Here is a 57,671-nt window from a genome sequence, read left to right as displayed (position 1 = left end):
TCCCGGCGCCTCGACCACACCGGTACGCCGCAGCTTCTGCCATCGCAGCCGACCGCCGGTCAGGGCCGTGATCCAGGACTGGAGCAGGACGACGTACATCAACTGCCGGTAGAGGATCTGCTGAAGGGGCAGCGAGATCAGGTGTGTCATGCGTTCGCCGTCGAGCCGGAATGCGTACGCGGCGCAGACGGCCTGCACGGCGAGGACGCCGAGCCAGGCCACAACGGTCTGCCGGGTGGGGCCGAAGACCAGCCCATACAGCAGGAATACGTCGATGAGCGGGGCCAGCAGCGGGAAGAGCACCATGAAGAGCGCGACCAGCGGCAGGCCCACCCGTCCGAAGCGTCCCGAGGGGCCGCGTTCGACGACGGCGCGGCGGTGCTTCCAGATCGCCTGCATGGTGCCGTAGCTCCAGCGGTAGCGCTGGGACCACAGCTGCTGCACGCTCTCCGGCGCCTCGGTCCAGGCGCGGGCCTTCTCCGCGTACACGACGTGCCAGCCGTCGCGGTGCAGGGCCATGGTGACGTCGGTGTCCTCGGCGAGGGTGTCCTCGCTCATGCCGCCGAAGCGCTGGAGGGCGTCGGCCCGGAAGGCGCCGACCGCGCCGGGGATCGTCGGCATGCAGCCGAGGAGTTCGTACATGCGGCGGTCGAGGTTGAAGCCCATCACGTACTCGATGTGCTGCCAGGCGCCGATCAGGGAGTCACGGTTGCCGACCTTGGCGTTGCCCGCGACCGCGCCGACGCGCGGGTCGCCGAACGGCTGGACCAGCTCACGGACGGTGGCCGGTTCGAAGACCGTGTCACCGTCCATCATCACGACAATGTCGTAACGGGCGTGTACCAGGCCGTTGTTGAGGGCGGCGGGTTTGCCCGAGTTCGGCTGGCGCACGACTCGTACGTCCGGCAGGTCCAGCGCATCGACGATGTCGGCGGTGCCGTCCGACGAGCCGTCGTCGATGACGACGACCTCGATGGGGTGCTCACCGGCCATCAGCGAGCGGACCGTATTGGCGATGCATTCGCGCTCGTTGTACGCCGGGACCAGCACGGACACGGGTCGGGTGACCGGCGGGCCCCAACTGAAGTCGTGCCGGTGGACCTTGCGGGCGTGCAGGAAGGACAGCAGGAGCATCAGGCCGAAGCGCGCCATGACCAGCACGCCGACGACGGCGAGGCCGATGACGAGCACACCGGTGGTCTTCTCGGAGACGCTCACGGCGTAGATCCAGGCCTTGCCCTTCCACAGCTCGGGTCCTGTCACGGCGGTGTGCGCCGAGGCGGCGCCGAGCGCGCCGGTCAGGTGGGTGAAGGTGTAGCCGCGCTCCTGCATCGCGGGCAGGAAACGGTCGAGAGCCGCCACGGTCTGTGAGCGGTCCCCGCCCGAGTCGTGCATCAGCACGATCGAGCCCTCGGTGCCCTCGGGGGTGGCGCGCTCGATGATCGCGTCGATGCCGGGGCGCTTCCAGTCCTCGCTGTCGGTGTCGGTGAGCACCGTGATGTAGCCGCGGCTGCCGATGTACTGGGCGACCGGCCAGGACTTGTTGTCGAGGGCGTCGGAGAACGACGAGTACGGCGGCCGGAACAGCGAGGTGCGGATGTCGGCCGCGCCCGCGATGGCGAGCTGGTTCTGGGTCAGCTCCCAGTCGATACGGGACTTCGGCTGGCGGGAGAGGTCGGGGTGGTTGAAGGTGTGCAGCCCGACCTCGTGGCCCTCGCGCACAATGCGCTCGACCAGGTCGGGGTGGCGCGAAGCCATGGTGCCGGTGACGAAGAAGACGCCATGGGCCTTGTACTGCTTGAGTTTGTCGAGGACCTTCGGGGTCCATTTCGGGTCGGGGCCGTCGTCGAAGGTCAGCACGAGCTTGCGCTCGGGGATGCTCAGCGCCTTGGGCGTCTGTGCGCTGCGCGCGTCGATCACCGGACCGCCCGTGAGGATGTCCTCGGGGACATGACCGGCGGATATCGGGGGGCGGACGCGGTGGTCGGCGAGGATCTCGCTGTGTACGTAACCCCGCAGCATCAGCATCGCGAGCAGCGCGACCAGCAGGAGCGAAGCCAGCAGGTAACGCATGGGGATACGGCGACGGACGGTGCGGTGGGCGCGAGTGCCGCGCCTGCTCGGGGAGTCACTCCGAGTTGCCGGCTCCACTAAGGGCCCTTCGCGGCGAGTTGAGTGGAGTCGCCCGCGGCGGGGTCCGGGGCCGGCGTGGGGTCGGGGGCGGGGGTCGGGGTGGGGTCCGTGCCGGTACCGGGGCCCGGATCGGCGGGGGGCTCCGGATCGGGGGCGGGATCCGGGGCGGGATCCGGGTCCGGGTCGGCGCTGGCACCGGGGCCCGTGCCGGGTGCGGGGACAGGTGCGGGGACGGCGCCCGGGCCCGCACCCGGATCGGCGTCCGGCGCCGGGCCGTTGCGGTCGGCGGGCCCGGCGGTGCCGGCGCCTTTGGCGCCCGGCCCGGTCGCGGCGGGCGGCCTGCTGACGGCCCCGCCCCGGGGCACCGGGAGCAGCAGCGGAGAGGTGCCGGACGACGCCACGGGGCCCACCGGGGTCACGCCGGTCGGCGCACCCGGAGTCGCCACGGGCGGCAGCGGATCGGTGGAGGGAGCGGGCGCCGCCTCGACCCTGTCCGCGGATCTCTCCTCCTTCACGAATCCGGGCATCGGCAGCCAGGGCGCCTTGGAAGTGCCCCCCATCAGGGCCGCGACCACGGCGATCGCGTAACAGGCACAGGCCGCCGCGAGAACCCAGCCGATCCGGCGGAACTTCTTTTTCCTGCGACCGCTCTCGTCGACGAACACCGGCCCGTCGGAGTTCTCCTGGAACTGCGGCCCCGTCTTCAGTTCGGCCGGCGGCCGATCGGGGTCGTCCAGCTGGACAGTGAGTCCACTCGGATCACGAGTCGGCCCGTCCAGGGCATTTTCCCGCCAATTTTCCATAGCTTTTCACACGTCCCCACAGGAAAGAATGATGCGGGGTGCACACACGGCTGCCTATGCCGGCGCAAGTCCCCACCCGTACCGAATGCCCCTTACTTCTGCACCCGGGCCCCGAATGTAGCGGACCCCGGGGATCCAATGACCGCTGTGTCATTTGTTGTTGAGGAGCAGTGACATATGAGGTTCGGGCGGTTGTGCACCGACAGACACTTCTGGTCACTTGCGTCACTCCAGTATCAGATTTCCGCACCTTTTGATTGCCTTGGGGCGGTTTTGTCGGCCCCCTTTTGTCCCACAGCGATATCGACGACATCGTGACGGAATCAGGGCCCGACCGCCCGGACACGCCTCGGTACGGCGATAATTGCGGCGGCGCTCAGTCATGGCCGGGGCCGATCACGGTCCACCCATAGGAACGCCTGAGCGACTTGTCACCCGTGAGGATTAACGCCTCTTCAATACCCCGTCCAACAAAAGACCGAACAGCCAAATCGACGCATTTCATGGTGGCTGGATCTCAGCGATGAAGCCGCCGACTGCTCGCGGATCTGTGACTAACGGCCGACGAGTGCGGCCCGTGGGCACATGGCGGACATGGACCGGCGGGCAAGACGAAGGCCCCGCTGCCGTAATGGCAGCGGGGCCTCAGCCTCACATGGGAATTGTGGAGATGGCGGGAATCGAACCCGCGTCCAACGGTGCAGAACCAGGGCTTCTCCGAGTGCAGTCCGCTTCGCTTTTCTCGGCCCCGGAGATCACACGGACAAGTCTCCGACGGGCTCAGTCACTGTTTGGTTTCCCACCCGATCCCGTGACCGGACCGAGTGGTTTAGTTCCCTTGATGATGCCAGGATCCAGGCCGGGAACACTCCTGGGCTGACACTTCACGCAGTCGCTACTTAGGCAGCGAGGGCGAAGGAATCGCGCTTGGAATCGGCGATTATAGTTTGCGACATATGGTTAACGAGATCATTGCCGCTTCCTCGACTCGCTTCCCCTGCCTCGACATCCGCTGTCGAAACCGATCATCCCCATGTTGATTTTTCAAGGTGGTGCTTGTGGTGCCGCACCCCACCAGTGGTGGTGTGCAGTGCCCATCGTACGTGACCAACGCACGACGGGGCCAGCGCATTCCTGACCGGCCCGGCGTGGGCTCGGTCGCTCAGCTCCGCTCCTTGCGCTTCACGGCCGAGATCACCCGGCTCGTCTCGCGCAGATCCTGCTTCTCGCGCAGCGTCTGACGCTTGTCGTACTCCTTCTTGCCCTTGGCCAGCGCGATCTCGATCTTGGCTCGGCCGTCCTTGAAATACATCGCGAGCGGCACGATCGTGTGGCCGCTCTCCTGCGACTTCGCCGCCAGCTTGTCGATCTCGACCCGGTTGAGCAGCAGCTTGCGCTTGCGGCGCGCGGAGTGGTTGGTCCAGGTCCCCTGGGTGTACTCGGGTACGTGGATGTTGTACAGCCACGCCTCGTTGCCCTCCAGCTGCACGAAGCCGTCCACCAGCGAGGCGCGCCCCTGCCGGAGGGACTTCACCTCGGTACCGGTCAGGACCATGCCGGCCTCGTAGGTGTCGATGATGAGGTAGTCGTGGCGCGCCTTCTTGTTCTGCGCGATCATCTTGCGCCCTTGTTCCTTAGCCATAGTGCGACCATTTTCGCACTAAGACCCTCCCCCGAGGCCACTCAATACTGTCTGGGCCCTCTGCTGGGCCCTGTCGCTCACCGAAAGGTCCGGGCTGATGCCCCGGCCGTCGACGCTGCGGCCCGCCGGAGTCCGGTAGTGACCCACGGTCAGCTCGGCGACGGAGCCGTCCGGCAGCCTGCTCGGCATCTGGACCGATCCCTTGCCGAAGGTGCGCGATCCCACGGTGACCGCGCGCCCGCGATCCTGGAGCGCCCCCGTGACGAGCTCGGCGGCGCTCATCGTGCCGCCGTCGACAAGCGCGACAACGGGTCTCTCGGTGTCCCCGCCCGGCTCCGCGTAGAGGGCGCGCTGCTCACCGTGCACGTCGTACGTGGCGACCAGGCCCCCGTCGAGGAAGGCGGAGACCGCGGTGACGGCCTCGGTGACCAGTCCGCCGCCGTTGCCGCGTAGGTCGAGGAGGAGGCCGTGGTCCCGCGGAGCCTTCTGCACCGCCTCGCGCACCTGGTCGCCCGAGCCCTTGGTGAAGGACGCCACCCTGATCAGCGTCGCGCCGTCCGCGAGCCGCTCGACCGTGACGGCCTCGGTGGCCAGCCGGGCCCGCTGCACCGTCTCGCTCCACGCGTGCGTGGAGCGCTGGAGGCCGAGCGCGACCCAGGTGCCGGGCTTCGCCGGCTTCTTCCCGCGCAGCAGCTTCACGACCTCGGTGACGGGGCGCTTCTCGACCCGGTGGCCGTCGATCGTACGGAGCTGGTCGCCCGCCCTGACCCCGGCCCGTTCGGCGGGCCCGCCGGACTGCACCCTGGACACCTCGATACGGCCGTCGCGGGTGCGCTTGGCCCACAGCCCCACGCCCGTGTACTCGCCGTCGAGGGCCTGCTCGAACTCCTCGTACTCGCCGGGGTCGTACACCGCGCCCCAGCGGTCCCCGCTGCGGCTGACGACCTCCTGGGCCGCCTCCTTGCCGGACTTTCCGTCGGCCATCGCCTCGGCCGCGGCGTCGGCGACCGCTTCGCGGTCCGCTGTCGCGGCGACCGAGCGGGAGGCGGGGTGCCGGTCGGGGGGCCGCTTTTCGTCGACGCGCTCCCAGGAGCCGGTGGCGACCGCGGTGGCGAGGACGGTGGCAAAGACCAATGTCAGGGCGGCCCCGCGGCGGATCGCACGGGGTTGGAGGCTGTCTTCCGGGCCCTGCATGCCGACGAGTCTAGGACAAACGAAGGGCGCCGTACGAGCTGATGCTCGGACGGCGCCCGGGGCTCATGTCACACCTTCAGGTACTTGCGCAGTGCCACGAAGCCCGCGATGGCGGGCATCAGCAGCGCGATGGCGAGCACCAGCGGCAGTTTCGCGAGCACCGCGTCCCAGCCGATGAAGTTGACGAGAGTCAGCTTGTCGGCGAGCGCGAGACCGTGGTCGATCAGGAAGTACCGCCCCGCGAGCAGCATGCCGCAGGCGACCACACCACCGATCAGGCCGGCGAACGCGGCCTCCATGATGAACGGCATCTGGATATAGAAGCTGGACGCGCCGACGAGCCGCATGATGCCTGTTTCACGCCGTCGGCTGAAGGCCGATACGCGCACGGTGTTGACGATCAGCATCAGCGCGATGACAAGCATCAGGGCCATCACGCAGAGCGCGGCCACATTCATGCCGTTCATCAACTCGAAGAGGTTGTCGAGGATGCCGCGTTGGTCCTGGACGGACTGCACACCGTCCCGGCCCGCGAACGCGGTCGCGACCACCTTGTACTTCTCCGGGTCCTCAAGCTTGACCCGGAACGACTCCTGCATCTGGTCCGGGGTGATGGTGTCGGCCATCGAGGAGTCCCCGAACTGCTCCTTGTAGTGCTTGAACGCGTCGTCGGCCGACTCGTAGTCGACCTTCTTGACGATGTCCATCTTCCCGAGGTCATCCTTGACCTGCTGCTTCTGCTCTGTGGTGACCGCTCCCTTGGCGCACTTGGGGATGGTCTCCGCGTCGTTCTTGTTGCAGAAGAAGATCGAGACATTGACCTTGTCGTACCAGAAGCCCTTCATCGTGCTCACCTGCTCGCGCATGAGCAGCGCGCCGCCGAAAAGGGCGAGGGAGAGAGCGACAGAGATGACTACCGCGAAGGTCATCGTGAGGTTACGACGGAGACCGACGCCAATCTCCGACAGGACGAACTGGGCGCGCATGGCGTCCTTTCAGTGCTGGTATCCGTAGACGCCCCGAGACTGGTCGCGCACGAGGCGGCCCTTCTCGAGTTCGATGACGCGCTTGCGCATCTGGTCGACGATCTGCTGGTCGTGGGTCGCCATCACCACAGTGGTGCCGGTGCGGTTGATGCGGTCCAGCAGCTTCATGATGCCGACGGAGGTCTGCGGGTCGAGATTTCCGGTCGGCTCGTCCGCGATGAGCAGCATCGGCCGGTTGACGAAGGCCCTGGCGATCGCCACGCGTTGCTGCTCACCGCCCGAGAGCTGACCGGGCATCCGGTCCTCCTTGCCGCCGAGACCGACGAGATCGAGGACCTGCGGTACGGACTTGCGGATCTCTCCGCGGGACTTGCCGATGACTTCCTGCGCGAACGCGACGTTCTCCCCGACGGTCTTGTTGGGGAGCAGGCGGAAGTCCTGGAAGACGGTGCCCAACTGGCGGCGCATGCTCGGCACCTTCCAGTTGGACAGGCGCGCGAGGTCCTTGCCCAGGACGTGCACCATGCCGTGGCTGGCGCGCTCCTCGCGCAGCAACAGCCGCAGAAAAGTGGACTTACCGGAGCCTGAAGAGCCCACGAGGAAGACGAACTCGCCCTTCTCGACCTCCAGGGAAACATCCCTGAGAGCGGGGCGGTTCTGCTTCGGGTAAGTCTTGGAGACATTGTCGAATCGGATCACGGGTGCACCACGGTCGCCGGGAGTAGGTGAGCGTGACCATACGCGACCCGGACGGGCCCGCGCAGTCGGCGTCCTGGGATGGGCGTTTTATCACGGATCTGCGCCCGATCCGGGCCACTTCCCGGGCACGAGCGGGTGGTCGTACTCCGGTGGGGCGCGCCGGAACGTGTGGGAGCTGGCACAGTGGAAGGGGGAACGGTGGAGTTTCCCGGAGCGTTGAGCGGAGTAGACCGTTGATTGGTACGGCTACCCGGCTGAGGGTGCACGGCTGCGGCTCCGCCGCGCGGGAGGAGGACAGCGCATGACCTACGACCGATTGGTGTGCGCAAACTGCGCGGCGCCGGTGAACGAGGGCCGCTGCCAGGTGTGCCGGGCCAGCAGGCAGCGACTCCAGCAGGAGGGCCCCCTGGCGGGGCTGAGCCCTGCGGCGCTCCTGGCGCTGCTCGCACTGCTGGTGGCCGCGCTGGCCCTGCTGGTGCACCAGACCGCGTAACGGCCGCCCTCGGGGCCCCACGGGCCTCCTGAGGGCGCGGCGCGGACGTCGGGGCGGCGCCCCGGAGTGTTCGTCACAGGAAAGGGACCGGAGCGCTGAGCGCTCCGGTCCCTTTCCTGTGACGTCCGACGAGGGCCTGATCGGCCTCCGAGTGACGTCTAAGTGGTTCAGGCGACGGTGCGGCCGCTGACCAGACGCGGCAGCATGCGGAAGCCGATGCCACCGGCGATCATCGTCGCCGCACCGATCAGCAGGAACGAGGTCTCGGCGGCGCCCGTCTCGGCGAGCTCCTCCTTGGCCTTGCCCTGCTCGACCGGCTGGGAGCCGACGCTGTCGGTGTCGGTGCCGTCGTTGCCACCGGTGGTGTCGCCGCCGGTGGCAGTGCCGCCGGTCGTGTCACCGCCGGTCGTGTCACCGCCGCCGGTGGTGTCGCCACCGGTGCTGCCACCGGTCGTGTCGCCGCCGGTGGTGTCACCGCCCGTGGTGCCGCCAGTGTCACCGCCGGTCGTACCGCCGGTGGTGTCGCCACCGGTGGTGTCACCGCCCGTGTCACCGCCGGTGGTGTCACCGCCGGTGCTGCCGCCAGTGTCACCGCCGGTCGTACCGCCGGTGGTGTCACCGCCGGTGGTGTCACCCGTTGTGCCGCCGGTCGTGGTGTCGCCGGTCGTAGCACCGGTCGTGGTGTCACCCGTCGTGGTGTCGCCGGTCGTAGCACCGGTCGTGCCGCCGGTCGTGGTGTCACCCGTCGTGCCGCCAGTCGTGGTGTCACCGGTCGTGCCGCCGGTCGTGGTGTCACCGGTGGTACCGCCAGTGGTGGTGTCACCCGTCGTGCCGCCGGTCGTAGGACCGCCATCGACGCCACCCGCCGTGGTGCCACCAGTGTTGTCGCCACCCTCGGTGTCGTTCACGTCGAGGCCGAGGCCGACGTCGACAACGCCCGTGTCCACGCTGTCCTCGACGCCGAACCCGACGGCCTGAGCCGCGCCCGCGGCGGTCAGCGACGCACCGGCGGCAATTACCGCGCCGGCGGCTATCCGTGCAACACGGATCCGCGTCTTCTTGGTCATCTGTGTACTACCCCCAGTAGCTGAATTCGTCAGTGGAGCAGCGCTGGGGCGACAGCCGCTGGGGATGTTTACATTCCCCGGGATCACACGCGCCCCAGTAGATACGCATGCCGCGCGCCAGCCTTCCTAGAAACAAGAAGCGCGTCAAGGAGGTTGCGCGAGCAATGCCCGAAATGGGAACACTTGCCCACCGTACGAGGGTGCGACTGTGACACAAACGGCAACTGGCGCCTCAAGGGCGCCAGTTGCCGTGTCGACAAAGCGAGGTTTACTTCTCCTGCTGCTTGCGCCAGCGAATTCCCGCTTCGAGGAAGCCGTCGATCTCGCCGTCGAGCACGCCCTGCGGATTTCCGACCTCGAACTCCGTACGCAGGTCCTTGACCATCTGGTAGGGGTGCAGGACGTACGAACGCATCTGGTTTCCCCAGGAGTTGCCGCCGTCACCCTTGAGGGCGTCCATCTCGGCCTTCTCCTCCTGGCGGCGGCGCTCAAGGAGCTTCGCCTGCAGGACGTTCATCGCGCTGGCCTTGTTCTGGATCTGCGAGCGCTCGTTCTGACAGGAGACGACGATGCCGGTCGGGATGTGGGTCAGCCGCACCGCGGAGTCGGTGGTGTTGACGCCCTGTCCGCCGGGGCCCGACGCGCGGTAGACGTCGACGCGCAGCTCGGTGTCGTCGATCTCGATGTGGTCGGTCTTCTCGACGACCGGGAGCACCTCGACGCCCGCGAAGGAGGTCTGCCGGCGGCCCTGGTTGTCGAAGGGCGAGATGCGGACGAGCCGGTGCGTGCCCTGCTCGACGGAGAGCGTTCCGTAGGCGTACGGCGCCCGGACGACGAAGGTGGTCGACTTGATGCCGGCCTCTTCGGCGTACGACGTCTCGTAGACCTCGGTGGAGTAGTTGTGCCGCTCGGCCCAGCGCAGGTACATGCGCTGCAGTCGCTCGGCGAAGTCGGAGGCGTCGACGCCCCCGGCCTCGGCGCGGATGTTGACGAGGGCCTCGCGCGCGTCGTACTCGCCGGAGAGGAGCGTACGTACTTCCATCTCTTCCAGCGCCTTGCGGACAGCGATGAGCTCGGTCTCCGCCTCCGCGAGGGTGTCCGCGTCGTCCTCGGCCTCAGCGAGCTCGAAGAACACCGGCAGGTCGTCGATCCGGCTGCGGAGCGCCTCCGTCTTGCGGACCTCGGCCTGGAGGTGCGAAAGCTTGCTCGTGATCTTCTGCGCGGCGTCCGGGTCGTCCCACAGGGACGGCGCGGCTGCCTGCTCCTCAAGCACGGCGATATCGGCCCTCAGGCTGTCGAGGTCCAGGACGGCCTCGATCGACCCCATGGTCGAGGAGAGGGACTTGAGCTCTTCGGATACATCGACGACTGCCACGGGTCCAGCGTAACGGCTGGGCGGGCGGGTGTTCCCCTCGCCCGCCGTACTCCCCCTGGGGCTGGGGCTAGGGCTGGGAAGGGGACGACTGGCGCGTGTCCCGGGGCGGCGTTTGCGGGCCATCGTCCATGACCGCGAGCCAGCCGCCGACACCGGCGGCCGCCGCGAGCAGGACCGCCACGACACCCAGGGCCAGGCGGCGCCTGCGGACGCTGCCTGCCTTGTGGCGGGCAGATCCGGGACGGCGCTGACCGCTCGCGCGGGGGGCGCGGGCCGTGCCGCGGGCGCCCCCGGCCAGTTCGTCGGGGCCCGGGACGCGCATGCTCGTATGGGTGTCGCGGTTCGAGTCGAGGGCCGACCCCGGTACCAGGGGGACGGCGCCGCGGCGGCGCGGCTCCTCGGACGTTTCGGGGTGGCGGGACTGCTCCTCGTACGCCGCCTCCTCCTCGGTGTCCGGCTCGTCGACGTCCAGCGGCGGGATGCCGGCCAGCAGGGGGAGCTGTTCGCGCAGCCGCACGGACAGCTCCGACGCACGCAGGCGGGACGCCGGCGCCTTCGCCAGGCACTGCACCAGGAGCTGCCACAGCTCCTCGGGGATGCCGGGCAGCGGCACAACCGTTTCGGTGACATGGCGGCGCAGTACGGCGCCGGGGTGGCCGCCGCCGAAGGGGGTGAAGCCCGCGAGCAGCTCGTACAGGACGGTGGCCAGCGCGTAGATGTCGACCGCGGCGCGCGGCGGCAGGCCCTCGACGATCTCGGGGGCCAGATAGTCCGGCGTACCGATGATCTTCGTCGCGCGGGTGCGGCGGGGGGTGTCGATCAGCTTGGCGACACCGAAGTCCGTCAGCAGCGCCGGGTGCGCGCCGCCGGGGCCGAGCGGGCCCTCCATGTCGAGCAGGATGTTCTCCGGCTTGACGTCCCGGTGCACCACCCCGGCCGCGTGCGCGGCGGCCAGGCCGTCGGCGACGTCCGCGGCGATCGCGACCGCCGCCTCGGGCGCCAGGCGGCGCTCGCGGTCGAGCCGGGTGCGCAGGTCCGTACCGCGTACGAGGTCCATGACGAGGGCGAGGTCGTTGCCGTCGACGACGAGGTCGCGGACGGAGACCACCCGGGGGTGTTCGAGTCCGAGCAGTGCGGTGCGCTCCTGGACGAAGCGTCCGACGAGTTCCTGGTCGGAGGCGAGGTCCTCGCGCAGCAGCTTGATGGCGACCGGACCCTCGGGTCCGTCGCCCAGCCATACCGTGCCGGCGCTGCCGCGGCCCAGGATCTGGTGGGCGGTGTACCGGCTGCCGATTTTCCGTGCCAAGACTGCTCCCTCAGCGGCTGTCGATCGCCCTGAGGCTACGCGGGTGGCGGGGCGCTCCGTGCCCCGTATGGCGCCAACCCGCACTTCTGGGGGCGAAATCAGCCCCCAGAAGTCGACAAGTCAACCGAGTCGGTCACTTGGTGGGGCCGCCGATGTCCTCGAACCACTTACTGACGGAGTTGTAGGTGTCGCCGATCTGCTCGAAGAAGCCCTTGGTCGAACCGATCCAGCCCTGGAGCGGGGTCAGCTCCCAGATGAGCCAGGCGGCCACGAACAGCAGCACGATGCTGAACAGGCAGCCCTTGAGGCAGCCGAGACCGGGGATCCGCATCCGGTTGGGATTGCTGCGGCGCGGCTCGCGCGGCGGGCGCGGAGTCGGCGGGGCGGGCTGCTGCGGAGGAGGCGCGTACCGCTGCTGCGGGGGCGGCGCCTGCGGCTGCTGATGCTGCGGCGGAGGCGGCGGGGCGTACCGCTGCGGTTGCTGCTGCTGTCGGCGCTGGGGCGGCTGCTGGTACTGCGGGGGTTGCTGCGGCTGCTGCTGCGGCTGGCGCTGGGGGCGGCGGCGCAGCGGGTCCTCGCTCGGGTCGAGGTACTGGACCTGCGTCTGCTCATTGCGGTCGCGTACCGCCCGCAGCTGGTTCTGCCAGGGGTGCGGGTCCTCGGGGCTGCCCGGCATGCCGTCGGGGGCCGGCGGGACGGGCGGCATCACCGAGGTCGCGTCGCCGGGTCCGGCGCCGTGCCGCGGCCCGCCCGTGGACGGCATGACGCTGGTCGCGGCGCCCGGGTCGTACGAACCCGCATTGCTCGGCAGGACCTGGGTCGGGTCCGCGGCACCCGGCATCTCGGGGACCGGCGCGGGCGCCGGGTCGGGGGCGAGCAGCGCGCCCACCCCCATGGCCGCCTCGACCTGCGCGGACGACGAGTGGACGCCGATGCCGCCGGCGACGGTGCGCAGGGCGCGGGCGAGGTTCTCGGCGCTCGGCCGCTCGTTGGGCTCCTTGCGCAGGCAGCGCTCTATGACCGTCCAGAGCGGCTCGGGGACGGTGGTGGGGCGCCGGGGCTCCTCGCTGAGGTGGCGGTGGAGCACTTCGAGCGCCGTGCCGCCGGCGAACGGCGGACGCCCGGTGACCAGCTCGTACAGCAGGATGCCCGCGCCGTAGATGTCGACGGCGGAGGTCTGCGGACGGCCCTCGGCGGACTCCGGCGCGACATACGCGGGCGTGCCGACGAATTCGTGGGTACGGGTCAGGCCCGGGGAGTCCGCGAGGCGTGCGATGCCGAAGTCGGTGAGCATCGGGTGCATCTGGCCGCCGCGCTCGTCGAGCAGGACGTTCGCGGGCTTCAGGTCGCGGTGGACCACACCGTCGGCGTGGCTGGCGGCCAGCGCGTCCGCGATCTGCGCGGTCAGGAGGGACGCGGCTACGGGCGAGAAGGGACCGTTCTCGCGGATGTAACGGTGCAGGTCGGGGCCGTCGATCAGGTCCATGACGAGGGCGAGCAGATCACCCTCGACGACCAGGTCCCTGGTCCGGACGATGTTGGGGTGGGTGAGCCGCAGCAGCACGGACCGCTCCCGGAGGAAGCGCATCACGACATCCGCGTCGTTGGCGAGCTCCTCCTTGAGGACCTTGATCGCCACGGTCTCGCCGGGCTGACCGGCCACCGCCGCTTCGGCCCCCGCGGTCTCGCGCTGGCGAGCCCGCCAGACGACGCCCGTGGCGCCGCGCCCGATCGGCTCTTCTAGCAGGTACTTACTGCCTACCGGCCGCACGTCATGCGCTCCCTGCTGTTCATGTTCCCTTGGCGTGGCTGCGTGGCCCTCGCATCGTCCCGAGCGCTCCGGCCCGTATTTCCGACCCACTGTAATGCCGCCCCGGTGCCACCGAACGGGGCACGGACAACGCCTGTTCACGGGAAAGACGCCCGCACTGTACGGATGGTTGCCGAACACACGTGCCGCATACGTCACCTGTGATCCCAAGCCTGCACTTTTACGTCCACAGCCGACCAATCAAGATCACTTGCCCGCAGGTGCCGGGCGTGTTGTCAGTGGCAGGTGCGAGGATGCCTCCAGCACGGAACTACGGGGTCGGGAGTCCCTCGTTGCGTGCCGACCTGTACCGGACGACGCGTCCGTGCCGGGTGGGGGGAATCACAGGGCGGTCCCCTTGCCGGGCACTTCGCGCAGAAGGGACCGCTGACGGCGATGCAGATCCGGCTGACCGTTCTCGCGCCGCGCAGCGGCCAGAGCACACACGGCGCGCAACCCCAGGGCCAGGGCCTCCAGGGCGCCGCGCCGGCCGCGCGCGCCTGTGATGTGCTGGTCACCGCCCCCGCGGGAACCGCGCTGGCCGCCGTGGCCTCGGGCCTGGCTGCGGCCGTCTCGGGTCCGGGCTCAGGCCCGGAGACCACGGGCGCGGTGATCGTCTACGCGGGGCGCGAGCGGCTCGACGCGCAGCACTGCGCGCTGGGTGAGCCGCCGCTGGTCGACGGGGCGGTGCTGTCACTGCACGCGCCCGCGCCGGAGGGCGACACCCGGCCCGACGCGACACCGGCCCCGGCCCAGCTGCACGTCGTGGCGGGCCCCGACGCCGGAGGCGTCCACCTGCTGCACGGTGGCCGGATCAGCATCGGCCGCTCCACGGACGCGGACGTCCCGCTGGACGACCCGGACGTGTCACGCCTGCACTGCGCGGTGACATTGACGGAGGACGGCCGCGTCTCGGTCGCGGACCTCGGCTCCACCAACGGCACGGCGCTGGACGGCGCGGAGGTCGACGAGCGCCCCGTGCGGCTGGCGCCCGGCGCCCTGCTGCGGGTGGGCGAGTCCGCGCTGCGGCTGGCCCCGGGCGACCTGCCCCCCTCACTCCCGGTGGCCCCGGACGGCGAGGGCCACCTGCGCATCACCCGGGCGCCGGAAGGGCCCACCAAGAGCACCAGGGGCGACCCGGCGCCGGGCGCGCACGGCGCCCCGGCGCCCCCAGTCACGGGCCGAAGCTCCCGGGCCGCTGTCCCGACCGAAACCAGGAGCGAAACCCCGACCGACACCACGGCCCCGGACAGCGGCCCTCCAGCCGGCCGCCGGGTCTCGGGACACCTCGCCGGGACCCCGCCCGTCGTGCGGTCCACCGGGCCGTACGACGCCCAGGGCGGCGGACCGGCAGGCACAACGGCGACCGGAGCCGCCGAGGACTCCCGGAGCGGACCGTCGTACGAAGCGCCGGGAGCCACCCCGCACGAATCCCGGGCAGGAGCGCCTTCCGAGGCCCCCGGTGAGCGGTCCCGGTCCGTCGGCGAGCGGTTCGGCGGCGAGCGGTCCGGCGGCGCCGTCCGCTGGCCGTACGACAGCAGCATCGAGCCCGACAGCACCGACGACCGCATGGACCGGCCGCCCGGCCGCCCGGCCGCCCGGCCCGTGTCCCGGCCGCACGTCGGCCGACCCGGGGCCGCGCCCACGGTGCCGGGGCAGTTCGTCCCCGAGGGCGGACCCTCGGCCGCGAGCCGGACCGGCGCCGGTCCTTACGACGACCGAGCCGGTTCGGCGCCCGGGGCGCCCAGTGCGCCCGTTGGAGCTCCCCATGACGCGCGGCGTGGTACGGAGTCCTCCTACCCGGGGCAGGACGCCATCAGGTACCCGGATCCGGGTACCGCGGGCGAGGCCGGTGGCCGAGCCGCATCGGGTCGCACCCCAGGACCCCCGGCGGGGCCGGTGGACGATCACGCGGAATTCGCCCCGGAGGCGTACGGCGGCCTGACGGACCCCGCGGCCACTGCATCGGGCCGCACCGGCGGTGCTGGCGACGACAGCACCGCCGACGACGGGTACGGCAGGCGCGGATCCGGCTCGGGCCACAGCTTCGGCGGCCGGCCGGGTTCCGGTGACGGGACTCATGGCGGCCGGCGCGGGGTCTTCGGCGAGGAGCAGGCCCGTAGGCGCGGCGGAATAGGAGCCTGGGCCCGGCGGCTGACCGGCGGGCGCGGGGAGACGGTGCCCGAGTACGCACCGGCGGAGTCGACCCCCGTCGGGATGCCCCCCGCCGGCGCCGCCGCGGACGTACCGCCGGCCGCGTCCACCGCCCCGGAGACCTGGCCCGACCCGGCGTCCCTGCTGCTCACCGCCCTCGGCCCAGGCCCCCGGCTGTGGGAGCGCGGCCCCGGGCACCCCGAGACGCTGGTGCTCCGGCTGGGCACCGCCGACCGGGCCGGGCCCGACGGTGGCCGCCCGTTGCCGGCCGTGCCGGTGACCGTGGGGCTGCGGGAGGTGGGCTCGCTGGGCCTCGCCGGGCCTCGGTCCCGGCTGGCCGGACTTGCCAGGTCCGCCGTCGCGCAGCTGGCCGCCCTGCACTCCCCCGTCGACCTGGAGATCGTGCTGATCAGCGCGGACCGCTCCAGGGGACTCGATGAGCGCAAGGCCGAGTGGGGCTGGCTCGGCTGGCTGCCGCATCTGCGGCCCGCCCACGGCCAGGACTGCCGGCTGCTCCTGGCCTACGACCGGGACCAGGCCGCGGCCCGCATCGCCGAGCTGGTGCGGCGGACCGACGAGGAACCGCTGGGCGCGGACGGGCCGTACACCGTGGTGATCGTCGACGGCGACCCCGGTTCCGCCGGGCTGCGCGAGGCCACCGCCCGGCTGGCCGCGACCGGCGCTGCGAGCGGCATCCACCTCCTGACCCTGGCCGAGACCGCCGCAGCATCCCCCGTCTCACCGGTCGCCGCTACCTACGAGGCGGCCTGCGCCGCCGCGCCCGCCTTCCGCGAGTGCGGGGCGGTCGCCCTGCTCAGCGGCGATGTGGCCACCGCGCTGCGGCTGCTGCGCACGACGGGCGGGCAGCCCGTGGGGCACGGCACGCTCGCAACGCTGGACGCGGTGTCCGCGGCCTGGGCGGAGCGCTTCGCCCGGTCAATGGCCCCGCTGCGTACGGACGGGCCGCCGCCGGGCCGCTCGGGCCGGGCCGCGGCGCTGCCGTCGTCCGCCCGGCTCCTTGACGAGCTGGGACTGGCCCGGGCCACGCCCGCTTCCCTGATGGCCCGCTGGGCCGCCGCGGCGGACGACGGCCAAGCGCCGGGCGCCACCCGCGCGTGGGCGGTCCTGGGTGCGGGCCCGCGCGGGCCGCTGTGCGTCGACCTGACCGCCGAGGGACCGCATCTGCTGATCGAGGGCCCGGCGGGCAGTGGGCGCACCGAGCTGCTGCGTTCCGTCGCCGCCTCGCTGGCCGCCGCCGCCAGGCCCGACCGGCTCGGTCTTGTCCTGGTCGACGGGGCGGGCGGTGAGCGCGGCGAGGGCCTGCGGGTCTGCACCGAGCTGCCGCACGTCTCGACGCACCTGGTGGCCTCCGATCCGCTGCGCATGCGCGAGTTCGCGCAGGCGCTCGGCGCCGAGCTGAAGCGCCGCCACGAGCTCCTCGGCGGCCTCGGCTTCGCCGAGTGGCACACCCACCGCGAGGTGTCGGGCAGGCTGGTCGGCCAGCGCCCGCCCAGCTCCGCCGAGCAGCACAGCGGCGACCTCGACCCGCCCTCCAGCGGCGGGACCCTGCGCCTGCGGACCACCACGTCCCTCGCGCAGCAGGCCCGCCCGGACTCCGGGCACTCACCGCTCCCCCGCCTCGTCGTGCTGGTCGACGACCTGGACGCGCTGGTCGCCCCCGCCCTCGGCAGTACGGGCCGCCCGTCCGCCGGTTCGGTCGTGCGGGCTCTGGAGGCGGTGGCCCGCGATGGCGAGCGGCTCGGGGTGCATCTGGTCGCCACCTCCGCCAGGCCGGACCGCACGGCGGACACGGAGCTGGCCCGAGGTGCGCGGCTGCGCGTGGTCCTCGACGCCCCGCCGGCCGTCCCCTCGCCCGAGGATCCGGCGCCCGGCCGGGGCAGGCTGCATCACGCGGACGGTCCCGTAACGGTGTTCCAGGGCGGCCGGGTCACCGGGCGCATCCCCCGTACGGCGACCCTGCGGCCCACCGTCGTCCCGCTGGAGTGGGAGCGGATGGGCGATCCGCCGACCCGGCGCCCGGTCCGCGAGCTGGGTAACGGGCCCACGGACCTGGCCCTGCTCGCCAGCGCCCTGGACCGCGCGGCCCGCACGGTCGACGCGGCGCCGCTCGCACCACTCACACCCTTGGAAGTCCCAGCAGCATCAGGAGCCCCAGCGTCACCTGGAGCCCCAGGGACCCCGGTCCCAGACATGCGAAAACATGCTCATAACCCTGGTGACAGCTGATCCAACATCACGAGCCCATTACGATCATCGAGTTGACACTGAAGGCACTATTGCGAGCCCCGACCACCGGGCGTAGGACTGACCCACGGGACAGCTACACCGGCATCGGCGCCGCCACCGTCAGAGCTGCGCCGGTCCGTACGCGCACGGCAGAGACGGGGCAAAGATGCGCACAACTCTTCGTACGAATAGGGACCGAAGGGCTCGAAGGGCCGCCCTGGCAGTGATCGCCGCGGGCGCGCTCGCCCTCACCGGGTGCAGCGGCGACGGCAAGGGGGACGGCGGAGACAAAGAAGGCGCGGACGCCACCAAGTCGCCGGCGTCCAGCGTCACGCTCCCCAAGCTGAACGGCGAGAAGGTCCAGGTCGTAGCGGTCTGGACCGGCCCCGAGCAGGAGAACTTCAGCAAGGTCCTCAAGGAGTTCGAGAAGCGCACCGGGGCGACGGTCAGTTACGTCCCCACCCAGGACGCGATGCTCAACTACCTCGGTACGAAGATCTCCGGCGGCCAGCCCCCGGACGTGGCGCTGCTCCAGCAGCCGGGCGCCCTCAAGCAGGCCGTCCAGCGCAAGTGGCTCACGCCCGTCGACGCCCCGACCCAGGCGCAGCTCGACAAGAACTACACCAAGGGCTGGAAGGACATCGCCGCCGTCGACGGCAAGCAGTACGGCGTGTATTACAAGGCCGCCAACAAGTCCCTGATCTGGTACAACACGGCGGCCTTCGAGAACGCGGGCGCGACCGAGCCGAAGACCTGGAAGGAATTCCTGACCGCCGCCGAGACGATCTCCGCGTCCGGTGTCCCGCCGGTCTCGATCGGCGGCGCGGACGGCTGGACGCTGACCGACTGGTTCGAGAACATCTACCTTTCCCAGGCAGGTCCGGAGAAGTACGACCAGCTGGCCAAGCACAAGATCAAGTGGACCGACCCGTCCGTCAAGGACGCGCTCACCACACTCGGTCAGCTCTTCGGCAAGAAGGAGTTCATCGCGGGCGGCCAGGAGGGCGCTCTCGGCACCGAGTTCCCGGCGTCCGTCACCCAGACGTTCACCGGCGGCGACCAGCCCAAGGGCGCGATGGTCTTCGAGGGCGACTTCGTCGCGGTCAACATCGCGCAGACCGAGGCCAAGCTCGGTACGGACGCGAAGGTGTTCCCCTTCCCGGCGGTCGGCAGCGAGGCCCCGGTGGTCACCGGCGGCGACGTCGCAGTGGCGCTGAAGGACTCCAAGGGCGCCAAGGCGCTGATGACCTTCCTCGCGTCCGAGGACGCCGCGAAGATCGCGGCCGGGTCCGGCGGGTTCGTATCGCCCAACAAGTCGATGGACCTGGCGGCGTACCCCAACGACGTGATGCGCGACATCGCCAAGGCCCTGGTCGACTCGGGCGACTCGTTCCGCTTCGACATGTCCGACCAGGCCCCGCAGTCGTTCGGCGGCACACCCGGCAAGGGTGAGTGGAAAGCTCTTCAGGACTTCCTGAAGAACCCGAAGGACATCGCGGGAACCCAGCAGCAGCTGGAGACCGACGCGGCCAAGGCCTACAAGAGCTGACGCGGTGACGTCAGCGACCGCGGGGGGCGCCGCGAAAGTGACGCCGCCCCCCGCCGACAACGGCAAACGCAAGAGCGTGACCGGCACACGCAAATCAATGGCGGTCGGCTTTCTGCTGCCCGCCCTGTTGCTGCTCGGCGCGCTCGTGGTCTACCCGATCGGGTACTCGATCTACCGAAGCTTCTTCGACAAGTCGGGCGACAGCTTCGCCGCCTTCGACAACTACGTGGAGATCTTCCGGGACGACACCATCCTGACGGCCGTCAAGAACAACATGATCTGGGTGGTCCTCGCCCCGACCATCTCGACCGCACTCGGCCTGATCTTCGCCGTCCTCACCGAACGCATCCGCTGGGGCACGGCCTTCAAACTGCTGCTCTTCATGCCGATGGCCATCTCGATGCTCGCGGCAGGCATCATCTTCCGGCTGGTGTACGAGCAGGATCCGGAGCGCGGGGTCGCCAACGCCGTCGCGGTGACCGCCCATGACGCCTTCGCCGAATCGGCCGGCTATCCCAAGGCGCGCCCCCTGCCGATCCATCCGCTCAAGGCGGGCGGCGGCGGGACCTTCGTCACCAAACAGACCGTGAGCGCGGGCGAGCAGGTCAACCTGCCGCTGGTGGGCGTCGCACCGGCCAAGATGCCCGGCGACGCGAAGATCGCCGCGCCCGCCAAGGTCTCGCCGGACCAGGTGAGCGGCACCGCCTGGCTGGACTTCACCAGGGGCGGCGGTGGCAAGCCCAACGCCATCGACGCCAGGGAGCTGGGCCTCAAGGGCCTCAAGATCGAAGCGGTCAAGGACGGCAAGGTCGTCGATTCCACCCAGGCCGGCGCCGACGGCACATTCACGCTCTCGTCGAAGGCGGACGGCGCCGAACTGCGCCTGCCCGAATCGAACTTCCACGAACCGTTCAACGGAGTCGACTGGCTCGGCCCGAATCTGGTGACACCGGCCATCATCGGCAGCTACGTCTGGATGTGGGCCGGATTCGCGATGGTACTGATCGCGGCCGGGCTCGCCGGACTGCCGCGTGAGCTGCTCGAAGCCGCCCGGGTCGACGGCGCCAATGAGTGGCAGGTCTTCCGCCGCATCACCGTGCCACTGCTGGCACCCGTGCTCGCGGTGGTACTGGTCACCCTGATGATCAATGTGCTGAAGATCTTCGACCTGGTCTTCATCATCGCGCCGGGCTCGTCCCAGGACGACGCGAACGTACTGGCGCTCCAGCTCTACCGCTCGTCGTTCGGCACCGATGCCGACCTCGGCGTGGGCAGCGCGATCGCCGTACTGCTGCTGCTCCTGGTGATCCCGGTGATGCTGTTCAACGTCCGTCGTTTGCGGAAGGAGGCACGCCGATGACCACCACGGGTGGCGAAAGTGTGAAGGCGAAGATGCCCCTCCCGGCGCGGATCGCGGCCCGCGCGGGTGGCGGTGTGATGCGGATCTTCCTCATCCTCGTCGCGGTGTTCTGGCTGATGCCGACGATCGGGTTGCTGCTCTCCTCACTGCGCAGCTCCACCGACATCGCGTCGAGCGGCTGGTGGAAGGTCTTCACCAGCCCCTCCGAGGTCACCTTCGACAACTACTCCAATCTCCTCAAGAACGAAGCCATCACCGACTCCCTGCTCAGTACGATCATGATCACCGTCCCGTCGACCGTGCTGGTCGTAGTGATCGGCGCACTGGCCGGGTACGCCTTCGCCTGGATGGACTTCCCCGGCCGCGACTGGTGGTTCCTGGTCGTCGTCGGCCTGCTGGTGGTTCCGGTGCAGGTCGCCCTGATCCCGGTGTCCAAGCTCTTCGGCGAGGTCGGTCTCTTCGAGACCACGGCGGGCGTGGTGCTCTTCCATGTCGCCTTCGGACTGCCTTTCGCGATCTTCCTCCTGCGGAACTTCTTCGCGGAGATCCCCAAGGAGCTCCTGGAGGCGGCCCGGCTCGACGGGGCAGGCGAGATCCGGCTGTTCACGCGTGTCGTGATGCCGCTCGGTGGTCCTGCCATCGCCTCGCTCGGCATCTTCCAGTTCCTGTGGGTCTGGAACGACATGTTGATCGCCTTGATCTTCGCCGACTCGGCCAATCCGCCGATCACGGTCGAACTTCAGCGCCAGGTAAGGCAGTTCGGCAACAACATCGACATCCTGGCGCCCGGCGCCTTCATCTCGATGGTGATCCCGCTCATCGTGTTCTTCGCGTTCCAGCGGCAGTTCGTGTCCGGCGTGATGGCTGGCGCGGTCAAATAGCGGCCTGCCAAGGGCCGTTCGACGACCGTTCGGCAGCCCGATGCGCAGCGGTGGCTCTGCGGGCCCGGTTCTTCGATACCGGGCCCGCCGAGCCGCGCTCTTCCCCCGTATGCCACGTCCGGCGTAACCACTTCACTCCTTCGGCCGTTCCTGAGGTAGATGCCCACGTCGACCCTCTGGATGTGCCGTGCCCCGGTTCAGCGTGATCGTGCCCGCATACAAGGTCCAGGCGCATCTGGAGGAGTGCCTGGAGTCGGTGCTGGCCCAGAGCTACGACGATCTCGAACTGATCGTGGTGGACGACTGCTCGCCGGACGCCGGCGGCGCGGTCATCAACACGTACGCGGCCCGCGACCAGCGGGTCACAGCCGTGCGTCTGACGCGGAACACCGGGCCGGGCCCCGCCCGCAACGCGGGAGTCACCCGTGCGACCGGCGACTATCTGATCTTCCTCGACGGCGCCGACACCCTTGTCCCCGGCGCCCTCCAGGCCATCACCGACCGCCTCAAGGAGACGGACGGCCCCGACCTCCTGGTCTACGACCACGCCCGTACGCACTGGTCGGGCGAGGCCGTACGCGACGAGCACGCCGCACAGCTCGCCGAAGAGGGTCCGGCCGCCTTCGAACTCGCCGACCGTCCAGGCCTGTTGAAGCTTCCTGCAGTGGTCTGGAACAAGGCGTACAGCCGTGAGTTCGTGGAACGCGAGGGCTTCACCTTCGCACCCGGCCACTACGAGGACGTCCCCTGGACCTACCCGGCACTGATGGCCGCCGACTCGATCGCCGTCCTGGACCGGGTATGCGTACACCACCGCCTGCGCCGCCGTGGCGGCACCACCAAGGGCAGCACGGGCAGCACGGGCAACGCGCGCAGCGTCACCACGGCCACGGGCAGTGCGGGCACCACGAACCGCACGGGCAGCACCGGCCGTACTGCAAGCACCGACGGCGGCGACAGCGCAGCCCGTGTCATCGGCGCAGCCGGCCACGCCGGCCGCCTCAGCGGCACGGCCACCGGACGCGAGCACTTCGACGTCTTCGGCCAGTACGACCGAGTCTTCGCCTTCATCGACGCCCGCCCCGAACTGGCCCACTGGCGCCCGGTGGTCTTCCGGCGGATGGCCGACCACTTCACCACACTGGTCACCACCCGGGGGCAGCTGCCGCGCGGCAGCCACGGCGAGTTCTTCCGGCTGGCCCGCGTCCACTACCGCCGCCACCGCGCCCCGGGCACCGCCCCGCGCCCGAGCACCCGGCTGCGGCATACGACGGTCCGGCTGGGCAGCCACCGTCTGCACCGCGCGCTGCGGGCAGCCCTGCGACTGTGCTCCTCCCTCCGCCGCCGGTCCTCGACACTCCGGCGCACCGTCCGCGCCGCCGTCCTTCAGCTGCATTACCGCGTCCAGCTGCGCCTGCCGCTGCGCCCCGGCCAGGCGGTCTTCACCGCCCACACGCACGCCGGTTACGCCTGCAACCCCGCCGCGATCGAGGAGCAGGTACGCGAACTCGCCCCGCACATCCGCACCTCCTGGATCGCCGCCCCGGAGCACCACCACACCGTCCCCACCGGCACCCGCACCATCCGGCCGGACACCTTCGCCCACTGGACGGCCCTGGCCCGCGCCAAGTACCTGGTGAACAACGTCGGCTTCGACCCGCGGCTGGCCAAGCGCCCCGGCCAGGTCCTCCTCCAGACCCAGCAGGGCACCCCGCTCAAGTCGATGGGCCTCGACCTCCAGGACCACCCGGCCGCCGCCGGCACCACCGACTTCACCCGCCTTCTCGACGACGTCGACAAGTGGGACTACTGCCTCTCCGCCAATCGCCACTCCTCTCTGGTCTGGGAGCGTGCATACCCCTCGGGCTACACCACGCTCGAATACGGCCATCCCCGCAACGACGTCTTCCAGCGCGCCACCGCCACCGACGTCGCCCGCCTGCGCTCCACACTCCGCATCCCCGAGGGCTTCACCGCCCTGCTGTACGCCCCGACGCACCGCGACTACCGCCGCGACCAGCGCCCGCTCCTCGACCTCGAACGAATCTCCCGCGCGCTGGGCCCCCGGGTCGTCATCCTCAATCGCGCCCTCTACTCCTCCAACGTGCCGTTCTCCCCTCCGCGTTCCGCACGATCGGGTGAATCCCCCTGGATCATCGATGTCAGCGGGCACCCCTCGGTGGAGACGCTTTGTCTGGCTGCCGACGCTCTGATCACGGACTACTCGTCGCTGATGTTCGACTACGCCAACCTCGATCGCCCGATCGTCGTGCACACCGACGACTGGGACGCGTACGAGGCCGCCCGCGGCACCTATTTCGACCTGCGCGAGTTCCCCCCGGGCGCGATCGCCCGCACCGAGGACGAGCTGATCGACATCTTCTCCAGCGGGCACTGGCGCGGCTCCCGCTCGGCCCAGCTGCGGGCCGCCTTCCGGGCGCGTTTCTGCGCGTACGACGACGGCCGGGCGGCCGAGCGCGTCGTACGCCATGTGTTCCTCGGCGAGACAGCCGCGCTGCCGCCCGTCGTGCCGCTGGAGGACCGCAGGCCGGTTCCGGCGGCGGGCCCCCGGCACGAGCGCGGGCGCGACCTCTCCGGCCTCCTCCCGGCCGGACGCCGTTGAGACCGGACACCGTTGAGGCCGTCGGAGGCCGAGGCCACCCGCCGCTCGGCCAGCCCGAACCTGATCGGGCAACCCGAACCTGATCGGCCAGTCCGAGCCTGATCAGGCCTTGAGAGCCGCTACGGCGGACGCCGCGAGGTCGTCCAGATAGCCGTCGGGCAGCTCGGTGCGCACGACCACCAGCCGCCAGTACAGCGGGCCGATCATGAGGTCGAGCGCCCGGTCGACATCGGCGCCCGCGGGCAGTTCACCGCGCTCGACAGCGTCCCGCACGACCCCGGCCGCCACGCCCCGCCTGCCGTCGAGCAGCGCCGTCCTGATCGCGTCGGCGATCTCGGGATTGCGCGCAGCCTCGACGAGCAGGTCCGGGATCACCTGCGAGGCGACCGGGTGCCGCAGCGCGTGCGAGGCGACCTCGATGAGGGCGCGTACATCCTCGTACAGCGAACCGGTGGCAGGGGCGGGCACCCCCTGGGACGCGACGGCGGAGACCAGGTCAAGCACGAGCGCCAGCTTGGACTTCCAGCGGCGGTAGACGGCCGTCTTGCCGACACCGGCCCTGCGGGCGATCCCCTCGATCGACATCCGGGCGAAGCCGACGGCGGCCAGCTCGTCGAAGACGGCGGCACGGATCGCATCGGTCACGTCCTCCCTGAGCACGGCGGCTCCGGCGGGCGCACGGCGTGAGGTCATGCGAGGAAGCATAGCGTTTTTACGTGACGACGAGACGGTTGCGTTCCGACGTTGGCGCAATCTACTCTCGGCGTCACGACGATACGGGCCCGTCCCGTCGTCAGTACGGACCCGGTCCCCCGTCGAAAGCCGCCGATGTGAGCCTGCCGACCGCCCACCCCGCACCGACCAACCTCACCGCACCACCCGCAGCCCCCGCCCCGACCGAACAACTCACGCCGACTCCACCGACTCCACCGACGAACCTGGCGGAACTAGCCGCCCGCCACGGCCTGACGGTGAGCGGCGCGCGCCCCTCACTGCCCGAGTACACCCGCCGTCTGTGGGGTCGGCGCCACTTCGTCATGGCGTTCGCCACCGCCCGGCTGACCGCGCAGTACAGCCAGGCCAAGCTGGGCCAGATCTGGCAGATCATGACCCCGCTGCTCAACGCGACGGTCTACTACTTCGTCTTCGGCGTCCTGCTGCACACCAAGGACGGCGTCACCGATTTTGTCCCGTTCCTGGTCACGGGCGTCTTCGTCTGGACGTTCACCAGCAGTTCGGTCATGGCGGGCACCCGTTCCCTCACCTCGAACCTCGGCCTGGTGCGGGCCCTGCACTTCCCGCGCGCCACGCTGCCCGTCTCGTACGCCCTCCAGCAGCTTCAGCAGCTGCTCTTCTCCATGGCCGTACTGTCGGTGATCCTGGTCTGCTTCGGACAGCTCCCCCGCGCGTCCTGGCTGCTCGCGCTCCCGGCACTGCTGCTCCAGTCGGTGTTCAACACGGGACTGGCGATGGTCATGGCCAGGCTGGCCTCCGCCACCCCGGACATCACCCAGCTGATGCCGTTCGTCCTGCGCACCTGGATGTATGTGTCGGGCGTCATGTGGAGCATCGGCCATGTCCTGCACAACAACGACCTGCCGCACCTGGCGCTCGTCGCACTGGAGTGCAATCCGGCGGCCGTCTACATCGACCTGATGCGCTTCGCCCTCATCGACAGCTTCACCGCTGCCCAACTACCCCCGCACGTATGGCTCGTAGCCGTGGGCTGGGCGCTCCTCGCGGGCGTGGGCGGCTTCATCTACTTCTGGCAGGCAGAGGAGACGTACGGCCGTGGCTGACCACACCGCTCAGGAATCCGTCCCCACCGTCGTCGCCGACGACGTGCACATCACCTACAAGGTCCACGGCGGTCGCTCCGGCGTACGCACAGTGCACGCCGTCCGGGGCGTCACCTTCGTCGCGCACCAGGGCGAGGCCATCGGCCTCATCGGCTCCAACGGGTCCGGGAAATCGACCCTCCTGAAGGCGGTCGCCGGCCTGCTTCCACCCGCACAGGGCCACGTATACACCCAGGGCCAACCCTCGCTGCTCGGCGTCAACGCCGCCCTGATGAACGACCTGACGGGTGAGCGCAACATTATCCTCGGCGGCCTCGCGATGGGCATGACGCGTCGCCAGATCCGTGAACGCTACGAAGGGATCGTCGACTTCTCCGGCATCAACGACCGGGGCGAGGACTCCATCACCCTGCCCATGCGTACGTACTCCTCGGGCATGGCCGCCAGGCTCCGCTTCTCGATCGCCGCCGCCAGGAGCCACGACGTACTGCTGATCGACGAGGCGCTGGCCACCGGCGACGCGAAGTTCCAGCGCCGCAGCCGGGCCAGGATCGCCGAGCTGCGGGAGCAGGCCGGCACCGTCTTCCTGGTCAGCCACAACAACAGGACCATCACCGAGACCTGCGACCGGGCGATCTGGCTGGAGGCAGGGGCGATACGGACGGACGGGCCCGCGAAAGACGTCGTCGCCGCCTACGAGGCGCACACAAAGCCTAGCAAATATAGCAAAAAGGGCTAAAGTCCCTCTGGATGACGATCCAGCAGATCGGGGCTCTCGGCCCGGACCCCGCCCCCGGCTCGCACCACCCAGAGCCCCGCGCACGCCGCTCTTCACGCGCCCTCGGCGCGGTCTGGCTCACCACTCGGCTCGCCATGCTCGTCCTGCTCTCCGGCGCCGTCGTCGAGCTCGGCGACATCAGCGGCGAGGTCCACGGGATCTACTACCGCTGGTACGAGCAGCTGGCCCGCGGCGACTTCCCGTTCGACGACGTCATGTGGCAGTACCCGCCCGCCGCGGGGCTGGTGATCCTCGCGCCCGCCGCGCTGCCCTGGCTGACCTACTTCCAGGCCTTTGTGGTCCTCACCCTCCTCGGCGACGCCCTCGTCACCGTCGCACTCGCACGGGCGGGCGCGGGGCGCGGACGGAGTTCCGGGGGCGCGTGGATGTGGGTGTGCGCCCTGCCGCTGCTCCTGCATCTGCCCCTGGTCCGGTACGACGTCCTGGTCACCGCCCTCGCCGTACTGGCACTCCTCGCGATGCGCACCCGGCCACGCGTCGGCGGTGCGCTCGCCGCCCTGGGCGCACTGGTGAAGGTCTGGCCGGCGCTCACCCTGCTCGGCACTCCGCGCGGCCGCTCCACGCGGGACGCCTGGCTGTCCGCAGCCCTCGCCGCACTCGCCCTGCTCGCCGTCCTGTCTCTCGCCTTCTCGCACACCCTCGACTTTCTGCGTCAACAGGGCAGCAGGGGCGTACAGATCGAGTCGCTGGGCGGCACCGCACTGTCCCTCGCGCGACTGATCGGCTGGCGGGGCACGGTCACCTTCCGATACGGGGCGATGGAGTTCACCGGGCCGTACGTGTCGACCGTCGCGCATCTGTCGCTGCTCTGCACGGCCGCCGCCTTCTGCTGGCTGCTGGTGTGGCGGGTCAGGGCCCGGCGCTGGACAACCGCCACGCCCTTCGATGCGGCCCTGTGCGCCGTGCTGCTGTTCACCGTCACCAGCCGGGTAATCAGCCCGCAGTACCTGATCTGGCTGCTGGGTCTGGCCGCGGTCTGCCTCACCTCGCGCGCCACTTCCCAACGCCCGGTCGCGGCCCTGCTGCTGCCCGCCGCCGCGATCAGCTCGCTCGTCTATCCGGTGCTGTACGAAGAAGTGGTGACGGGTACGCCACTGGGCTGCGCGCTCATGGTCGTACGCAACGGACTGCTGCTCGGCGCGGCCGTCCTGTCCTGCCACCGGCTCCGGGCCACCACGGCCGCACGGATGTAAACAGGGGCGCCCAACACCTTGCGGTGCGGGGCGCCCCTGTCACGAACCAACCACCGTCACGAACAAACCACCGTCACGTACCGATCAGACGCGCGTACATCAGACGCGCGTACGCAGCATCGTGCGCATCGTCCGCATCGCGACCGACAGGTTTGCCAGGTCGAAGGCGTCCGAGCCCTGGATCTCCTCCAGTGTGGTGCGCGCGCGGCCCAGGATCGCCGCGTTCTTCTCTTCCCACGCCTTGAAGCGCTGCTCCGGCGTCGAGGTCCCGTTGCCGACGGACAGCACGTCCTGCGTCAGGCCGGCGTGCGCCGCGTAAAGGTCCTCGCGGATGGAGGCGCGGGCCATGGACTGCCAGCGGTCGGCCCGCGGCAGCTCGATGATCCGGTCCATCAGCTTGGTGATGGACAGCCGGTCGGCGAGGTCGTAGTACACCTCGGCGACATCCATCGGAGACTTGTCGGTCCGCTCCGCGATCGCCACGATGTCGAGCGCGGGGAACGCCGAGGAGAACCCGGCCACCCGCAGCGCGAGCTCCTCAGGAACACCCGCCCCGGTCAGCTCGTCGACGATCCCCTGGTACCACTCCAGGTCCGCGCCGCGCAGCATCTTCGGCAGCTCGTCCCAGACCTTCGCCACTCCCTCGCGGAAGAACTCGATGGTCTCGCCGATCTCCAGCGGCTGCGGGCGGTTGCCCAACAGCCAGCGCGTGCCGCGCTCGACAAGACGGCGCGAGTGCAGCCGGATCCGGGTCTGGACATCGGCTGCGACCACGTTGTCGAGCGCCTCGACAGCGTCCCAGACCTTGCTGAGCCCGAAGATCGCGCGGGCCGCGAACTGTGCCCGTACGATCTCCTCGATCGAGGCCCCGGTCTCCTCCCGCAGGCGGTGCAGGAAGGTCGAACCACCGGTGTTCACGGTGTCGTTGACCAGCACAGTCGTGATGATCTCGCGGCGCAGCGCGTGCGTGTCGATCTGCTCGGCGAACTTCGCCCCCAGAGCCTCGGGGAAGTACTCGTGCAGCAGGACCCGCAGATGCGGGTCGTCCGGCAGGCCGGTGTGGATCAGCTCGTCAGCCACCGTGATCTTGGTGTACGCGAGGAGCACGGCCAGCTCGGGCTGGCTCAGGCCGCGGCCGTTGCTCAGCAGCTCGCGGATCTGCCGGTCGGTGGGCAGGAACTCCAGCTCACGGTTGAGATGCCCGTCGCGGCTCAGCCTGCGCATGAAGCGCTGGTGGGCGTGGAGCAGCGAGGGCGCCTGCACGACGGCGTTCGACAGGGCCACGTTCTGCGCGTAGTTGTTGCGCAGCACCAGCGTGCCGACCTCGTCGGTCATCGCGGCGAGCAGCTTGTTGCGCTGCTTGACGGTCATGTCGCCGTCCACCACGAGGGCGTTGAGCAGGATCTTGATGTTCACCTCGTGGTCGGAGGTGTCCACGCCCGCACTGTTGTCGATGGCGTCGGTGTTGATCCTGCCGCCGGCCCGCGCGAACTCGATGCGGCCGAGCTGGGTCGCGCCCAGGTTGCCGCCCTCGCCGACGACCCTGGCCCGCAGGTCCTCGCCGTTGACGCGGATGGTGTCGTTCGCCTTGTCGCCGACGTCGATGTTCGACTCGCCGACGGACTTCACGTACGTACCGATGCCGCCGTTCCACAGCAGGTCCACCGGCGCCTGAAGGATCGCCTTCATCAGATCGGCCGGGGTCATCTTGCTGACACCCGCCTCGATTCCGAGTGCCTCGCGCAGATGCGCGTTGATCGGGATCGACTTGGCGCCGCGCGGGTGGATGCCGCCGCCCGCCGAGAGCAGCGAGGTGTTGTAGTCGGCCCACGAGGAGCGCGGCAGGTCGAAGAGACGGCGGCGCTCGGCGTAGGACAGCGCCGCGTCCGGGTTCGGGTCGATGAAGATGTGCCGGTGGTCGAAGGCGGCGATCAGCCTGATGTGCTCGCTGAGCAGCATGCCGTTGCCGAAGACGTCACCGGACATGTCCCCGACGCCGACGACCGTGAAGTCCTCGTTCTGGCTGTCGTGGCCGAGCTCGCGGAAGTGCCGCTTGACGGACTCCCAGGCGCCGCGCGCCGTGATGCCCATGCCCTTGTGGTCGTAGCCGACCGAGCCGCCCGACGCGAAGGCGTCACCGAGCCAGAAGTTGTACGCGACGGCGATCTCGTTGGCGATGTCGGAGAACGTCGCGGTGCCCTTGTCGGCGGCGACGACCAGATACGTGTCGTCCTCGTCGTGGCGTACGACGTCCTTCGGCGGTACGACCTCGCCCGCCACCATGTTGTCGGTGATGTCGAGCAGCGCCGAGATGAAGGTCTTGTACGAGGCGATGCCCTCGGCCAGCCAGGCGTCGCGGTCCACGGACGGGTCCGGCAGATTCTTGGCGACGAAGCCGCCCTTGGCGCCGACCGGCACGATGACGGTGTTCTTCACCATCTGCGCCTTGACCAGGCCGAGCACCTCCGTACGGAAGTCCTCACGGCGGTCGGACCAGCGCAGGCCACCGCGGGCGACCTTGCCGAAGCGCAGGTGGACGCCCTCGACGCGCGGCGAGTACACCCAGATCTCGTACGCCGGGCGGGGCGCGGGCAGATCCGGGATGGCCCTCGGGTCGAACTTCATCGAGACGTAACTGTGCGGCTCGCCGGTCTTCGTCTTCTGGAAGAAGCTGGTGCGCAGCGTCGCCTTGATGACGGTGAGGAAGGACCGCAGGATCCGGTCCTCGTCGAGCGAGACGACCTGGTCGAGCGCGCCGTTCAGCTCCTCCAGGAGCCCGTCGGTCAGCTCGGTGCCCGCACGCTGACGGCCCGGCGACATCCGCGCCTCGAAGAGGGAGATCAGCAGCCGGGTGGTGTGGACGTTGCTGCGGAGGGTGTCCTCCATGTAGTCCTGGCTGAAGGTCGAACCGGCCTGGCGCAGGTACTTCGCGTACGCGCGCAGCACCACCGCCTGACGCCAGTTCAGCCCGGCGCTCAGGACCAGGGAGTTGAAGCCGTCGTTCTCGGCCTGTCCCGTCCACACGGCGGCGAAGGCGTCCTGGAACCGTGCCCGCGCGTCGTCGGCGAGGTAGTCGCCGTTGCTGCCGTTGCCGCTCGGCTTGGGCATGCGCAGGCCAAAGTCGTAGATCCATGCGTGCGTGCGGTCTGCGCAGCGCAGTTCGTAGGGGCGCTCGTCGACGACCTCGACGCCGAGCCGCTGGAGCACCGGCAGGACGGCGGACAGCGAGACCTGCTCACCGATCCGGTAGATCTTGAAGCGGCGCTCGTTGGGACCGGCGCCCACCGGCTCGTACAGGGACAGCGCGAAGTCGTTGCGGCCGTGGGTGAGTTGCTCCAGGTGGACCAGGTCGGCGACGGCGGAACGCGGCGAGTGGTCGGCCTTGTAGCCCTCGGGGAAGGCGTGTCCGTACCGGCGCAGCAGCTCGGCGGCGCGCTCCTCGCCGCACTCGGCGTTCATGGCCTCGGCGAAACCGTCCGCCCAGGAGCGGGCGGCCTCCACGAGGCGGGCCTCGATGCGCTCGGTGTCGGTGTCGGTGAGCCCGGTCAGCTCGGTGCCGGCCGGGACACGGACCACGAAGTGCAGCCGGGAAAGGATCGACTCGGTGTTCCAAGCGGTGAAGTCGACGCTGATGCCGCCGAGCTCCTCCTTGAGAATGTCGATCAACCGCAGCCGGACACCGGTGGTGTAGCGGTCACGGGGCAGATAAACGATCGCCGAGTAGTAGCGCCCGTACTCGTCCTGACGCAGGTACAGCCGCAGCCGGCGGCGCTCCTGGAGGTACAGGACGGACGTCACGATCGCCCGGAGCTGGTCGACGGGCGTCTGGAAGAGCTCGTCGCGCGGGTATGTCTCCAGGATCTGGAGCAGGTCGCGGCCGTCGTGGCTGTTGGGCGAGAAGCCCGCGCCTTCGAGGACCTCGGCGACCTTGCGGCGGATCACCGGGACGCGGCGCACGGACTCGGTGTACGCGGCGGAGGAGAAGAGGCCGAGGAAGCGCCTTTCACCGACGACATTGCCCTCGGTGTCGAACTTCTTCACGCCGACGTAGTCGAGGTAGCTCGGCCGGTGCACGGTCGAGCGGCTGTTGGCCTTCGTCAGGATGAGGAGCTTGTGCTCACGGGCCTTGGCGCGGGCGTCCGCGGGCAGCCGACTGAAGGACGGGCTCACCGGGTGCGTCTCGTCGCCGCTGTGGTGCGGGTCGGAGCGCAGGATGCCAAGTCCGGTGCCCGGGACGGCGGCGAGCGCGTCGCTGTCGGTCAGCTCGTACTCGCGGTATCCGAGGAAGGTGAAGTGGTTGTCGGCGAGCCAGCGCAGCAGCTCACGGGCCTCCTCGACCTCCTGCTCGCGCAGGTCGTCGGCGGCGGGCTCGCTCGGCAGGTTTTCCGCGATGCGCAGCGCGGAGTCGCGCATCTTCTCCCAGTCCTCGACGGCCTCGCGGACGTCGGACAGGACGCGCAGCAGATCGACGGTGATCTGCTTGAGGTCGGAGCGGTCCGTCTCGCGGTCGGCCTCGACATGGATCCAGGACTCGGTGACCGCGTCGTGCGGGAGCTTGCCGCGCCCCGCCTCCGCCGTGAGGACCTCGATCAGCCTGCCGGTCACGTCACGGCGTACGACGACCTGGGGATGGATCACGACATGGATGCCGCGGCCCTGGCGGGAAAGTTCATTGGTGACTGAGTCGACAAGGAAGGGCATGTCGTCGGTGACGACCTCGACGACCGAGTGGCTGCAGGTCCAGCCGTTCTCTTCGACGGTCGGAGTGTGCACCCGGACGTTGGCGGTGCCCTGCGGGCGGTTCTCCGCCAGCCGGTAGTGCGAGAGTGCCGCACCAAATACGTCGACCGGGTCGCGGTCTGCCAGATCCTCGGGGGCCGTGTGCAGGTAGTAGCGCTGGAGGTACGCGAGGAGCGTCTCCCGGTCCGGGCTGCCCTCGCTCGTCGACCCAGTCGGAAGTTGTCCCCCGGCCGGGCTGTTCTCAGCTACCCGTGCCGCCCGTGCGAGCAGCTCGGCTTTTGCTTCGTCCAGCTTGGTCTGCATGTCCTCTGGCTCCTGTCGCGCGCCGTTGCGTGACGTAGGTGGTGAAGAAGGTGACACAACGCCACGACGCGGGGTGTCCGGTCGTAGTCGACGTTATGCCGCGGAGAGATACCCGAGGCGCAATTGGCCATTTTTGGCGGCAGGCCCGGGATTTGGGGATCAGCGAAGGCCCGGGCACGGTAGTGCTCCGGGCGCATACCGGGGGCTTCACTGCCCCCGAGGACTATCGCGCTGATCACGCGACCAGGCTATCGCCCTGCACCGGGGCCCCGTCATGTCCGGTCCATGTACAAAACCGGCCGCGAAGTCTGCCAGTCTGGACAGAGGCGCACGCTCCCTAGGCAAAACCGGCCACGGGCGCCCCTCCCTGTGACGTACTCCTCACCTCCCGACGGCCTCGAACCGCCGAGTAACCTTCTCCGACCCTCTCCGACCCTCTCCGACCCTCTCCAACGCGCTCCTCGCACCGCTCGGCGCGGGGTCGCCTCACCGGCTTCGGACCGCTGCGACGGCCTCCGCCCGCCGAGTCCCGCGCCGCATCTTGGCAAATCGCGCTCCGCGCGACACGTTTACCGGGACGGCCGGGACGCAAAACCCGGACAGAACACCGGGACGGCACAGCCGAGCAGGGAGACCAGTCATGCCACCGAAGATCCTCATCGTGACCGGCGACGCGGCGGAGTCATTGGAGGTCCTCTACCCCTACCAACGTCTGCGCGAGGAGGGGTACGAGGTGCACATCGCGGCCCCGGCGCGCAAGAAGCTCCAGTTCGTGGTCCACGACTTCGAACCGGGCTTCGACACATACACGGAAAAGCCCGGCTACACCTTCCCCGCCGACCTGGCCTTCTCCGAGGTGGACCCCGGCCAGTACGTCGCGCTGGTGATCCCCGGGGGGCGGGCTCCCGAGTACCTGCGCAACGACGGGGAGCTCCGCAAGATCCTCAAGGCGTTCTTCGACTCGGACAAGCCGGTGGCCCAGATCTGCCACGGCCCACTGCTGACGGCGGCCATCGGCGGCCTGGCCGGCCGCCGGGTCACCGCCTATCCGGCCCTGGAACTCGACATGCAGGCCGCCGGGGCGACCTTCCAGGACGCCGAGACGGTCGTCGACGGCACGCTGGTCTCGGCCCGCGCCTGGCCGGACCACTCAAGCTGGATGCGCGAGTTCCTCACGGCCCTGCGCGCGAAGAGCCCGGTGAGCTGAAGTGGGTGACGTGACGCGGGTGACCTGAAGCGGGTGACCTGACATGCAGGCTGAAACCCAGCCATCCTGCGACGGCGAGGCAGATTCAGGCCGATCCAGTCCAGGTTCGGTGAGGGGCCAGGCTCGGTAAGGGGTCAGGTTCCGTGAGGGGTGGCTGCAGGCCCGGTCGGCGTCCGAGACCAACAGACCGACCGAGCCGCCCACCGCACCACCTCGGCTCCATCCCGGCCCGCACGCCCCGCTCAGACCCGCATGCGCTGCGCCAGCAGCACCGCTTCGGCGAGCGTGTCCACCACCGGCACCCCCGCCACCTCCAGGCTGCCCCTGCTGTGCGAGCCTCCGGTATAAAGCACCGCTCTCGCTCCGACATGCGCCGCCGCCACCGCATCGTCGACCGTGTCGCCGATCACAACCACCCCCTCCGGCCCGACATCGCACAGCGCCGCGAGATGGCGTGCCATGTGCGCCGCCTTGCTGCCGCCCGACGGGCCGGTCCGCCCCTCGACCCGTACGAAGTGCGGTTCGATCCCGTATCCCCGCACCACCGGGACCAGTTCCTCGTGGCCGTACATGCTCAGCAGCGACTGGCTGCGGCCCGCCGACCGCCATTCGCGCAGCAGCTCCTCGACGCCCTCGGTCAGCGCGCACCCGATGCGATACGCGGTGTAGTGCCGGTGGAAGGCCTCGTCCATGACCTCCCACTCCTCGTCCGTCGGCAGCCGCCCCATCAACCGCTCGTAGAAGAGCGGAATCGGTACGCAGTACAGCTCCCGGTACCGCGCCAGCGTGATCGACTCCAGGCCGATCTCGGCGAACGCGGCGTTCGTCGCCCCGATGACCGCCGAGATGTCGTCGAGCAGTGTGCCGTTCCAGTCCCAGACCAAGTGCGTCGTCATGTGCTTCCCCATGACAAGACGGTACCCATCAGGTATGACATTGCAGCCCCACAACGCGATCCGGTTCCGCCCGGACGACCAAGCAACCAGGCAATCAGGCAACCAAGTTCGGGATCTCCTGTACACCGAACCACAGCAGTACGTGGTCCTCCGCCCCGTCCACCGTGAACTGCGCGTCGTCGTCCCCATGGTCCGCCGCCCCCAGCGCCCCGGCAGCCGCCGTCACATCCGCGTCGGCATCGTCGGAGTCGACATGCACCGCCGCCGCCTTCTTGAGCGGCACCGCGGCCGGCAGTCGCACCTCGCCGATGGCGGTGGCGTCCAGCCCCCGGTCGGGGTCGGCGACCGCGTCCTCGTCCGGTACGTCGAGGGCAACGACGACCCGGCGCCGCGCCGCGTCCGGGTCTCCGGCCAGCAGCCGCAGCGACGCGGCGGCGGCCCGGCTCAGCGCCGCGTACTCAAGCTCCTCGATGTCGTCCGAGACGTACCACTCGCGCAGGCCCGGCGTCACGGCATAGGCGGCCAGCGGGCCGGGGCCCAGCTCGCCCGCCTTGTGCGCCTCAGCGAGACCGGGAAGGGTCAGGGGGACGTAGACGCGCATGGCAGGCCACTTTCGTAGTCGGGGAGACGGACCCAAGGATACGTATGGCGTCCCCTTTCGGGGTGCCCGTCCCGGCCCCCGCGGCGTCCACCCGAGGGACCACTCACGGGCCGCCCGCCGCCCCGTACCGCCCGGCGGTCACTCGGATAGGTGATCCTGCCGGTCCCCGTCGCAGCGATTTGCGCGCCTTGCTCGTGACCCCGCTCCCCCCGTAAAAGATCCACAGCAGAAGTTACTGCCCGGTACGTCATCGGGCACGGCAGAGCGGGGCAGAGATGAGCAAGGACAGGACCCGGCCGCAGGGACGCAGCGATCAGCGCAGGCCCGGCACACCCACACCCACGACCCTCCGGCAGCAGCCTCGGCCGCGCCCTCGCCCCACCACCCCGCACGAAATGTTCGCGGAGCGCCTGCTGGCGGTACTCAGCGGCCGGCGCCCGGTGCACTGGATGCTCGGGCACACCATCGGCGAGGCCTACGAGCAGCTGGTGCAGCTCGCCCCCCGCACACCGCTGAGGACCCGGGGCGCCCTGCCCGTCGTACGCAACTGCGGCGGCTTCCACCCCCGCCCGGGCGTGGTCGAGGCGTTCGCCAGCATCGCGGCCGGCGAGCAGGTGCGGGCGATGGCGTTCCGGCTGGAGCAGGGGGCCGATCTCCGCTGGCGCTGCGCCGCCGTGGAGCTGGGCGGCGACCCGGTGGGCGCGGCCCGAGCACGCGCCTAGCTAGAGGCAGCCCGGAGACAGAGCCACACACACCCACACGCGCAGGCACAGGCACGCAGGAGCACGGAAGGGGCACCACACCCCCACACGCGGCCGGGGCCGGACACCCATGCGGTGTCCGGCCCCGGCCAGGTGGGACCCCGGCGGCCGTGGAGCCGCCGGAGCCTCGTGCGTACTACCCGCCCGCTGCTACTTCTTGCGGCGGCGGCCGCCGCTCTTCTGCGCCTTGCGCCGCTCGGCCCGGGTCGTGCCGTCCGCCTCGGAACGGTCGGCCCCGTCGTCGTCCTGGAAGTCGCCCTCCACGATGCCGCCCTCCCCGTCCACCGTGGGAGCGGAGAAGTGCAGCCGGTCGGGCCGCTGCGGAGCGTCCAGGCCCTTGGCCCTGATCTCCGGACGGGCGTCCTTCTTGGCCAGCGACGTCTTCTCGGAGGAGTCCTGCACGGGGACTTCCTCGACCTGCTGGTCGACCTGGACCTCCAGGTTGAACAGGTAGCCGACGGACTCTTCCTTGATGCCGTCCATCATCGCGTTGAACATGTCGAAGCCCTCACGCTGGTACTCGACCAGCGGGTCCTTCTGGGCCATCGCGCGCAGGCCGATGCCCTCCTGGAGATAGTCCATCTCGTAGAGGTGCTCGCGCCACTTGCGGTCCAGCACGGAAAGCACCACGCGGCGCTCCAGCTCACGCATGATGTCGGAACCCAGCTCCGACTCACGCTCGGCATACTGCTCATAGATGTCGTCCTTGATGGACTCACCGATGAACTCGGCGGTGATGCCCGCACGGTCGCCCGCCGCGTCCTCAAGCTCCTCGACGGTGACCTTCACCGGGTAGAGCTGCTTGAACGCGCCCCACAGCCGGTCGAGGTCCCACTCCTCCGCGAAGCCCTCGACGGTCTCCGCCTGGATGTAGGCGTCGATCGTGTCGTCCATGAAGTGACGCACCTGGTCGTGCAGGTCCTCGCCCTGCAAAACCCGGCGGCGCTCGCCGTAGATGACCTCGCGCTGCCGGTTGAGGACCTCGTCGTACTTCAGGACGTTCTTACGGGTCTCGAAGTTCTGCTGCTCGACCTGCGACTGGGCGGACGCGATCGCGCGCGTCACCATCTTGTTCTCGATGGGTACGTCGTCGGGGACGTTGGCCATGGCCATCACGCGCTCGACCATCGCGGCCTTGAACAGGCGCATCAGGTCGTCGCCCAAGGACAGGTAGAAGCGGGACTCACCCGGGTCGCCCTGACGTCCGGAACGGCCGCGCAGCTGGTTGTCGATACGGCGCGACTCGTGCCGCTCGGTACCCAGCACATAGAGCCCGCCGAGGTCCTTGACCTCTTCGAACTCGGCCTTGACGGCCCGCTCGGCCTTCTCCAGCGCGGCGGGCAGGGCCGCGGCCCACTCCTCGATGTGCTCCTCCGGGTCGAGGCCGCGCTGGCGCAGCTCCGCCTCGGCGAGGTCGTCCGGGTTGCCGCCGAGCTTGATGTCGGTACCGCGACCGGCCATGTTCGTGGCGACGGTGACGGCGCCCCTGCGGCCGGCCTGGGCGATGATCGGCGCCTCACGGTCGTGCTGCTTGGCGTTGAGGACCTCGTGCTGGACACCGCGCTTGGAGAGCTGCTGCGAGAGGTACTCGGACTTCTCGACCGAGGTGGTGCCGACCAGGATCGGCTGGCCCTTCTCGTGCTTCTCCGCGATGTCGTCGACGACCGCGGCGAACTTCGCGACCTCGGTGCGGTAGATCAGGTCGGACTGGTCGGCGCGGACCATCGGCCGGTTCGTCGGGATCGGCACGACGCCCAGCTTGTAGATCTGGTGGAACTCCGCGGCCTCGGTCATGGCCGTACCAGTCATGCCGGAGAGCTTGCCGTAGAGGCGGAAGAAGTTCTGCAGGGTGATCGTGGCGAGGGTCTGGTTCTCGTCCTTGATGTCCACCCCTTCCTTCGCCTCGATCGCCTGGTGCATGCCCTCGTTGTAGCGGCGGCCGGCGAGGATACGGCCGGTGTGCTCGTCGACGATCATGACTTCGCCGTCGATGACGACGTAGTCCTTGTCCTTCTTGAAGAGTTCCTTGGCCTTGATGCCGTTGTTCAGGTATCCGACGAGGGGGGTGTTCACCGACTCGTAGAGGTTGTCGATACCCAGCCAGTCCTCGACCTTGGCGACGCCCGGCTCGTGAATGGCGACCGTGCGCTTCTTCTCGTCGACGTCGTAGTCGGCGGTCTCCTCAAGGCCCTTGAGCGGATTGCCCGGCTCGCCCCTCTTCAGCCGGGTGACCAGCTTGGCGAAGTCGCCGTACCACTTGGTGGCCTGGTCGGCCGGTCCCGAAATGATCAACGGCGTACGTGCCTCGTCGACCAGGATCGAGTCGACCTCGTCGACAATCGCGAAGTTGTGGCCTCGCTGGACGAGCTCGTCCTGGGACCAGGCCATGTTGTCGCGCAGATAGTCGAAGCCGAATTCGTTGTTCGTGCCGTACGTGACGTCGCAGGCGTACATCGCACGGCGCTGCGCGGGCGACATGTTGGCGAGGATGCAGCCAACCTCAAGACCGAGGAACTTGTGGACCCGGCCCATCATTTCGGAGTCGCGCTCGGCCAGGTAGTCGTTCACCGTGATCAGGTGGACGCCCTTGCCGGACAGAGCGTTCAGATAGGCGGGGAGCGTGCCGACGAGGGTCTTGCCCTCACCGGTCTTCATCTCCGCGACATAGCCAAGATGCAGGGCGGCGCCACCCATCATCTGAACGTCGTAATGGCGCTGACCGAGAACACGCTTGGCAGCTTCGCGAACGGTCGCGAATGCCTCGGGGAGCAGATCGTCCAGGCTTTCGCCGTCGGCGAACCGCTCCTTGTACTCGTCGGTGAGCGCCCGCAACTCGGCGTCGGAGAGGTTCACGAAGTCCTCTTCGATGGACTTCACCTGGTCCGCGATGCGGTGCAGTTTGCGCAGGATCTTGCCTTCGCCTGCACGCATGAGCTTGTTGAAGACGGACACTGAGGTTGGTCTCCTTGCCGGTCGGGCCTGTGCACTGGAGGTACGCGGGCACGGCAGGTGGGCCCCACCGCAACGGCCATCGTAAGCGAGGACCTCGCCACGCCGGGAGGTCCGCCGGCAGGAAGGCCCACTGTCACCCGCAAAGAGAACGGCCGGGACGCCCGGAAGGTGCCGGGCTCCCCCGAAAAGGTCTGGTGGCCGGGCGGCCGATGAGCCGAGAATCGGCCGATGAAGCCCGTCATCCTCACCACCGAGCGGCTGCTCCTGCGCCCCTTCGAGCAGGCCGACACCGATGCCGTCCTCCTGGCGTGCCAGGACCCCGGCATCCAGCGCTGGACGACGATTCCTTCCCCGTACGAGCGCTGGCACGCGGAGAGCTTCGTCGGCCGGCAGGCACCGGACGGCTGGCGCTCGGGCACCGTCCATTCCTTCGCCGTGCTCACCCGGGGCGGCGCCGAGCTGGTCGCTGCGGTCTCCACGGTCAGGCGCGAGCAGAGCGACACCGCGGAGATCGGCTTCTGGGCGGCGGCGGGCTACCGCGGCCGCGGCTACGTCACCGAGTCGGTGCTGGCCCTCGCCCACTGGGTCTTCACCACCGTCGGAGTGGAGCGCCTGGAATGGCGCGCCGAGGTCGGCAACACGGCGTCACGCGCGGTGGCCGAGAAAGCCGGCTTCGTCCTGGAGGGCACCCAGCGCTCCGGAATCGTGAACAAGGGCATTCGCAGGGACGCCTGGATCGGCGCGCTGCTCCCGTCCGACCTCGGGCTGCCGACCGAGCATCCCTATCTGCCCGCCAAGCCCTGAATCGCCGCAGTTCACCGCGGCTTGTCAGTGCCTGCGTCTAGGGTGCGGCCATGACGAGTCTGCTGCCGCCCACGGCCTCCCTGTCCGCCGACGAAGCCCGCAGAATCGCCCTGCGCGCGCAGGGATTCCTGGGCGCGCCCGACCGGCGGGGCGGGGTGCGCGGCATGCTGCGGCACCTGGGCGCGGTGCAGCTCGACACCATCTCGGTGCTGGCCCGCTCGCACGAGCTGATTCCGTACGCCCGCCTCGGCGCCGTGGGGCGTACGACGGTGGACGACGCCTACTGGACCGAAAGTCACGCCTTCGAGTACTGGTCGCACGCGGCCTGCATCCTGCCCATCGAGGAATGGCCGCACTTCGCCTTCCGCCGTCGCGCCTTCCGAACCCGCCCGCAGTGGCACCACGACCTGCCGGACGACGCGTACAACACCGTGATCAAGCAGTTGCGCGCCGAAGGGCCACTGACCGCCACGGAACTGGGCGGCGCGAAGAACGGCGGCGAGTGGTGGGACTGGTCGGCGTCGAAGGTGGCTGTCGAGCGGGCACTGATGTACGGAGAGGTGGTGTGCACCGAGCGGCGCAGCTGGAAGCGGGTGTACGACCTGGCAGAGCGCGCCGTCCCGGACGCCGTCCACCACGACGACCTGGACGACACCGAGTGCCTGCGCCGGCTCGTACAGCTGGCCGGAAAGTCCCTCGGAGTGGGTACCCGCGCGGACATCGCGGACTACCACCGCCTCAAGGGTGAGCAGGTCGAAGCCGTGATCGCCGAATCGGGTCTGGTCCCGGTCGATGTCGAGGGCTGGGAGAAGCAGGCCTGGGCCGACCCCGAGGCGCTGGCGAGCACGCCGCGCGGCCGCCACCGCACGACCCTGCTGTCGCCCTTCGACTCGCTGATCTGGGACCGGCCGCGCACCGAGCGGATCTTCGGCTTCACACATCGCCTGGAGGCGTACGTCCCCAAGCCGAAGCGGATCCATGGGTACTTCGCGATGCCGCTGCTGGCGGGCGGGCGGCTGCTCGGCCGGGTCGACCTGGCGCGCGAGGGCAAGACCCTGGTGGCGCGGCAGGTTTCGCTTCAGGGGCCGAAGGCGGTCCGGCCGATGGCCGAGGCACTCGTGGAGGCGGCGAAGTGGGTCGGCTGCACCGACGTGCGTCTTGAGCGGGTCGACGCGCAGCAGTTGCGCGCGCCGCTCACCGCCGATCTGGCCCGTCTCACTTAACCCGCGGTCACCTGATTTCCAGGATCTTTTCCCGCATCGCGTAGACCACGGCCTCCATCCTGGAGTGCAACTGAAGCTTCTCCAGGATGTTGCGCACGTGGTTCTTCACGGTGTTCTCGGAGATGAACAGCTGCTTGGCGATGTCACGGTTGTTCATCCCCGTGGCGACGAGCTTGAGCACCTCCAGCTCGCGTTCGGTGAGCCGCGGCGCGGGGACGAGCCGACGCTCGTCCGTGCGCTGGATCATCGACTTGAACTCGGTGAGGAGCTTGGACGCCATCGACGGACTGATCTGCGACTGACCGTCCGCCACCGCGCGGATCGCCGTGGCCACCTCGTCGGTGGAGATCTCCTTGAGGAGATAACCCGTCGCACCCGCCTTGATCGCCTCGTAGAGGTCGGCCTCCTCGTCGCTGATCGTCAACATGATGATCTTCGCGCTGGGAGCCACCTCCTTGATCGAGGTACATGCCTCGATGCCACCGCGCTTGGGCATCCGCACATCCATCAGCACGATGTCGGGCAGCAGGTCGGCCGCCTTGTCCACGGCCTCTGCCCCGTCACCCGCCTCGCCGACGACCTGGATGTCCTCCTCCTGCGCGAGGACGATCTCAAGTCCTCGGCGGAAAAGGGCGTGGTCGTCGACGACCAGGACCCTGATGGGCTCCTTGCGCGACCCGCTCGTATCCCTACCGCCGGTACCGCCGCCGTCCGCGTCGTCCTCGTCATGCACCGGACCGAAGCTGTCCGCCATCGTTCCTCCCCCTGAAGGCCGTGGCCCGAAAATCATGAGCTGTGCCAACCACAGTCCGCAGAGCATCGATTGGCCTGCGACGCCATGATTTCATGCCGGGACGACAGAACGGTGACGAAGTGGTCGCACAGTGGTGCCCCTGGGGGCGCGCGGGCGCTCCAGGGGCACCACCTCACAGTGGTACGACGCGCTGCCCGTTCAGGTTCAGCACGTACGGCGGATCACCCGCCGAGTGCACCGCCGGCGCCGCCCACCTCTGTCTCGGCGAAGGGGTCGGTCGTCAAGTGAATGACTCCGTAGTCGTAGGCGTGCCGCCGGTAGACGACACTGGGCTCCTTCGTCTCCGAGTCGACGAAGAGATAGAAGTCGTGCCCGACCAGCTCCATTTCGTAGAGCGCCTGGTCGAGCGTCATCGCGGCGGCAACGTGCGTCTTCTCGCGGACCACCAGAGGTCCTTCGCCCTGCACTTCGAGCGAGCCGACCATGGTGGTGGGAACCGCTTGGGGCGCCTCGGCGACGGCCACGGCTGCGCCGAGCTCTCCACTGCCGTTGAGGGGCGCCGAGTTGGCCACGGTCGTACCGACCTCGGCTGCCGACAGTCGTCCGTTGCCACGACGTGTGTGGCGCTTGTCGTGCTGCTTGCGCAGCCGCGCCTCCAGCTTGCCGGTGGCCAGGTCAAGCGCTGCGTACGGGTCGGCCGCCGATGCCTCTGCCCGGATCACCGGTCCACGCGAGTGAAGCGTGATCTCCACCCGGTCGGAACGGTCCGCCTGCCGCGGGTTGGGCTCCTTGGACACCTCGACGTCCAGGCTGATCACCTTGCCGTCGAGCTTCTGGATCTTCTCCAGCTTCAGCTTCTCGGCCACGTGCCTCCGGAACCGCTCGGGTACCTCGGTCTTGCGGCCCTTGACGACGATGTCCACGCAGAACTCCGTTCCCGGATAGCCCCGCTCAGCGGCGGAGCATCTCCCTTTTGCACCAGGCCCCGACGAACACCGGAGCCTCGGACTTGGCGACTTTCACCTCCTCCTCCCCAGGGGACAAGATCCCCACCCGTCGACTTCGACCTTTCGAGTGAGGGAAAACCCGAAGCGCCCTAGTCCGACAAGTGAGGCACAGGGTCTGCTTTTCCTCACAACCGAACATAGCTCTCCGGGACGCATGTCGGCACCCGCTACCGGCGCGTACCTCCATTCAGGTGCTTTTTCCCTCTCACTACCTGCAACGACGCAAGTTCCCTGTCAGTTCCGGTTTATTCCGAAGGACAGCGGCGTTGCCGCCACTACAGCGGCACTCAGGTGTCGGAATCCTCGAAAATCCGGGGGCACGGCGGCACGCAGTGCCCGAGCAGCCTCCACGAGCGAGGCCCCGGTCGTCATCAGATCGTCCACCAGCACCACCCTGTGGCCTTCCAGCAGCCTGGGCCCCCCGGCCACCACCTCTAGGGCCCCCGCCAGATTCGCCAGCCGCTCCGGGGCCCTCAGACCCGACTGGTCACTCACCGCCCGGCGCTGCCGCAGCACCGCGAGCACCCGTGCGGATGTCCCGGCCCGGCGCAGTTCACCCGAAGCAGCGAACGCGATCCGGCGCGCCGGATCGTGCCCGCGCGCCCTGGTCGCCCGCCGCGCGGACGGCACGGGTACGAGCAGCAGCGGCCCGGAGCCACCGGACACACCGCCGCCCGGAGACGTACCGGTGCCGGGAGGACCCGTCGCGGGCGTACCGGCGAGGACCGCGCCCGCCAGCGCGCTCCCGAGCGCCCCGGCGAGCTCCAGTGCGCCCCGTTCCTTGTGCCCGAGCAGGAGGGCCCGCACCGCGTCCTGGTACGGAGCGGCGGCGTGCACCACCGGCAGCCCCGGCGGCTCGGGCCACGGCCGGACCCGCCGGGGCTCGGCGCCGTACAACGCCTGCCGGCACTCCTCGCACAGCACCGTGCGCGGTCTGCCGCAGCCCGCGCACACGGCCGGCAGCAACAGACCGGCGGCTTCCCGCCACCACCCCCGCATGGCATCCACTGTGCCAAGACGGACGCGCCTCAACCACCCCTGTGGAAAACCCGCACGGACCTGTGTGCGAACGTACGAAGACGTACGCAACCGACCGCGGGCTATCCCGGGTAGACCGGCGACGAGCCCTCTTTGACCACGGTTTTCCAGTTGGCCCCGGGAGGCAGCCGCACAATGCCGTCCTCCAACGAGTGCGCCAGCAGCGGCAACCGGTCGTCGTCGGCCGAAGCCACCGCGGTCACCCGGTTCGCGCCGGGCAGCGCACCGGCGTCCGACGTCGAACCGTCTGTCTGCAGATAGCGCAGCTGCTGTACGCCGCCGGACTCGCGGCCGACCACCACAAGGCGGCTACGGCCCGCCCAGGAGACGGCCGTCACCTCCTCCATCTGCGGGGCGATGGGGCGCAGATCGACGACGGACACCTCGGGCTTGTCGTCGGGCCCACGCCGCTCTACCCGGCCGATCTTCAGCGTCGTCCGGCCCTTCTCCGAGACCAGCAGTGCGATCCGCACGCCGTCCGCCGACACCTTCAGGGCTTCGATACGGGCCCCGTCCAGACCATCGACGACCTTGACCTGCTCGGGCTCCCCCTCGCCGCCGATCAGCCGTAGCAATTGCGGGTTGCGGAGGTCGCGGTCGGCCACCCACAGATCGCCCCGGCCGTCCCAACTGGGGGCGGAAAGCCGGTCCTGCTGCTGCTTGCCGCTGCTGGTGAGCGCGGGCTCCGCAGGCTCCTCGTCCGAGACGACGGACGCCACATAGAGCGAACGGGCGTCGCGCGACACCCCTGCCCCGTGGCGCTCGTCGCGCGCCACGGCGACCGCGCCCAGCTTCCGCTCCCCCGCGCCGAGCAGGCCGGGAACGGGCTCCGAGGTGTCATCGCTGTCCGCGGCCTCGGAGCTCGCCACCATCCGCACAAGACGGTGCTTGGTGTCGAGGAAGTACTGATAGTCGGGGCTGCCGGAGGCACGCTCCGGCGCGAAGTCCTCCGCCTGGTCCGCGCCGAGCTGGCACAGCGTCGAGCTGTCGGACCGCAGCAGCTCCACCTGTCCCACCCGGTAGGACGTCAGGTCACGGACGGTGAAGAGCAGTTGGGCCGCCATCTCCCGGCATCGCTTCTGGCCGACGTTGGACGCCTTGCCGTTGAGGGGCACCTTGAGCGCGTTGCGGTCGTCGAACGTCAGCGACTTGGTGCCCGGCTTGAGCGCCGTACCCGTGGGGAAGCTCGAACCGACCACCGGCTTCAGCCAGTTCGTCGGCCCGCCGAGCAGCGCCCTGACCGTCTGCGTCACCGGGTCCATCCGGGTCTCCGGGTCCATGCGCTTGCGCACGTACACGGGGTCGGCGACCAGCCAGGGGTGGCCACCGCCGCTCTGGGACGACGTACCGGAGGCGAAGTAGTACTTATTGACGGAGCGGTAGATACGCTCGAAGTCCGACCGGCCGAGCACCAGCCCCGTCGGAAGACCGTCGATGCGCCACTCCTGGCCGTCCTTGCTTTCCTGGCCGCTCTGCCTGCTGAGGTGAATGACCTCGTGGTACGCGCGCTTGACCGGCTGGTAGGCCCGCTGTTCGTTCACCTCGGCTACCTGGGTGCCGGTGAGCTCGTACGTATAGGCCCCGCCTTCGCGGTCATTGGCCCGTTCGTCCTGCGCCACCGGGCCGCTGTCCAGCACCGTGACCTGACTGGGCTTCCATCGCTGGGACGCCTTCTTCGTCAGGTATTTGCGGGCCGTTGCGAACTGCGGGTCGTCCCCCGTCATCGCTTCCAGGAAGCCGCCGACGATCTCGCTCGGCTGCGCCCCGGCTCTGGGCGCCACCCCGTAGACACGCACCTGCGAGTCGCCGCGCGCGGACGCCTTCACTTCCTCCACGTCCCCGCTGTCCGGCATGGACGCACAGCCCGCGAGCAGCAGGCCGCCGCATCCCAGCAGCACCGAAGTGCGGGTCATGCGCCACTGGCCACCGCGACTTCGGTCAGCGCCCACGGGTGATGTCCTTCCGCTCCGACGACTGCGAGACCTGCGATGTCTGTGATGCCTGCGAAACTCGCAAACCCTGCGACCCCTGCACCGAAAGCTGTGACGCCGCGGGTGAGGACATGTGCGACGACGTCTGTGGTGCGTTCTGCGAAGCGCTGTCACCGTCGCCCGCCGGCCGCGCCACCACCCGCGCCCCGCTGCCGGGCAACGCCGTCGGATCCGCCGCGGGCGCCGCACGCAGCGGCACGGGCAGCGGGGACCGTTCGCCCCCGGGCTGGGCCGGCACGCTCGCGAGTCGGTGCATGCCGTCTTCCTGCCCGTCCCCGTCGGCGCGCTCACGCCGGCGCCGCGAGTCCTCAGGCTCCAGCGGAATCGGCGAACCGCGCAGCGACTCGTCCGCCGTACGCGGCAGGGTCAGCCGGAACTGCGAGCCGCCGCCCGGCTCGCCCCAGGCCTGAAGCCAGCCACCGTGCAGCCGCGCGTCCTCGACGGCGATGGACAGGCCGAGCCCGCTGCCGCCCGTGGTGCGCGCGCGAGCCGGGTCGGCCCGCCAGAAGCGGTTGAACACCCTGGTCGCCTCACCGGGTTTGAGCCCGACACCGAAGTCCCGTACGGCCACGGCCACGGCGCCCCCCGCCGAGGCCAGCCGCACCACCACGTCCTTGCCCTCGCCGTGCTCGACGGCGTTGACGACAAGGTTGCGCAGGACCCGCTCGACGCGCCGGGCATCGGCTTCCACGATGACGGGCTGCTCGTCACCGGTCACCCGTATCCGGGTGCCCTTGCGCTCGGCCAGCGGCTCGGCGCCCTCGATCACTCGGCGCACGGCGTCACGCAGGTCTATCGGCTCGGCCTCCAGGGCCGCCGCACCGGCGTCGAAGCGGCTGATCTCCAGAAGGTCGGCGAGCAGGGACTCGAACCGGTCGAGCTGGCCGGTGAGCAGCTCGGCTGAGCGCGCGGTCACCGCGTCGAAGTCACCGCGTGCCTCATGGATGACATCGGCGGCCATCCGCACAGTCGTCAGCGGTGTGCGCAGCTCGTGGGAGACGTCCGAGACGAAGCGCCGCTGCATCCGGGACAGGTCCTCCAGCTGCTGGATCTTGAGCTGCAGGTTCTGCGCCATCTTGTTGAAGGCTTCACCGAGTCTGGCGATGTCGTCCTCGCCGGTGACCTTCATCCGCACCTGGAGACGGCCCACGGCCAGCCCCTCGGCGATCCCCGCGGCCATCCGCACGGGGGTGACGACCTGCCGCACCACCAGCCAGGCGATGGCTCCGAGCAGGACGACGACGAACAGCCCCGCGGTGACGAGCGTGCGCTGCACCAGGCCGAGCGACTCCGTCTCCTGGGTCAGCGGGAAGAGGTAGTAGAGCTGGTAGGGCTCGCCACTGTTGTCGATCAGCTGCTTGCCGATGACAAGGCCGGCCTCGGACTGCTGGCCGTCCGTGTACTTGATCTCGAAGAAGGCCTGGTGCGCCTTCCCGGTCCCTTCGTCGATCGCGTCCCGCAGCTTCTGCGGCACGCTCGCCATCGGATTCACGTCGGCCGACGCGCGCGGTCCGCGGCTGCTCGACTCCTGGTCCTCCGATATCGAACTCAGCGCCACCACGTGGAACGCCTGCCGTCCACCGCTGGCGAGCTGCTCGGCCAGTTCGGTCCGCCAGTTGGTGGAGTTCCGTGCCGCGGCCCTGGCCTCGGCGGATTCGCTGCCGCCCGGACCTGCGACGGTACGGGCCTTTTCTTCCGCCACATCGAACCCGCCGGCCGCCTGGCTCTGAGCGGCTTCCTGCTTCGCGTCGAGCAGCCCGTTGCGGACCTGCCACATGACGGCGAAGCCCAGCAGCAGCACCACGCCGAGCGACATGAGCAGCGTGGCGGCGACCACGCGGAGCTGAATGTTCCGCCGCCACAGCCGCACTGCAGGCAGCAGAGGCCGCCTGGCCAGGCGCATGAAGAGCCTCAGCACGGGGCTGCTGGGCGCCCCGTCCTGGAGCAGCCGGCCGCCCTGCAGAGGGCGGCCGAGCCTGGACATCCTTCGCGGGGGCCCGGCAGCCCGCTCCGTACGGACTCCCGGCTCCCCGGGCATCGGAGCAGCGCTGCTTCGGGTCATGTCAGCTCGGTCCGGCCTTGTAGCCGACCCCACGCACGGTCACCACGATCTCCGGCCGCTCCGGGTCCATCTCAACCTTCGAGCGCAGCCGCTGTACATGGACATTGACCAGCCGGGTGTCCGCGGCATGGCGGTAACCCCATACCTGCTCAAGCAGCACCTCACGGGTGAACACCTGCCACGGCTTGCGTGCGAGCGCGACCAGCAGGTCGAACTCAAGCGGGGTCAGGGCGATCGACTGCCCCTCCCGCTTCACGGAATGACCGGCCACGTCAATGACCAGGTCTCCGATCGCCAGCTGTTCCGGCGCCGGTTCCTCCGACCTCCTCAGTCGCGCCCGGATACGGGCGACGAGCTCCTTGGGCTTGAACGGCTTGACGATGTAGTCGTCGGCGCCGGATTCCAGCCCGACCACCACATCTACGGTGTCGCTCTTGGCGGTGAGCATGACAATCGGCACTCCGGACTCGGCCCGGATGAGACGGCAGACTTCAATGCCGTCCCGTCCGGGCAGCATGAGATCCAGCAGCACCAGGTCGGGCTTCGCCTCCCTGAATGCCGCAAGCGCTCTGTCACCGTCCGCTACAAAAAACGGCTCAAAACCTTCTCCACGCAACACAATGCCGAGCATCTCGGCCAGTGCGGTGTCGTCGTCGACGACAAGGACGCGTCCCTTCATAATCGACATCATCCCATTAGCTAATCGTTACCTGGCGTGACCTGGCACACAGCTCCGCGAGTGCGACCCCTGTGACCGGGGAAATCGTGCCCTGCTCAGTGATGATCGCCGTCACCAGCTCTGGTGGCGTGATATCGAAGGCAGGGTTGTACGCCTGGGTTCCCAGCGGCGCGACCGGCATTCCGATCCCGATGCCCGGTTCCACCCCAATGCCCGGAATCTGCGGCACCGTGACCTCCGTCACTTCCTGCCCCGACCTCTGCTCCACCTCGATGGACGCCCCGTCCGGGGTGCCCAGATCGACCGTGGTGGTGGGTGCGACCACTATGAACGGTACGTGGTGGTATTTGGCCAGCACCGCGAGCGGATAGCTCCCGACCTTGTTCGCCACGGAACCGTCGGCGGCGATCCGGTCGGCCCCGATGAGCACCGCGTCCACCTCCCCGGCCGCGAAGAGCGAGCCCGCCGCACTGTCCGTGAGCAGGGTGTACGGCATACCGCTGCGGGCCGCCTCGTACGCGGTGAGCCGCGCACCCTGCAGCAGCGGACGCGTCTCGTCGACCCACAGCCGCCGCAGCGTGCCGCTGCGGTGAGCCGCCAGGGCCACCGCGAACGCCGTGCCCTCGCCACCGGAAACCAGTGCCCCGGTATTGCAGTGGGTCAGGATGCGGTGACCGCCTCCCGGCAGCAGTTCCTCCAGGAGAGCCAGCCCGTGTGCCGCCATCTGCACACTGGCCTCGGCGTCGGCCCGGTGCAGTGCCCTGGCAGCGGCCAGCGCGGCAGCGGCGGCCTGCGCGGGGTCCGCGCCCTTCTGCTCGGCAGCCCAGTAGGCCTCTGCCGCCCGGCGCACGCCGTACCCGAGGTTCACCGCGGTGGGCCGCGCCCGCTCCAGCAGCACCACGGCTTCCTCGACGTCGTAGCCCCGTGCTGCCGCGAGCGCCACTCCATAGGCGCCGGCGATTCCGAGCAGCGGTGCACCACGTACAGCGAGTGTCTGAATCGCCTGCACCAGCACAGGCACATCCGTACAGACCAGTTCGACCTCCTCCGCGGGCAGTCTGGTCTGGTCGAGCAGCACCAGTACGGGTCCCTCCGGCGGCTCGTCCCAGCGCAGCGAAGGGAGCGCGGGCGGCTCTGCGCCCACTGTGGATTGCACGTCCTGATCGGCCATTCGCCCAGTCTGCCCGGTGAGGCACCGACAATTGAAGGTGCGAAGGAGATACGGGGCCAGGTCCGTCGGCCGACGCCCCGTGGCACGATGGCTGCCAACCTGCCGCCGCGACCGCGGACGGGCACCGTGAAGGAGCGACAATGAACGACTCTCCGGGCTGGGCTTCGCCCGGATCTGCCCCCTCCGACGGCCAGGAACCGGGCGCACCCCGCCCTGCTGAGCCTGCCGACCAGGGCGACGCCTCTTCGAAATGGTCCAAGGCACAGCCCCCCGCGGCGCAGTGGTCCCCACCCAGCGCGCCCGGGGGCCCCACCGTCCCCACGCAGCAGCCCGGACCGGGCTGGGGCGTCGGGCGAGGGCCGGGAGGCGGCTGGGGCGGCCCTCCCGGCGCCGCCAAGCCCGGTGTGATCCCGCTCCGGCCCCTCGGCATCGGTGAGATCCTCGACGGCGCGGTGTCGACCATGCGCGCCCATTGGCGCACGGTGCTCGGCATCACGATCACCGTCTCGGTGATCACCCAGCTCTGCGACATCCTGATCCAGCGCTACCTGCTCCCCGCACCGCCCGAAGTCGATCCGAACGCGAGCCCTTCCGAGGCCCTGAACCAGGCCGTCGACTCGACGGTCACCAGCGTGGTCAACGCGACCCCGGCCCTCGCGATCGCCTTGATCGGCACGCTGTTCACCACAGCCCTGCTGACCATGGTCATCAGCCGTTCGGTGATCGGCCGTGAAGTGACGCTCTCCGACGCCTGGTGCGAGTCCCGGCCCCAACTGCCGAAACTGCTCGGTCTGACCGTACTGCTGCCCCTCATGGCCTTTGCGATCATGGCCGTCGGCATTCTGCCCGGCGTACTGCTGGGAGACACCGCGGGCGTGGGGCTCTCCCTGCTCGGCGGCCTCGCGGCCTTCATCGTCACCGTCTGGCTGATGATCCGGTTCAGCCTTGCCTCTCCCGCTCTGATGCTGGAGAAGCAGAGCATCATGAAGTCCCTGAGCCGGTCCGCGAAGCTGGTCCGAGGCACTTGGTGGCGGATCTTCGGGATCCTCGTACTCACGGGGCTGCTGACCCTCATCGTGTCGATGATCATCGCGGTGCCGTTCGGCGCGATCGCATACGCCGTGGACGGAGACGGACTGAGCGGACTGTTCACCGGAGCCAGCCCCGAGTTCGGTTGGCCCTTCCTGATCGTCACAGGCATCGGCTCTGTGATCGCCTCCTCGATCACCTACCCGATCTCTGCCGGCGTGACGGTCCTGCTCTACATCGACCAGCGCATCCGCCGAGAGGCCTTGGACCTGGACCTGGCCCGCGCCGCAGGCGTGCCCGGATACGGTCCCGAGCAGCCCACCGACCCCACCCCCGGGGGCTGATGCGGTGTTCACAGCGGGGGGCACCACCGCGGCAGACCTGTGGGCACGCACGGCCGAGGACGTACCGGTGGACGTTCCGCGCGTCCCTGCCCGCGAGGCGGCGGAGCAGGAGCTGTCCAACCCGATGTACCGGGAGAACGAGCCGAGCGCCTTCCAGCGCGCCCTGGACAGCTTCTGGAGCTGGATCGACGACCTCTTCGGCGCGGCTTCCGGGGCAGCCCCCGGAGGAATGGTCGGAATCCTCGGCGTCGCCCTCCTCGTGGTGCTCCTCGTCCTCGGCCTGTGGTGGCGGCTCGGCACTCCGCAACGCACCCCGGCCGCCGAGGGCACCCTCTTCGACGACGGCCCGCGCAGCGCGGCGGAACACCGCGCAGCCGCCGAGACACACGCCGCCGCCCAGCGCTGGACCGAGGCCGTCCAGGAGCGGATGCGCGCCGTCGTCCGCTCGCTGGAGGAACGCGCGCTCCTCGACCCGCGCCCCGGCCGCACTGCCAACGAGGCCGCTGCGGAGGCCGGCCGCCCGCTGCCCGACCACGCCGACCGGCTGCGCGCCGCGGCCCGTGAGTTCGACGACGTCGCATATGGCGGCCGCACCACCGACAAGCGGGCATACCGGCGCCTGAGCGAGCTGGACAGCGATCTGGAACGCGCCAAGCCTCTGCTGAGCGGCGCGGCCACAGGAGTTGCCGAATGACGGCGACCGCCGCCCGCCCCACCTCGGACTCCCCCACCACCCGCCAGGTCTGGACGCGCACCCGCGGCCTGCTGCTCGGGCTGGTCATCGTTCTCACTGCCGGTGTAGCCATCGCCGCCGCACGCTCCGGCGACCAGCACGGCCGCCTCGACCCGCGCTCCGCGGACCCTTACGGCAGTCGCGCCGTGGCCGAGCTCCTCAAGGACCGCGGCGTCGACACACGGGTGGTCACCAACCTCGACGACGCGAGAACCGCGACCGGCCCCGATACCACACTCCTGGTCACCAATCCCGACCTGCTGACTGCCCGCCAGCAGAAGAAGCTCCGCACCGCGACCGAGGGAGCCGACGGCCGGACCGTCCTCCTCTCGGCCGGAGCACCCTCCGTCTCCGGACTCGTCCCCGGTGTCCGCTCCGGAGCACGCAGCGACGTGTCGGTGCGTGCCCCCCAGTGCTCCATGCCTGCCGCCCGTAGCGCCGGCGGCGCCGACATCGGCGGCGTGCGCTACAGCGCCAAAGTCCCTGGCCAGCAGGCCTGTTACCTCAGCGACGGCCTTCCTACCCTGCTGCGGGTGCCGGGCCCGGCCACCGGTGACACAGTCCTCCTCGGCTCGCCGGACATCCTCTACAACGACCGTCTCGACCAGCAGGGCAACGCCTCGCTCGCCCTGCAACTCCTCGGCTCCCGGCCTCATCTCGTCTGGTACCTCCCCTCACTCGGTGACGCCTCCGCAACCGACGGCGGCGAAAGCAGCTTTGCCGATCTAATTCCTTCGGGCTGGTTGTGGGGAACCCTTCAACTCGCCCTCGCCGCAGTGCTCGCGGCCGTCTGGCGTGGTCGCCGGATGGGTGCCGTGGTGAGCGAACGAATCCCTGTGGCCGTCCGCGCCTCCGAGACAACGGAGGGCCGAGCGCGTCTCTACCGCAAGGCCAACGCCCGCGACCGCGCGGCCTCGGCGCTGCGCTCGGCAACTCGCACCCGTCTCGCCCTCCTTCTCGGCGTGCCCGCCTCCCGGGCCCACGCTGCCGAATCCCTGCTGCCAGCCGTCTCCGCCCACCTGCCGACGACCGGCCGGGACCTCCCCTCCCTGCTTTTCGGCACCGCCCCCTCAGACGACGCCGGCCTCATCCGCCTGACGGACGAACTCGACGCCCTCGAAAGAGAGGTACGCGCTTCATGAGCGCCCAGCCCGCAGAGAACCCCGACAGCGCCCGAGCCTCCCTCGAAGCCCTGCGCACCGAGATCGCCAAGGCCGTGGTCGGCCAGGATCCCGCTGTCACCGGACTCGTCGTGGCCCTGCTCTGCCGCGGTCATGTCCTGCTCGAAGGAGTTCCCGGGGTGGCCAAGACCCTGCTTGTCCGCGCCCTCGCGGCCTCACTCGCAGTGGACACCAAGCGCGTCCAGTTCACTCCCGATCTCATGCCGAGCGACATCACCGGCTCGCTGGTCTACGACGCCCGCACCGCCGAGTTCTCCTTCCAGCCCGGCCCTGTCTTCACCAACTTGCTGCTTGCGGACGAGATCAACCGCACGCCCCCGAAGACGCAGGCATCCCTCCTGGAAGCCATGGAAGAACGTCAGGTCACCGTCGACGGCACCGCCCGCCCGCTGCCCGAGCCCTTCCTGGTGGCCGCGACCCAGAACCCCGTCGAGTACGAGGGCACCTACCCCCTCCCCGAAGCCCAGCTGGACCGCTTCCTCCTCAAGCTCACGGTCCCTCTCCCCTCCCGCGAGGACGAGATCGGGGTCCTGACCCGACACGCGGAGGGCTTCAACCCCCGGGACCTGTACGCGGCGGGTGTACGACCGGCCGCGGGCCCTGCCGACATCGAAGCGGCCCGCGCCGCAGTCGCCAAGACCACGGTCTCCGCGGAGATCAGCGGTTACGTCGTCGATATCTGCCGTGCCACGCGCGATTCCCCCTCACTCGCTCTCGGCGCCTCCCCGCGAGGCGCCACTGCCCTGCTCTCCACCGCCCGTGCCTGGGCCTGGCTCACCGGCAGGGACTACGTCACCCCCGACGACGTAAAGGCACTGGCACTTCCCACCCTGCGCCACCGCATCCAACTCCGCCCCGAGGCCGAGATGGAGGGGGTCACCGCAGACTCCGTCATCACCGCGATCCTCGCCCAAGTGCCCGTCCCCCGCTGAGGCGATAACTGTGGCCCTCACCGGACGAACCGCACTCCTCGCCGCCCTCGGCTCCCTCCCCATCGGCATCCTGGCGCCGAGCTGGTCGGGGATGCTCGCTGTGAATGCGCCCCTCGCACTCGCAATTCTGTGCGACTACGCCATGGCAGCGCCAGTGCGAAAGCTCCAATTCACCCGAAGTGGTGACACGTCAGTTCGACAAGGTGACGGTGCGGAGGTCCAGTTGACCGTCGCGAATCCCACGGGTCGCCGCCTGCGCTCCCATATCCGCGATGCCTGGCCGCCCAGCAGCTGGTCCACCGACGCCGAACAGGCTTCGTCACGCCACGATTTGACTGTTCCTGCGGGGGAACGCCGCCGCTTCTCCACCGGCCTGCGCCCCACGCGCCGCGGCGACCGCCACGCCGACTGCATCACGGTCAGGTCGTACGGCCCCCTGGGCCTGGTGGCCCGCCAGGGCAGCCACCGAGTCCCTTGGACGGTCCGCGTCCTCCCGCCTTTCACCAGCCGGAAGCACCTGCCTTCCAAACTGGCCAGGCTGCGCGAGCTCGATGGCCGCACCAGTGTGCTGACCCGCGGCGAAGGCACGGAATTCGACAGCCTCCGCGACTACGTCCCCGGCGACGACACCCGCTCCATCGACTGGCGCGCCACCGCCCGGCAGAACCGCGTCGCGGTACGCACCTGGCGCCCGGAGCGCGATCGTCACATTTTGGTGGTACTCGATACGGGCCGCACTTCCGCCGGCCGCGTCGGTGACGTGCCGCGCCTGGACGCCTCGATGGACGCCGTTCTGCTCCTCGCGGCACTCGCCTCACGCGCGGGCGACCGGCTGGACCTGCTCGCCTACGATCGGCGCACTCGCGCTCAGGTGCAGGGACGAACCGCCGGCGACGTCCTGCCCGCTCTGGTCAACGCTCTCGCCCCACTAGAACCGGCACTGGTGGAGACCGATGCCAGGGGCCTCAGCGCGACAGCTTTGAAGTATGCCCCGCGCCGCTCCCTCATCGTGCTTCTCACCAGCCTGGACGCCGCCCCGGTCGAGGAAGGCATCCTGCCGATCCTTCCGCAGCTCACCAAACGTCACACGGTCCTCGTGGCCTCGGTGGCCGACCCCCGTATCCAGCAGATGACGACCGCTCGCGGCACAGTGGACTCGGTGTATGAAGCCGCCGCCGGCACTCAGGAGCAGGAACAGCGTCGTCGCACAGCGGAGAAGCTGACCCGCCACGGCGTCACCGTCGTCGACGCCACTCCGGACGATCTGGCTCCCGCTCTCGCAGACGCCTACCTCGCCCTGAAAACCGCAGGCCGACTTTAGAAGAACCGCGCCCCTGAACTCAGAGATGAAACAGGTTCAGAACGCAGAAAAGCCCCGCACCATAAGGTGCGGGGCTTTCCCACAATAATTGTTCGGCGGCGTCCTACTCTCCCACAGGGTCCCCCCTGCAGTACCATCGGCGCTGAAAGGCTTAGCTTCCGGGTTCGAAATGTAACCGGGCGTTTCCCTAACGCTATGACCACCGAAACACTATGAAGTTAACCAACCGGTGTATACACAGTTCGTTACTTCAGAACTAACACAGTGGACGCGAGCAACTGAGGACAAGCCCTCGGCCTATTAGTACCAGTCAGCTCCACCCGTTACCGGGCTTCCACATCTGGCCTATCAACCCAGTCGTCTACTGGGAGCCTTAACCACTCAAGGTGGTGGGAATACTCATCTCGAAGCAGGCTTCCCGCTTAGATGCTTTCAGCGGTTATCCTTTCCGAACGTAGCCAACCAGCCGTGCCCTTGGCAGGACAACTGGCACACCAGAGGTTCGTCCGTCCCGGTCCTCTCGTACTAGGGACAGCCCTTCTCAATATTCCTACGCGCGCAGAGGATAGGGACCGAACTGTCTCACGACGTTCTAAACCCAGCTCGCGTACCGCTTTAATGGGCGAACAGCCCAACCCTTGGGACCGACTCCAGCCCCAGGATGCGACGAGCCGACATCGAGGTGCCAAACCATCCCGTCGATATGGACTCTTGGGGAAGATCAGCCTGTTATCCCCGGGGTACCTTTTATCCGTTGAGCGACAGCGCTTCCACAAGCCACTGCCGGATCACTAGTCCCGACTTTCGTCCCTGCTCGACCCGTCGGTCTCACAGTCAAGCTCCCTTGTGCACTTACACTCAACACCTGATTGCCAACCAGGCTGAGGGAACCTTTGGGCGCCTCCGTTACTCTTTAGGAGGCAACCGCCCCAGTTAAACTACCCATCAGACACTGTCCCTGATCCGGATCACGGACCGAGGTTAGACATCCAGCACGACCAGAGTGGTATTTCAAGATTGACTCCACACACACTGGCGTGCATGCTTCAACGTCTCCCACCTATCCTACACAAGCCGAACCGAACACCAATATCAAACTATAGTAAAGGTCCCGGGGTCTTTCCGTCCTTCTGCGCGAAACGAGCATCTTTACTCGTAGTGCAATTTCACCGGGCCTATGGTTGAGACAGTCGAGAAGTCGTTACGCCATTCGTGCAGGTCGGAACTTACCCGACAAGGAATTTCGCTACCTTAGGATGGTTATAGTTACCACCGCCGTTTACTGGCGCTTAAGTTCTCAGCCTCGCACACCCAAAAGTGCACTAACCGGTCCCCTTAACGTTCCAGCACCGGGCAGGCGTCAGTCCGTATACATCGCCTTACGGCTTCGCACGGACCTGTGTTTTTAGTAAACAGTCGCTTCTCGCTGGTCTCTGCGGCCACCCCCAGCTCACGGAGCAAGTCCGATCACTAGTGATGGCCCCCCTTCTCCCGAAGTTACGGGGGCATTTTGCCGAGTTCCTTAACCATAGTTCACCCGAACGCCTCGGTATTCTCTACCTGACTACCTGAGTCGGTTTAGGGTACGGGCCGCCATGAAACTCGCTAGAGGCTTTTCTCGACAGCATAGGATCATCCACTTCACCACAATCGGCTCGGCATCAGGTCTCAGCCTTATGTCATCCGGATTTACCTGGACAACGGCCTACACCCTTACCCCGGGACTACCACCGCCCGGGCTGGACTACCTTCCTGCGTCACCCCATCGCTTACCTACTACCACCTTGGGCCGGCGGCTCCACCACTTCCCTTTGCCCGAAGGCTCCAGG

40 protein-coding genes, 2 rRNA genes and 1 other RNA gene (2 of these 43 only partly in view) are annotated in these 57,671 nt (G+C 69.3%); 18 read left to right on the top strand and 25 right to left on the bottom strand.

Going from position 1 to position 57,671, the window contains the following annotated elements; all coding sequences use genetic code 11:
* The 7 genes from ABCR94_RS05535 to ftsE form a co-directional block, all read right to left on the bottom strand.
* On the bottom strand, positions 1-2,073 hold the 5' portion of the coding sequence (locus ABCR94_RS05535; RefSeq protein WP_347117885.1) for a bifunctional polysaccharide deacetylase/glycosyltransferase family 2 protein. 51 nt of this gene lie to the left of the window's left edge; only the first 2,073 of its 2,124 coding nucleotides appear in the window; its start codon is at positions 2,071-2,073; the stop codon falls past the left edge of the window.
* Positions 2,074-2,150: 77 nt separating this feature from the next.
* Positions 2,151-2,936 carry a hypothetical protein gene (locus tag ABCR94_RS05530; RefSeq protein ID WP_347117884.1) on the bottom strand — a complete coding sequence of 262 codons (786 nt, stop codon included), beginning with the start codon at positions 2,934-2,936 and terminating at the stop codon, positions 2,151-2,153.
* A gap of 662 nt (positions 2,937-3,598) precedes the next feature.
* Positions 3,599-3,969: a transfer-messenger RNA gene (ssrA, locus tag ABCR94_RS05525) on the bottom strand.
* A 129-nt stretch (positions 3,970-4,098) separates the two neighbouring features.
* Positions 4,099-4,578: an SsrA-binding protein SmpB gene (smpB, locus tag ABCR94_RS05520; protein ID WP_347117882.1), complete on the bottom strand. Its 480-nt coding sequence runs from the start codon at positions 4,576-4,578 to the stop codon at positions 4,099-4,101.
* Between the two features lie 18 nt (positions 4,579-4,596).
* Entirely contained in the window at positions 4,597-5,772 is a 1,176-nt protein-coding gene (locus ABCR94_RS05515; RefSeq protein WP_347117881.1) for a S41 family peptidase, read from the bottom strand.
* A gap of 68 nt (positions 5,773-5,840) precedes the next feature.
* A complete protein-coding gene (gene ftsX / locus ABCR94_RS05510) occupies positions 5,841-6,758 on the bottom strand; it encodes a permease-like cell division protein FtsX (RefSeq protein ID WP_347117880.1) in 918 nt (305 codons plus the stop codon).
* Positions 6,759-6,767: 9 nt separating this feature from the next.
* Positions 6,768-7,457 carry a cell division ATP-binding protein FtsE gene (gene ftsE / locus ABCR94_RS05505; RefSeq protein WP_347117879.1) on the bottom strand — a complete coding sequence of 230 codons (690 nt, stop codon included), beginning with the start codon at positions 7,455-7,457 and terminating at the stop codon, positions 6,768-6,770.
* Positions 7,458-7,758: 301 nt separating this feature from the next.
* Here ftsE and ABCR94_RS05500 point away from each other — a divergent pair, with 301 nt between their 5' ends.
* Complete coding sequence (locus tag ABCR94_RS05500) at positions 7,759-7,950, top strand: hypothetical protein (protein WP_347117878.1); 192 nt, start codon at positions 7,759-7,761, stop codon at positions 7,948-7,950.
* Between the two features lie 167 nt (positions 7,951-8,117).
* Here the strand turns inward: ABCR94_RS05500 and ABCR94_RS05495 are convergent, their stop codons facing one another.
* The 4 genes from ABCR94_RS05495 to ABCR94_RS05480 all read right to left on the bottom strand — a co-directional run bounded on the left by ABCR94_RS05495 (position 8,118) and on the right by ABCR94_RS05480 (position 13,469).
* Entirely contained in the window at positions 8,118-9,017 is a 900-nt protein-coding gene (locus ABCR94_RS05495; RefSeq protein ID WP_347117877.1) for a hypothetical protein, read from the bottom strand.
* A gap of 268 nt (positions 9,018-9,285) precedes the next feature.
* Positions 9,286-10,392 (bottom strand): peptide chain release factor 2, encoded by a 1,107-nt coding sequence (gene prfB, locus ABCR94_RS05490; RefSeq protein WP_347117876.1) that lies wholly within the window; start codon positions 10,390-10,392, stop codon positions 9,286-9,288.
* A gap of 67 nt (positions 10,393-10,459) precedes the next feature.
* Positions 10,460-11,698, bottom strand: a complete 1,239-nt coding sequence (locus ABCR94_RS05485) for a serine/threonine-protein kinase (RefSeq protein ID WP_347117875.1) — start codon at positions 11,696-11,698, stop codon at positions 10,460-10,462.
* Positions 11,699-11,831: 133 nt separating this feature from the next.
* Positions 11,832-13,469 carry a serine/threonine-protein kinase gene (locus tag ABCR94_RS05480; protein WP_347117874.1) on the bottom strand — a complete coding sequence of 546 codons (1,638 nt, stop codon included), beginning with the start codon at positions 13,467-13,469 and terminating at the stop codon, positions 11,832-11,834.
* A 435-nt stretch (positions 13,470-13,904) separates the two neighbouring features.
* Here ABCR94_RS05480 and ABCR94_RS05475 point away from each other — a divergent pair, with 435 nt between their 5' ends.
* From ABCR94_RS05475 to ABCR94_RS05455, 5 genes are all read left to right on the top strand, one after another.
* Positions 13,905-17,909, top strand: a complete 4,005-nt coding sequence (locus tag ABCR94_RS05475; protein ID WP_347117873.1) for an FtsK/SpoIIIE domain-containing protein — start codon at positions 13,905-13,907, stop codon at positions 17,907-17,909.
* A 166-nt stretch (positions 17,910-18,075) separates the two neighbouring features.
* Positions 18,076-19,458: an ABC transporter substrate-binding protein gene (locus ABCR94_RS05470; RefSeq protein ID WP_347117872.1), complete on the top strand. Its 1,383-nt coding sequence runs from the start codon at positions 18,076-18,078 to the stop codon at positions 19,456-19,458.
* A 4-nt stretch (positions 19,459-19,462) separates the two neighbouring features.
* A complete protein-coding gene (locus tag ABCR94_RS05465) occupies positions 19,463-20,818 on the top strand; it encodes a carbohydrate ABC transporter permease (RefSeq protein WP_521976223.1) in 1,356 nt (451 codons plus the stop codon).
* On the top strand, positions 20,815-21,699 hold the full coding sequence (locus tag ABCR94_RS05460) for a carbohydrate ABC transporter permease (protein WP_347117871.1): 885 nt from the start codon (positions 20,815-20,817) through the stop codon (positions 21,697-21,699). Before ABCR94_RS05465 ends, ABCR94_RS05460 begins: the two co-directional genes overlap by 4 nt.
* Positions 21,700-21,886: 187 nt before the next feature.
* Positions 21,887-24,322 (top strand): bifunctional glycosyltransferase/CDP-glycerol:glycerophosphate glycerophosphotransferase, encoded by a 2,436-nt coding sequence (locus ABCR94_RS05455; RefSeq protein WP_347117870.1) that lies wholly within the window; start codon positions 21,887-21,889, stop codon positions 24,320-24,322.
* A gap of 102 nt (positions 24,323-24,424) precedes the next feature.
* Here ABCR94_RS05455 and ABCR94_RS05450 read toward each other — a convergent pair whose 3' ends face one another.
* Positions 24,425-25,015, bottom strand: coding sequence for a TetR/AcrR family transcriptional regulator (locus ABCR94_RS05450; RefSeq protein ID WP_521976220.1), 591 nt, complete (start codon positions 25,013-25,015; stop codon positions 24,425-24,427).
* A 137-nt stretch (positions 25,016-25,152) separates the two neighbouring features.
* Here ABCR94_RS05450 and ABCR94_RS05445 point away from each other — a divergent pair, with 137 nt between their 5' ends.
* The 3 genes from ABCR94_RS05445 to ABCR94_RS05435 are packed head-to-tail and all read left to right on the top strand — an operon-like array spanning position 25,153 to position 28,113.
* Positions 25,153-26,121, top strand: coding sequence for an ABC transporter permease (locus tag ABCR94_RS05445; protein ID WP_521976218.1), 969 nt, complete (start codon positions 25,153-25,155; stop codon positions 26,119-26,121).
* Complete coding sequence (locus tag ABCR94_RS05440; protein ID WP_347117867.1) at positions 26,114-26,860, top strand: ABC transporter ATP-binding protein; 747 nt, start codon at positions 26,114-26,116, stop codon at positions 26,858-26,860. The genes ABCR94_RS05445 and ABCR94_RS05440 overlap by 8 nt, the downstream gene beginning before the upstream one ends.
* Before the next feature lie 11 nt (positions 26,861-26,871).
* Positions 26,872-28,113 carry a glycosyltransferase 87 family protein gene (locus ABCR94_RS05435; protein WP_521976215.1) on the top strand — a complete coding sequence of 414 codons (1,242 nt, stop codon included), beginning with the start codon at positions 26,872-26,874 and terminating at the stop codon, positions 28,111-28,113.
* Between the two features lie 99 nt (positions 28,114-28,212).
* Here the strand turns inward: ABCR94_RS05435 and ABCR94_RS05430 are convergent, their stop codons facing one another.
* A complete protein-coding gene (locus tag ABCR94_RS05430; RefSeq protein ID WP_347117866.1) occupies positions 28,213-33,156 on the bottom strand; it encodes an NAD-glutamate dehydrogenase in 4,944 nt (1,647 codons plus the stop codon).
* Positions 33,157-33,796: 640 nt separating this feature from the next.
* Between ABCR94_RS05430 and ABCR94_RS05425 the strand changes: the two genes are divergently transcribed.
* Positions 33,797-34,363 (top strand): DJ-1/PfpI family protein, encoded by a 567-nt coding sequence (locus ABCR94_RS05425; protein ID WP_347117865.1) that lies wholly within the window; start codon positions 33,797-33,799, stop codon positions 34,361-34,363.
* 242 nt (positions 34,364-34,605) lie between these two features.
* Here ABCR94_RS05425 and ABCR94_RS05420 read toward each other — a convergent pair whose 3' ends face one another.
* Entirely contained in the window at positions 34,606-35,271 is a 666-nt protein-coding gene (locus tag ABCR94_RS05420) for an HAD family hydrolase (protein WP_347117864.1), read from the bottom strand.
* An 82-nt stretch (positions 35,272-35,353) separates the two neighbouring features.
* Positions 35,354-35,860, bottom strand: a complete 507-nt coding sequence (locus ABCR94_RS05415; protein WP_347117863.1) for a DUF6912 family protein — start codon at positions 35,858-35,860, stop codon at positions 35,354-35,356.
* 275 nt (positions 35,861-36,135) lie between these two features.
* Here ABCR94_RS05415 and ABCR94_RS05410 point away from each other — a divergent pair, with 275 nt between their 5' ends.
* The gene (locus ABCR94_RS05410) at positions 36,136-36,582 is read left to right on the top strand and encodes an Rv3235 family protein (RefSeq protein WP_347117862.1); all 447 of its coding nucleotides are present in this window, start codon (positions 36,136-36,138) and stop codon (positions 36,580-36,582) included.
* A 189-nt stretch (positions 36,583-36,771) separates the two neighbouring features.
* On the opposite strand, the gene secA is transcribed toward ABCR94_RS05410, so the two are convergent.
* Positions 36,772-39,573: a preprotein translocase subunit SecA gene (gene secA, locus ABCR94_RS05405; RefSeq protein ID WP_347117861.1), complete on the bottom strand. Its 2,802-nt coding sequence runs from the start codon at positions 39,571-39,573 to the stop codon at positions 36,772-36,774.
* A 228-nt stretch (positions 39,574-39,801) separates the two neighbouring features.
* On the opposite strand from secA, the gene ABCR94_RS05400 reads away from it, so the two are divergent.
* Together ABCR94_RS05400 and ABCR94_RS05395 are read left to right on the top strand one after the other, a co-directional pair.
* Positions 39,802-40,377 carry a GNAT family N-acetyltransferase gene (locus ABCR94_RS05400; protein ID WP_347117859.1) on the top strand — a complete coding sequence of 192 codons (576 nt, stop codon included), beginning with the start codon at positions 39,802-39,804 and terminating at the stop codon, positions 40,375-40,377.
* Positions 40,378-40,427: 50 nt separating this feature from the next.
* Positions 40,428-41,600: a winged helix-turn-helix domain-containing protein gene (locus tag ABCR94_RS05395; protein WP_347117857.1), complete on the top strand. Its 1,173-nt coding sequence runs from the start codon at positions 40,428-40,430 to the stop codon at positions 41,598-41,600.
* Between the two features lie 7 nt (positions 41,601-41,607).
* On the opposite strand, the gene ABCR94_RS05390 is transcribed toward ABCR94_RS05395, so the two are convergent.
* From ABCR94_RS05390 to mtnA, 7 genes are all read right to left on the bottom strand, one after another.
* Positions 41,608-42,354: a response regulator gene (locus ABCR94_RS05390; protein WP_347117855.1), complete on the bottom strand. Its 747-nt coding sequence runs from the start codon at positions 42,352-42,354 to the stop codon at positions 41,608-41,610.
* Between the two features lie 221 nt (positions 42,355-42,575).
* Positions 42,576-43,277 carry a ribosome hibernation-promoting factor, HPF/YfiA family gene (gene hpf / locus ABCR94_RS05385; RefSeq protein WP_347117853.1) on the bottom strand — a complete coding sequence of 234 codons (702 nt, stop codon included), beginning with the start codon at positions 43,275-43,277 and terminating at the stop codon, positions 42,576-42,578.
* A 318-nt stretch (positions 43,278-43,595) separates the two neighbouring features.
* Positions 43,596-44,360 carry a ComF family protein gene (locus ABCR94_RS05380; protein ID WP_347117851.1) on the bottom strand — a complete coding sequence of 255 codons (765 nt, stop codon included), beginning with the start codon at positions 44,358-44,360 and terminating at the stop codon, positions 43,596-43,598.
* Between the two features lie 101 nt (positions 44,361-44,461).
* Entirely contained in the window at positions 44,462-46,312 is a 1,851-nt protein-coding gene (locus ABCR94_RS05375) for an LpqB family beta-propeller domain-containing protein (RefSeq protein WP_347117850.1), read from the bottom strand.
* Between the two features lie 25 nt (positions 46,313-46,337).
* Positions 46,338-48,452 carry an MtrAB system histidine kinase MtrB gene (mtrB, locus tag ABCR94_RS05370; protein WP_347117848.1) on the bottom strand — a complete coding sequence of 705 codons (2,115 nt, stop codon included), beginning with the start codon at positions 48,450-48,452 and terminating at the stop codon, positions 46,338-46,340.
* Position 48,453: 1 nt separating this feature from the next.
* Complete coding sequence (gene mtrA, locus ABCR94_RS05365; RefSeq protein WP_347117847.1) at positions 48,454-49,143, bottom strand: two-component system response regulator MtrA; 690 nt, start codon at positions 49,141-49,143, stop codon at positions 48,454-48,456.
* 4 nt (positions 49,144-49,147) lie between these two features.
* Positions 49,148-50,302 (bottom strand): S-methyl-5-thioribose-1-phosphate isomerase, encoded by a 1,155-nt coding sequence (mtnA, locus tag ABCR94_RS05360; RefSeq protein ID WP_347117846.1) that lies wholly within the window; start codon positions 50,300-50,302, stop codon positions 49,148-49,150.
* Positions 50,303-50,442: 140 nt separating this feature from the next.
* Between mtnA and ABCR94_RS05355 the strand changes: the two genes are divergently transcribed.
* The 5 genes from ABCR94_RS05355 to ABCR94_RS05335 are packed head-to-tail and all read left to right on the top strand — an operon-like array spanning position 50,443 to position 55,842.
* Positions 50,443-51,675, top strand: coding sequence for a DUF7847 domain-containing protein (locus ABCR94_RS05355; protein WP_347117845.1), 1,233 nt, complete (start codon positions 50,443-50,445; stop codon positions 51,673-51,675).
* Between the two features lie 4 nt (positions 51,676-51,679).
* Entirely contained in the window at positions 51,680-52,369 is a 690-nt protein-coding gene (locus tag ABCR94_RS05350) for a DUF4129 domain-containing protein (protein WP_347117844.1), read from the top strand.
* A complete protein-coding gene (locus ABCR94_RS05345; RefSeq protein ID WP_347117843.1) occupies positions 52,366-53,550 on the top strand; it encodes a DUF4350 domain-containing protein in 1,185 nt (394 codons plus the stop codon). Before ABCR94_RS05350 ends, ABCR94_RS05345 begins: the two co-directional genes overlap by 4 nt.
* Entirely contained in the window at positions 53,547-54,521 is a 975-nt protein-coding gene (locus ABCR94_RS05340; RefSeq protein WP_347117842.1) for an AAA family ATPase, read from the top strand. Before ABCR94_RS05345 ends, ABCR94_RS05340 begins: the two co-directional genes overlap by 4 nt.
* Positions 54,522-54,531: 10 nt before the next feature.
* The gene (locus tag ABCR94_RS05335; protein WP_347117841.1) at positions 54,532-55,842 is read left to right on the top strand and encodes a DUF58 domain-containing protein; all 1,311 of its coding nucleotides are present in this window, start codon (positions 54,532-54,534) and stop codon (positions 55,840-55,842) included.
* 90 nt (positions 55,843-55,932) lie between these two features.
* Here ABCR94_RS05335 and rrf read toward each other — a convergent pair.
* Positions 55,933-56,049: ribosomal RNA gene (gene rrf, locus ABCR94_RS05330) — 5S ribosomal RNA — on the bottom strand.
* 73 nt (positions 56,050-56,122) lie between these two features.
* Positions 56,123-57,671: ribosomal RNA gene (locus ABCR94_RS05325) — 23S ribosomal RNA — on the bottom strand; it runs 1,574 nt beyond the window's last position.

This window comes from Streptomyces changchenzhani, from assembly GCF_039766235.1.
Classification (GTDB): domain Bacteria; phylum Actinomycetota; class Actinomycetes; order Streptomycetales; family Streptomycetaceae; genus Streptomyces.
This window is presented reverse-complemented; position numbering and strand designations above follow the sequence as displayed.

What these genes read in the sequence shown, in the direction of transcription:
- ABCR94_RS05430 (WP_347117866.1), bottom strand. Translation starts at nt 33,156, where the DNA reads ATGCAGACCAAGCTGGACGAAGCAAAAGCCGAGCTGCTCGCACGGGCG.
- ABCR94_RS05495 (WP_347117877.1), bottom strand. Translation starts at nt 9,017, where the DNA reads ATGACCAAGAAGACGCGGATCCGTGTTGCACGGATAGCCGCCGGCGCG.
- ABCR94_RS05475 (WP_347117873.1), top strand. Translation starts at nt 13,905, where the DNA reads ATGCAGATCCGGCTGACCGTTCTCGCGCCGCGCAGCGGCCAGAGCACA.
- ABCR94_RS05400 (WP_347117859.1), top strand. Translation starts at nt 39,802, where the DNA reads ATGAAGCCCGTCATCCTCACCACCGAGCGGCTGCTCCTGCGCCCCTTC.
- ABCR94_RS05435 (WP_521976215.1), top strand. Translation starts at nt 26,872, where the DNA reads ATGACGATCCAGCAGATCGGGGCTCTCGGCCCGGACCCCGCCCCCGGC.
- ABCR94_RS05425 (WP_347117865.1), top strand. Translation starts at nt 33,797, where the DNA reads ATGCCACCGAAGATCCTCATCGTGACCGGCGACGCGGCGGAGTCATTG.
- ABCR94_RS05470 (WP_347117872.1), top strand. Translation starts at nt 18,076, where the DNA reads ATGCGCACAACTCTTCGTACGAATAGGGACCGAAGGGCTCGAAGGGCC.
- mtrB (WP_347117848.1), bottom strand. Translation starts at nt 48,452, where the DNA reads ATGACCCGAAGCAGCGCTGCTCCGATGCCCGGGGAGCCGGGAGTCCGT.
- ABCR94_RS05420 (WP_347117864.1), bottom strand. Translation starts at nt 35,271, where the DNA reads ATGGGGAAGCACATGACGACGCACTTGGTCTGGGACTGGAACGGCACA.
- ABCR94_RS05340 (WP_347117842.1), top strand. Translation starts at nt 53,547, where the DNA reads ATGAGCGCCCAGCCCGCAGAGAACCCCGACAGCGCCCGAGCCTCCCTC.
- ABCR94_RS05375 (WP_347117850.1), bottom strand. Translation starts at nt 46,312, where the DNA reads ATGACCCGCACTTCGGTGCTGCTGGGATGCGGCGGCCTGCTGCTCGCG.
- ABCR94_RS05380 (WP_347117851.1), bottom strand. Translation starts at nt 44,360, where the DNA reads ATGCGGGGGTGGTGGCGGGAAGCCGCCGGTCTGTTGCTGCCGGCCGTG.
- ABCR94_RS05450 (WP_521976220.1), bottom strand. Translation starts at nt 25,015, where the DNA reads ATGACCTCACGCCGTGCGCCCGCCGGAGCCGCCGTGCTCAGGGAGGAC.
- mtrA (WP_347117847.1), bottom strand. Translation starts at nt 49,143, where the DNA reads ATGATGTCGATTATGAAGGGACGCGTCCTTGTCGTCGACGACGACACC.
- ftsX (WP_347117880.1), bottom strand. Translation starts at nt 6,758, where the DNA reads ATGCGCGCCCAGTTCGTCCTGTCGGAGATTGGCGTCGGTCTCCGTCGT.
- ABCR94_RS05355 (WP_347117845.1), top strand. Translation starts at nt 50,443, where the DNA reads ATGAACGACTCTCCGGGCTGGGCTTCGCCCGGATCTGCCCCCTCCGAC.
- ABCR94_RS05530 (WP_347117884.1), bottom strand. Translation starts at nt 2,936, where the DNA reads ATGGAAAATTGGCGGGAAAATGCCCTGGACGGGCCGACTCGTGATCCG.
- ABCR94_RS05345 (WP_347117843.1), top strand. Translation starts at nt 52,366, where the DNA reads ATGACGGCGACCGCCGCCCGCCCCACCTCGGACTCCCCCACCACCCGC.
- smpB (WP_347117882.1), bottom strand. Translation starts at nt 4,578, where the DNA reads ATGGCTAAGGAACAAGGGCGCAAGATGATCGCGCAGAACAAGAAGGCG.
- ABCR94_RS05390 (WP_347117855.1), bottom strand. Translation starts at nt 42,354, where the DNA reads ATGGCGGACAGCTTCGGTCCGGTGCATGACGAGGACGACGCGGACGGC.
- ABCR94_RS05410 (WP_347117862.1), top strand. Translation starts at nt 36,136, where the DNA reads ATGAGCAAGGACAGGACCCGGCCGCAGGGACGCAGCGATCAGCGCAGG.
- ABCR94_RS05415 (WP_347117863.1), bottom strand. Translation starts at nt 35,860, where the DNA reads ATGCGCGTCTACGTCCCCCTGACCCTTCCCGGTCTCGCTGAGGCGCAC.
- mtnA (WP_347117846.1), bottom strand. Translation starts at nt 50,302, where the DNA reads ATGGCCGATCAGGACGTGCAATCCACAGTGGGCGCAGAGCCGCCCGCG.
- ABCR94_RS05500 (WP_347117878.1), top strand. Translation starts at nt 7,759, where the DNA reads ATGACCTACGACCGATTGGTGTGCGCAAACTGCGCGGCGCCGGTGAAC.
- ABCR94_RS05515 (WP_347117881.1), bottom strand. Translation starts at nt 5,772, where the DNA reads ATGCAGGGCCCGGAAGACAGCCTCCAACCCCGTGCGATCCGCCGCGGG.
- ABCR94_RS05460 (WP_347117871.1), top strand. Translation starts at nt 20,815, where the DNA reads ATGACCACCACGGGTGGCGAAAGTGTGAAGGCGAAGATGCCCCTCCCG.
- ABCR94_RS05395 (WP_347117857.1), top strand. Translation starts at nt 40,428, where the DNA reads ATGACGAGTCTGCTGCCGCCCACGGCCTCCCTGTCCGCCGACGAAGCC.